Genomic DNA, 57,671 nt, shown 5'->3' with positions numbered 1-57,671 from the left:
GTTTGCCAAGGTGGTTTTACCCAAGCCCGGCGGACCGAAGATCAGCAGGTGATCTAAGGCCTCCTTGCGAGAGCGTGCCGCCTCGATAAAGATATCCATTTGCTGTTTTACATGAGGCTGACCATGATAGTCCGCCAGCAGCTTAGGTCGTATGGCCCTATCGACCACGTCTTCATTGCCCTGCTGCTGGGGCTCAATTAGTCTATCCGCTTCTATCATTCACTTATCTCTGTTACAGCATCGCCCTAAGCGCTTGCTTGATCATTTGCTCCGAGGTCATGGCCTCCTGGGCAACGGCTTTCACCGCTTTTGTTGCCTGACTATTCTTATAACCCAAGGCTTCCAGGGCGGCAATAGCATCATCTGTGGCATTGGTGGCTGCTAGGGTATCACCACCGGCAGCACTGAGGGGCGCCGCATCCGTATATGGCGTGAATAGATCCGGCCCCCAGTCTTTGAGCCTGTCTTTCATTTCCAGCACCAAACGCTCGGCGGTTTTCTTGCCCACCCCAGGCAATTTCACTAAGGTGCTGGCATCGCCATGATGGACACAGCGGATAAACTGCTCCGCCGACATGCCCGAGAGAATGCCAAGGCCAAGTTTAGGACCCACACCATTGGCTTTTAGCAGCTCGCGAAACAGAGCGCGCTCGCTTTTGGTGTTAAAACCGAATAGAAGCTGGGCATCTTCACGCACCACAAAATGGGTAAACAGGGTGACGTCTTCGCCGCACTCAGGCAAGGCGTAGAAACAGCTCATGGGCAAGCTGATTTCATAGCCGACACCGGCCACATCCACCAGCACTTCTGGAGGCTGTTTTTCGACTAATTGTCCGCGAATTCTTCCTATCATATTCACCTCAAACGACCACGCACGGTTTTGCGCGCCTGGCCGGCTAATTTAATCAGGTTTTGTTGTGAGTGACCGTGACACATGGCAATGGCCAAGGCATCGGCGGCATCCGCTTGAGGCGTCGCCGGCAGCTTTAAAATATACTTAACCATATGTTGAACTTGTGCTTTTTCTGCCGAGCCCTTACCCACCACGGCTTGTTTTACCTGGCGCGCGGAATACTCATGTACGCCCAGCTCTGCCATGGTGGCGGCAACGATGGCGGCACCACGAGCCTGACCCAGCTTGAGTGCCGAGTCAGGGTTATGGGCCATAAAGACCTGCTCAATGGCAAAAGCGTCGGGGTTAAACTGTTCGATCAACTGGGTAACGCCTTGGTAGATCATTTTTAAGCGCGTTGGAAATGCGTTATCGCCAAGCTTAATACAGCCGCTGCCTAGATAGACAAAACGCTGTCCTTGCTGGCGCACCACGCCGTAACCGGTGAATCGCGAGCCAGGGTCAATCCCCAAAATAATACTCACCCAGAAACCTTATTCTTGTTATTGCACCAAACAATGGTAACTGTATGGATGACCAGTGTAAAGGCGAGACACAAGAAAAAAGCGGCCTAAGCCGCTTTTAAGATTGAACTAGTTTGTATGGCGAGAGGAATTACTCACCCTGCTCCGCTTCCGCACTTACTTTAGGTGCAATGGCGATACCCAGCTCTTTAAGCGCATCCGGGTTGGCACCGCTGGGCGCATCCGTCATCAAGCATGAAGCCTGAGTCGTTTTCGGGAACGCGATTACGTCACGAATGTTGTCTGTGCCACATAGCAGCATTACCAGACGGTCAAGACCAAAGGCCAGACCCGCATGTGGAGGCGTACCGTACTTCAAGGCATCCAGTAAGAAGCCGAACTTCTCTTGTTGCTCCTGCTCTTCAATACCCAAGATGCGGAAAGCTGTTTCTTGCATGGCGCTGTTGTGAATACGTACCGAGCCACCACCGACTTCGTAGCCGTTTAAGACCATGTCATAGGCATCAGATAAGGTGCCTGCCGGGTTGGCTTCCAGCTCTTCTGGGCTTACGCCTTTTGGTGCCGTGAACGGGTGGTGTACCGCGTGCAGGTTACCTTCGTCGTCTTCTTCAAACATTGGGAAGTCAACAACCCAAAGCGGTGCCCACTTGCTTAAATCTGTTAGCTCAAGGTCTAAACCGATTTTCAAGCGCAGTGCACCCATGGCTTCGTTAACCACGTTGCGGCTGTCGGCACCAAATAGAATGATGTCGCCAGATTGCGCATTGGTGCGCTCAAGCAAGGCAGTGATCACTTCTTCACTTAGGAATTTAGCGATAGGTGATTGCACGCCTTCAACACCGGCGTCGCGGTCGTTAACCTTCATCCAGGCCAGACCTTTTGCCCCATAGATGCCGATAAACTTAGTGTAATCATCGATTTGTTTACGTGATAAATCAGCACCACCTGGTACGGTAAGTACAGCTACACGGCCTTTTTCATCGTTGGCCGGGCCTGAGAATACTTTAAACTCAACGTCTTTCACCAAGTCGGCAACGTCGATAAGTTCCATCGGGTTACGTAAGTCCGGCTTATCCGAACCGAAGCGACGCATGGCTTCTTCGTAAGCCATTACAGGGAATTCGCCAAGATCAACGTTTAGTAGCTCTTGCCACATATCACGAATTAGTTTTTCGGTGATGGCACGAACCTGATCCGACGTCATAAACGAGGTTTCGATATCGATCTGGGTGAATTCAGGCTGACGGTCTGCACGTAAGTCTTCGTCACGGAAACATTTCACGATTTGATAATAACGGTCGAAACCAGACATCATCAGCAACTGTTTAAATAACTGCGGCGACTGTGGCAAGGCGTAGAAGCTGCCATGATGTACACGGCTAGGTACCAAGTAGTCACGAGCCCCCTCTGGTGTCGCCTTGGTCAATACCGGAGTTTCGATATCAAGGAAGTCGTTGCTATCTAAGAAACGACGTACAAAGCTTGACGCTTTGGCGCGCAGTTTAATGCGATCGCTCATCTCTAGACGACGCAGGTCAAGATAACGGTATTTAAGACGACGCTCTTCTGAGTTTTGCTGGTTAAAGTCCAGCGGTAGCGCTTCGGCACGGTTGATGATTTCAAGCGCGGTGCCAAGAATTTCAACTTCACCCGTGCCCATATCTTTATTTACTTGGCTTTCGGGGCGAGCACGCACCACACCTTTGATCTGTACACAGAATTCTTGACGAAGTTTGTTGGCAATATCCATTAACCCTTCTACTTCAGGGTCAAACACCACCTGCACCAGGCCTTCGCGGTCACGCACATCGACAAAGATCAAACCACCTAGATCACGGCGTTTGTTGATCCAACCACAAAGAGTAACCTCTTGGTCGACATGGCTTTTGTTCAAGTGTCCGCAATATATAGAGCGCATAATATTCCTGTTTTAATTGTAAGCGCGTGAGCTAAATGCACGCAGTGGCCAAATAAATTGCGTCAATTATATAAAAACGACGGTCAATGTCACGAAGCAAACTACGGCTTGGCTATTTATTCACCACCTTGAAGACCCAAGCTATGGTAGCATTTGCGTATCAGAGCAAATAAAGACAAGAGCAAAAGCACAGATGTTGTATTTGGGTTGCCCACAATGGGCCAATAACGCCTGGAAAGGCAGTCTTTTTACTTCTGATTGTCAGAACGCCCAGATGCTGGCGCAATATGCCCAGGTGTTTAACTCGGTTGAAGGGAACACCACCTTTTATGCCGATCCCAAGACTGAGACAGTACAGCGCTGGCATGAGGCCACCGGCGATGACTTTCGCTTTACCTTTAAGTTTCCCAAGCGCTTTAGCCACGACCTGGCGCTGCAATGTGATAAACAGGAGGTACATACCTGGTTGAAATTAATGTCACCCTTGCTGGAAAAGACCGGATCCCTGATGCTGCAACTGCCCGCCAGTTTTGCCCCCATGCACTTAAGTCGCCTACAAGACTTTATGGCGCAGATACCCGCCGATATTGGCCGCAGCATAGAAGTCAGGCACCTTGAATTTTTCACAAAAGGAGATAGTGAGAAACAGCTTAATCGCTATTGTTTTGAGCAAGGCATAGATCGTGTGTGCATGGATACCCGGGCGCTGTTTGCCGCCAAGCCTTATAACGAAGCCATTATTGATGCCCAGCAAAAGAAGCCCCACCTCCCCGTGCATGCTATTGCTTTGGGCCAGCGCCCTATCGTGCGTTTTGTTATCGCCGCCATGGGTGATGAATATCAAAGCTACTATCAACCCTGGCTCAAAAAAATTAAGCAATGGCTGGATGAAGGCCGTGAGCCTTATGTGTTTTTGCACACCGCGGACAATCATGGCGCACCTTTATTAGCACGACAGTTTGCTCAGGATTTAAAAGCCCACTGCGGTTATCATCATAGAGCTGTCGACCCCTTTGCCGGCGAGTTCAACCAGCAAAGCAGTTTCTTTTAGCTAAGGCTTACAGCCCCAGGTTTTCCATAAAGTCATCATCGATATCCTGCTCTACCTCTTGCGCTTGCTTGGCCTTTTCGCGGGTATTAGTTGCGCTCTTATCCAAGTCTTCATTGATATCAAAATCACGCAGCTTAAAAAACTCGGTTTTTTCCATCGCCATTTCAAGATAGAAGATATGCTGACCTTGGGTGGTAAAGGTAACTCGTCGTGCCTGCGGCCTGTCTGAGGTGGTATCGACGGAGATCTGCACCTGCTTGTTAATGGCCATCATTTTCGGTTGATTTTGGCTGATAGAGGTATGCAATTGTTCGCGCACTTTTTTGGTAAAGTCGCCGACGATCTGATTCATCAACTCGCCAAGCACATTGGCCACATCATCGGACAAATGGCTCTGTGCCAGCTCACCCTCCGGCATGCCCATATTACGGAGGTAATCGCCGTAAATTTCCATCGCCGCCTGCGCACTGAAGTTGGTGACAACTAACCCGGTAAAGCCGCCGTCAAAAAGTACAAAACAGCCTATGTCCGGGCGCATACAGGTACGCGAAATTTTCTGCACCATGGCGGAATAACCTATGCTATTACCACTGGCAGATGATAAGACCTCGGTGACCGAATGGCATAAGGTGGCGAGGATATCATCGGTGCTAATTACTTTACTTTTACTCATGCACAGTCTCACTTGCTGCTGTTAATGGCACATTGCCGTGACTAACGTATTGGATTTACGGCAAATAGGCTCGGTTTATTGGCGCTTTTTTATCCGCGTTCCTGCTCTTATATCTCCTTAGCCAACACACAGGGTTAATGCCCGTACATAATCGCCCACTAAAGCTCCCCACAAGCAACACAAAAATGATAAAATAACGCCATCGTTTCTAGCTAGAGCTTAGCAAAGTGTCAGCCAAAGACAGTATTTACGCCTCAGAACAACAAGTAAAAGACTTCACCTTTGACGCCAAGGTGGTGGAAGTATTCCCCGACATGATCGAGCGCTCGGTGCCCGGGTACGCCACCATAGTCAGCACCCTGGGCAAGCTTGCCGGTAAGTACGCGCAAGATAACAGCAACCTCTACGACCTGGGCTGCTCACTAGGTGCCGTCACCCTGAGCATGCGCCGTAATCTCAACCAGGCGGGATGTGAAATCATTGCCATCGACAATTCCGAGGCCATGGTTGAGCGTTGCCGTTTGCACCTGGAGGGCTTTCGCTCTACCGTACCGGTGAGCGTGGAACTGGGCGACATATTAGACGCTAAATTAGAGAATGCCTCAGTGGTGGCGATGAACTTTACCCTGCAGTTTATCGAGCCGGAAAAACGTCATGCGCTCTTAAGTCGAATCTACAATGCCCTGAAACCAGGTGGCGTTTTACTGTTGAGCGAAAAGCTGCGTGGTGAAAACCAAGTCGTCGACGACCTGTTGATAGATCTGCACCATGACTTTAAGCGAGCCAACGGTTATTCCGAGCTGGAGATCAGTCAAAAGCGCACCGCCATTGAAAATGTCATGCGCACCGACACCCTAGGCACGCATCTTACCCGCCTTAATGAGATTGGCTTTAGCCAAACCCAGGTGTGGTATCAATGCTTTAACTTTTGCTCCATGGTCGCCATAAAATAAACGGAACAACAATGAATCAATGGTTTAACGAATTCTATCGCCATATTGCCTGCACCGAGCTCAGTCATTGGCTCAATACCCTGCCGGCACAACTGCAACACTGGCAAGACGAAGCCCGCCATGGCGATATGCCCAAATGGCAAAAAGTGCTCAATAACCTGCCAGAATTGAATGCCTCAGAAGTGAATATTCAAACCCAGGTGCAAGTGGGCACCAGCGAGGATATTAACGAGGGCCAGCGCAAGCAGCTAATTCATTTATTGCAGCGTTTTATGCCCTGGCGCAAAGGCCCCTTCTCACTGTTTGGGATTGACATCGACACCGAATGGCGCAGCGACTGGAAATGGGATCGTGTTTTACCTCATATCAGCCCACTGCATGGTCGCAAGGTGCTGGATATCGGCTGTGGCTCCGGCTATCACCTGTGGCGTATGCGCGGCGAAGGTGCCGAGCTGGTAGTGGGCATCGACCCAAGCGATCTCTTCCTGTGCCAATTCCAGACCATTAAAAACTATAATCCAGATCCGGCGGTGCACCTGCTGCCTTTAGGGGTAGAGCAACTGCCCGAGCTAAAGGCCTTTGATACGGTATTTTCCATGGGCGTGCTGTATCACCGCCGCTCACCCATCGACTTTTTAGCCCAGTTACGTGCCCAGTTGCGTAAAGGCGGTGAGTTGGTGCTGGAAACCCTGGTAATTGAAGGCGATATCAATACCGTACTGGTACCCGAAGACAGATACGCGAAAATGCGTAATGTCTGGTATATCCCCAGCACCGAGGCTCTGATGCTGTGGATGCGCCGCGTTGGCTTTAAAAATATTCGCGTCGTCGACACCGACCAAACTTCGCTCGACGAGCAGCGCCGCACCGAGTGGATGGAAAATGAATCCCTGGCCGATTTCCTGGACCCTAATGATCCAAACAAGACCATTGAGGGCTATCCGGCACCATTAAGAGCGGTTATTGTGGCCACCGCATAAACAAGGACAAAGGTCCTCCTTTTCCTAGCTAAGCCGCGGCATTTGCTGTAAAATGCCCGGCGTTTAGAGGGCCTGTTTATCTTTGTGGTTTACTTTATGTTCAATCTAAACGCATTCTGATCACGGCGCTCGTTGTGCTGCATAGTCATTCTATGGACATAGCGAGCAACACAGAGCAGGAGGCGTTAAGATGAACCCACAGGGCAGCGTTTGTAGCGCATTTCTACTGTGTTGTTACATGTTTATGTAGAATAACTACACCACACATGTGCCGCCTTGTATAAATACACTACAAACTGCTGCAGAAACAAACAACAAAGGTCAACAGACCCTGATCACCCCTAAATTAAATTTTGAGGAAACCCTGTGAGCGAACAAAAACAGTCTCTTAGCTACAAAGATGCCGGCGTTGATATCGATGCGGGTAACGCCCTAGTAGAACGCATTAAAGGCGTTGTGAAAAAGACCAAACGTCCTGAAGTGATGGGCGGCATCGGCGGCTTTGGTGCGCTATGTCAGCTACCGACTGGCTACAAAGAGCCTGTTTTAGTTGCCGGTACCGATGGTGTGGGCACTAAATTGCGCCTTGCTATCGACCTTAAAAAACACGACACCGTAGGCATCGACCTGGTTGCCATGTGTGTTAACGACCTTATCGTTCAAGGTGCCGAGCCACTATTTTTCCTTGATTACTATGCCACCGGCAAACTAGACGTAGACACGGCTGCCGACGTAGTAACGGGTATCGGCGCAGGTTGTGAGCTTTCTGGTTGTGCCCTTATCGGTGGTGAAACCGCTGAAATGCCTGGCATGTACGAAGGCGACGACTACGACATGGCTGGCTTCTGTGTGGGTGTGGTAGAAAAAGAAGGCATTATCGACGGCACTAAGGTTGCTGCCGGTGATCAGCTTATCGCCCTTGCTTCTAGCGGCCCTCACTCAAATGGTTACTCACTAATTCGTAAAGTATTAGAGGTATCTGGCGCCGACACTAACAGCGAATTCGAAGGCAAGACCCTAGGCGAGCACCTGCTTGAACCGACACGCATCTATGTTAAGCCGGTACTAGAGCTACTTAAGCAAGTAGACCTACACGCGCTTTCACACATCACCGGTGGCGGTTTCTGGGAAAACATCCCACGCGTATTGCCTGAGTCGGCTAAAGCCGTGATCAAGGGCGACAGCTGGCAGTGGCCTGCGGTATTCAACTGGCTACAAGAAAACGGCAACATTGAAACGCACGAAATGTACCGCACCTTTAACTGTGGTGTAGGCATGGTACTTGTGGTTCCTGCCGACAAGCTAGAGCAAAGCCTGAGCATTCTTAAAGATGCGGGCGAAAACGCTTGGCACATTGGTGAAATCCAAAATGCAGCCGCTGGCGAAGAGCAAGTTGAAATCCTTGGCGGTGCGCAATAATGACACCTGGCCAGGTACCTGCCCGACTCGTTGTACTTATTTCGGGCAGTGGCTCTAACCTTCAGGCCATCATTGATGCGGTTGCAGCGGGTACCATCCCCGCTGAAATCTGCGCGGTGATCTCCAATAAGGCCGACGCATTCGGCCTTGAGCGAGCTAAAAAGGCTGGCATCGAAGCAAAAGTGTTAGACCACAAGGCGTTTGCCTCACGTGAAGAATATGACGTGGCTCTGGGTGACCTCATTGATAGTTTTTCACCCGACTGTGTTGTATTAGCTGGATTTATGCGTATTCTAACAGCTGGCTTAGTGCAAAAATTTAAAGGGAAAATGTTGAACATTCACCCTTCCCTGTTGCCTAAGTACCAAGGGCTGAACACCCACCAGCGTGCGTTAGATGCAAACGATAAAGTGCATGGCGTTAGCGTTCATTTTGTGACCGAAGAGCTCGACGGCGGACCTGTGATAGTTCAAGCACAGGTGGCCATCGAAAGTGATGACACGGCTGACAGCTTGGCGCAGAAGGTTCATGCACAAGAACATATTATCTATCCGTTGGTGGTTAAGTGGTTCAGCGAACAACGACTGAAAATGGAAGATAACTATGCAGTGCTCGATAACAACACCCTTCCAAGCCAAGGCGCCGACCTCAACGCGCACTTGGACAGCTAAATTATTGATTGCCGCAGTCCTTGGCTGCGGTATCAATCTTGCTCACGCCGAGCAACAAGACGCCAACCCCGCGCCGCAAATTACCCTCAACGAATACAGCGCCGAATACATAGTGACCCGTCAGGGAGAACGCCATGGTGCCGCGCAACGTAGCCTTACTCGCGTCGATGATAACCTGTATGAATTGAGCTACCACAGCGAAATTGAGTGGATGATCTTCTCCGACGAGCGCCAGGAAAGCAGCCGTTTTAAATTTGTCGACGGCACCGTATTACCCGTTGATTATGTGCTTGAGCGCAGCGGGACAGGTCCGGATAAAACCTATAAGATCAGCTTTGATCACCAGCAACAGCAGGTGTTCAGCAACCAGTCCAAATACCCGCTCGAATGCACCTGGAACCAAAACTTCCAGGACGTACTCTCTTACCAGATCTCGCTACGTCAAGCGCTGAGCAAGGGCGAAACCAAGTTCAGCTACCCCATAGTGGATAAAAAAGGCAATGACCGAGAGTATCAATTCGAGGTGGTTGGCAACGAAACCATTACCCTGCCCATAGGCAATGTGGAAACCATTAAGGTGAAACGGGTGTACGACAACGATAAGCGCCAAGCCATTGCCTGGTTTGCACCGAGCATGGACCACATGATGGTGCGCATGTACAAGGGCAAAGACGGCGTTGAACAATTCCAGGTGGAGTTGGCCAAGTACACGTCGGGTACCGCAACCCACTAATCTGAGAACACACAACCAGGCGCTACACTTTAGCGCCTGACCTCTCTTACCTCAGCACTGCTGATGCTTGCCCGCTCCCTGTATTGCCACCAGCTGCCCGTTATTGTCAAAAGACAAGGCCAACAAGGTGCCGGATTGCAAACGCACTCCAGGGCGCTCTACCCGCTTCAACAGTTCAGAGCTCAAGGCGATCAACACCTGTTGCCGACAATCGGCCAACAACCAATCGCCTTTATTTTGCACTAAACGCACTAAACGAACCGGCTCCGTTTCACTGCCAAGCGCATAGGCCTGGTGTTGCACCCGCAGCTGATTTGCCAGCTGCAGCTCGGCCTGCTCTATGCTGCCCAGTTGCGCCGGTACCGTGTCGCTGATGCGCATGCGTTGCTCGCCATCGGCGATATCAAAGATTTCCATGCGCGTATAACTCTCAACGCTATACAGGGGCGCATGCTCTTGCTTTGCCGCCTGCCAGGTTACCGACACCAGGGTAAATAAGGCCACACAGGCCATCAGCCACTGACCCTGATGCCACCAGCTACGGCGATTACGGGGGCTCGAATCGAGGGCCGACAACAAGGCTTTTTTCTCCTGTGCCTGCAGGGCGCTTTGTTGTTTTTGCTGTTGCTGCCATTGGGCCAGTTTGTCTGATCCGCGGTTTGCCATTACTGTGCTCCTTTGACCATGGTGGCGGCGATTTTTGCGCGTGCATAGCGCAATCGGGTTTTTACACTCTCTTGGGCGCTGGCGGTGATCTGGGCAATTTCCTGCAAACTAAAACCCTCGAGTTGCAAGGTTAAGGCCTCGCGTTGTAAGTGCGGCAAATCTGCTATCGCCGCTGTTAATTGCTGCTCGGTAGCGGCCATGATCAGTCCCTCTATATGCTGGGCGTCGAGGTGCAAATTAGGCTCTTGCAGACATTCTTCTACCGGTAGATGACGCTTTTGCCTGCGGGCATAATCAATCACCTGATTGCGGGCCAGGCTAAATAACCAGGCCTTAAAACTGCCCTGCTGTTGCACACTAAAGCGCTGTGGCTGGGCCAACCAGCGCAACCACACCTCATGCAATAAATCGAGCGCCAATTGCCGCCGCGTGTGACTATCCTCACTTAAGGACACTAACTGGGCCTGCAAAAAATACAGTACATCGTCGCTTAGCCTGAGCACCAAGACATCCCGTGCCTTGGCGCTGTCGGCGGCCAGTTGCGCCAATTGCTCGTCACTATAGTGGCTATAGTTTGGCGACAGGGGCGCAAATATCCGTGTGGCAACCGCTTTTAGCATCTTCACTCCTTAAATCGGCGCCACCCTAGGCTCAAATCCAGGGTGGCGCCCTAGGCGACTAATTTTGCAAGTTAAAGTCTAATCTTACCTGTTGATTGGGCTGGCTCCTAGCCACACCCTCCACAACCTTAGGGCTAAACTTCCATTTACTCAGCGCCTTAAGGGCCTCACGATCAAAAATCCGCTTGGGCTCGGCGCTAATTACCTTAGCATTGATAACCTGACCGGTTGGGGAAATATCATAGCTCAGTATGACATAACCTTCGATCCCCTCACGGGCGGCGGTCGCTGGGTATTGCGGCGGTACCCGCACCAAGGGCATGGCGGTATCGCGAGACATGGATGAAAATTCCCCCAAGTCCGACATCTCGGTGCCCATATCCGGCAATGTCGGCGCTAACGTCAGCACCTCACCACCTGGGTCGGCAACCAGGCTTGGCCTTGATTCTGGCCTTGGCTCAACCTTAGGTGGCACCGGCTTGGCTTTTTTGATCACCTTGGTGTGCTTGGGCGGCTCCATGATTTCCACAATGACATCGTCAAACACCTCAATGGGCGCACGTTGCTCTGCGGTCAACAGCGACACCATAAAGCTAAAGGTCGCCAAAGTGATCGCCGCAGCGGCTAAGGCAAAGGCAACCGCCTTAAAACCTGGTGCAATCAGATTATGGCTGGGCTCAAAACCCGGTTCGTATGTACCACTCTGGTGAGCGCCCTGAGTAATATTCAATGTATTTTCCATGCTCTTTCCCCTTAAAAACTGACACCCTGACAAGTAAGGTGCTTACTAAGAAAACGCATGGGGGTATAAAAAGGGGTGAAAATATTTTTAAGAATGTTTTAGGAGAGATGCTGGTAACTCACCCTAGACTTCATTCTTGTATAGCTAGTTGCAAGCAGAAGAAGATGCTAGCCAAAGAAGAGCAAAAACTGCTTAAAGTGATAAACAGTTCATATGCTTTAAGCCGTGGTCAAAAGTGTCATCGCTCGTATGGCTTTTTCCCTTTCAGAGAATTGCTCGTAATCTATTTAAGCCGATATATCGTTGGATTCTGACCAGATGCGCAGCTCGTCTAATATGTGCAATGCTGAACGGCCGAACTCGGTCAACTCGTAGGTCACCGCTATCGGACGCGTATTGATAACCTTGCGTAATACCATGCCCTGGGCTTCGAGCTCCTTGAGCCGCTGATCGATTATTTTCTTACTGGCACCGCCGAGCATCCGGGTTAAATCATTGAATCGTACCGGTTCATCCTTCAGATGATAAATAATCGAGCCCGTCCACTTGCCCCCGATCAGCCGCATCCCTTTTTCAATGGAGCAGGGTTCCATACAGGCATTTAAAACTTTTTTTCGTCCTTTACTATCTGTTTTTACGACACTTTCCAAAATAATTCCTCTGCTTCCAGGGTGGTTACCAAAAGTATACTAATTGAATCTAGTTCACAGGTAACTATTATAAACCACATACATTGATATGAACACCTTAGTCCAAATCAACTCCTGGAGTGATACCTATGAAAAATGTCTTAATCATTAACGCGCACCAATACTACCCCTTTTCTGAAGGCAAGCTAAACGCGGCCCTGGTGGATAAGGCCATTACCCAGCTTGAGGGTAAAGGCTATCAAACACGTGTCGTCACCATGGAACAAGAATTCGACGTAGAGAAAGAGCTGGAAAATCACCAATGGGCAGATTTCATCTTGCTGCAAACGCCAATCAACTGGATGGGGGTCCCTTGGTCTTTCAAAAAGTATATGGATGAAATTTACACCGCGGGCATGGGCGGCGCCTTATGTAACGGTGATGGTCGCCACGAAAGTAACCCCAAGGCCAACTACGGCAGAGGGGGGACCTTAAGCGATACCAAGTACATGATGTCGTTAACCTTCAACGCCCCGGCAGAGTCCTTTGATAACACTAGCGAGTTTTTCGACGGCAAAAGCATCGATGATCTGCTTTTCCCTATGCACATGAACTTCAAGTTCTTCGGTATGACGCCGATGCCGACCTTTGCCTGCTTCGATGTAATGAAGAATGCCGATGTCGAAAGTGATTTCACGCGCTTTGAAAACCATCTGAACAGCCACTTTTAAGGAGTCATTATGTCTGGCGAATCTATCTATACCAATAAACTACATCCTGGCAGCGGGTTTCCAACCATGTCCGCTACGCTTTTAGACGGCAAACAGGTAACTCTTGGCAAACCGGCAAACGAAGCCGACTGGCAACTGGTGGTTGTTTACCGCGGCCGCCACTGCCCTCTTTGTACTCGCTACCTGAATAACCTGGAGCAGTTTAAAGATGAGCTACTCAATACGGGTGTCGATATCATCGCCGTATCCGGCGACAGCAAAGCGCAATTACAGGATCACCTGGTCCAGCTGGATGTCTCTTTCCCCCTTGCCTATGGCCTGACCCTAGAGCAGATGGAAGAACTCGGTGTATATATTTCAGATCCCCGTTCACCGCAGGAGACGGATCATTCGTTTGCCGAGCCAGCGCTGTTTGTCATCAATGCAGAGGGAAAAATTCAGGTGGTGGATATTTCTAATAACCCCTTTGTCAGGCCCGAGCTATCGGCTCTGGTAAGCGGGCTCAAATGGATCCGCGATCCGCAAAATAACTACCCAATCCGAGGCATGCACAGATAACAGGAAAAATTATGAACACAGGAAAACTACTTATGCTGGGCTTGGTGAGCGCTTTGATGTGTTCATCGTACGCCCTTGGCAAAGAGGCAGAACACGCACACATCGCCTCGCCGGATAAGTACGAGGTCTTGCTGGACAACGACCAAGTACTGGTTTTACGCATGACCTTACGCCCGGGTGAGCACGACCTTTGGCACAAGCACAACGCCGAGACGGTGTATTTCGAGCGCGGCGGTAAAGCCCGTATAAAAACTGCGGACGGCAAGCAGCTTGCGCTTGAGATTCCCGATGGCCACACCATGTGGCACGACCAATGGGAGCACCAAGTATTTAATCTCGGTGAGACTACCATCATGGCTATTATCGTTGAGCGAAAATGATATGCCCCTGACCAAAAACTACTTAAAGACGATATCAACTGATTGAGGAGAGAAGATGTTTACCTATTACGAACCGGATACGGCTCCCGAAGAGTCTAAGCCCCTGATGCAAGAATCCCTGGCCAGCTTCGGTATGCTACCTAATTTGCATAAGGTGCTGGCGGAAGCGCCGATCACTTACAGGGCCTATAACGAGACTTTTTCATCGTTTATGCAAGCAAGCAGCCTGTCACCGCTGGAGCAGCAGGTGGTCTTTATGACCGCCAACTTCGAGAATAACTGCCACTATTGCGTACCGGGCCATACCTGGATGATGAAATCGGCCCAAATGCCTGATGATGTGGTAGAAGCGCTCAGAGAGGGAACGCCCCTGCCCGATGCAAGGTTACAGGCCCTTCGCGATTTTACCAAAGCGCTCTTGGATAGCAACGGCCATATCGGCGATGAAAGGTTGGCCCAGTTCCTTAGCGCCGGATATACCAAGCGTCAGGCACTGGAAGTACTAACCGGGCTGGCGGCCAAGCTTATTTCTAACTTTACCAACGCCCTGGCCCACACAGAGGTTGATGAACCGATGAAACCCTTTAGCTGGACACATCCGTCCTTGCGGTAGGAGGTCTTCATCATGTTATCGACCCTTTCTTAATCCAATAATCACCATGCCACATAAATAGTTTGGCGATAGGGGCGCAAATTAATCACACTCTGGACAATTCATATCCTTTTTCGCGCCCCATCATTTATTGGTTTTTACAAAAGATGTCTGTAATTAACCTTAGATCTTATTCGAGTAAGGTTGCACGCATAAGCCGACGGTAATTCCCTTTCTTCTTTTAACTGATACTGATGGCCTTAGCATTGGGCGTTGTGAATTCAAGACGCTTATTCAACCTGAGCCCTGACTTAGCATCGGTCTGCAGCCAATTTTTTATCTATTTCGATGACGTCTGGTCGAATAAAGGAGCCAAGCATACGTCCAAACAAACTTTTGTACATTGCCTGAACTTCTTCTTTAGTAACATTGCCACCAAATATCATCATCTCCAGTCGTTCACCTGGCTCTTTGACAATATACCCCGAGGAAACAAATCCATTTTTTTCATAAAAGGCCTTTCGTTTCAGCCTCTGCAGGTAGTTTTCTGCTTGTTCGTTAAGTTCTTCAATATTCAGTACAATTCGTTTTTGGGAATACATTGCTTTCAATGACTCCATAACCTTGCTGCCATAACCACCTGAGCGGCGCGCTTGCGATATGGCAAAGAAATGAACAAATACAATGTCTTTATATTCTGTAAGGTAAATAAGGCCAATCCAGGAGTCATACTGGTATAGAACGAAAAAACCCGCCTTACCTTTTCTCATTATGTATCGAAGAATACATGATGGAACGCGTCGAACTCCTGGAAAAGCCTCTTTATATAACTCGATAACATTCGAATAGTTAAGGTCATATTTTGACAGCGGTCGGAAATCTATACTCATATGCAGTACTCACAGCGCCGTGCTAAACGGCAAGTTTAGGCTTGCTAATAATGCGACTAAGGAGGTCGAGCAAGCCCTAAACAAGTCCTTGTTGCGTTAGCGGCTCGTTAGACATGCTGAAGCCGTCGCTCTAAATTTTCAATTAATGACTAAGGCGTGTTGATCTTTCGTGACTAGTTTTTGAGCGGCATGGTAAAGGGTTATAATTTGCTTCGCCAAAAGTAAAAAAACAACTCAATACCATGCCGAGACTAATGCTAACTGATAAGCGGTGGCAAAAGCTACTTCAACTAATGAAGAGCACAGGCCGCATTTACAATAAACCAGAACACAGAATGACGTTTGAAGGGATACTCTTTCGGCTGAGAACAGGAATTCCGTGGCGTGATTTACCCACAGAATTTGGCAGTTGGAGCGCCGTTTATCGCCGCTTCAATTTGTGGTCGAAGAAAGGTTTATTGAATATGTTATTCAATGAGTTAGCCAAACTATCTGATTACGACTGGGTCTTTGCAGATGGCTCGATTGTCAAAGCTCATCAGCATAGCACCGGTGCGGCTACTGCGGATAATGAGTGCATTGGAAAGAGCCGAGGTGGTAACTCCACAAAAATCCATTTAGCCGTGGATAGTGGTGGGCTTCCCATTTATTTTGAACTATCAGAAGGCCAGAGACATGACATAGCTCGGGCTCAAAGTTTGGTTGACCATCTAAAGGAAGTAAACATTTTCGTGGGCGACAAAGGGTACGATAGTGATGCATTGAGAAAATATATTGAAGCCAAAGGAGGCGCTTCTGTCATACCCAAACGAAATTATGGCCAAGATATAGACAAAGACAGTGTCGATTGGTGTCTTTATAAATATAGGCACTTAGTTGAAAATGCATTCGCACGAATAAAACATTATCGTTCAATATCAACTAGATATGAAAAGCTCGCGAGAAATTATGCCAGTATGGTGTCGCTGGCATTTTCAATGATGTGGCTGCCGATGTATTGCTGAGTGAAATATGTACAGCAAAGATCAACAGGCCCTAGCACCCGCTATTTGCCCGTGAACCCCCTTCTTATTTTAGTTCTTTGATCATTGATAGCAGATTGAGCAAGCACTGACCAGCATTGAGCTGTTACTAAAGTTGTCAGTAACTCACTAGACAAAAAGCCCCGTTTCTAGCATGAGCCTTCTTAGGGGAGGTTTACATACAGTCCACTCGGACGCTCACTACCTCCATAAGAGGTGGTTTAAGACTGACAACTAAAAAGCCCGCTCAGTGCGGGCTTAGCTTTATAGAACGAAACTTAGTAATTTAAATGTTCTTGGCAATCAAGTCTGATTTCAACAAGCCACCTTTGGTAAAGAGTTTTGCTGAAAATTTAGGGTTTCTTCTCGACTTGTAAGCATCTAAAATTCGTTTCAGGCCCTCAGCCTCTAAAAGGGATATATTTACTTCCGTATCCATTTCTGCGCTTTCTACAAAGTCATCTGAGAATGTTGGAGCAACGATTAATACCTGTGCGACGCGCTTTCCTGCTGACTCACAACGATTTGCATACGCCTTTACTTGTCTAGAAGTTGTTGAGTACTTGGCGAAGTCTCCATTTTTACACGTTTTAGCCTCACCTACGATGACGTCGTCTTCACTCAACGAAATCAGAACGTCCGCTTTATCTTTTGAGGTGTTTACGGCTCTTCTTAAATCTTCATCAACTGCAAGCCCCAATTGCTCAAAGATGGCTTTGGTCACCTCTTCAAACTTAACTCCTATTTCTGATTCTGCGATGTCAATATTACTATTCTTTAAGGATGCTAAATCCCTGCGAGCTAGCGCACCGTAGTTATCTATGAGTTTGTCTGTAGCATCTGCAAAACTATTTAAAATATTAAGGCGCAAATTGCCGCGCTTCTTGATTCCCATGCTGTCGACAACGCTTTTTACTTCTTCATTCGTGAGCATATATAGAATGTCATAAGGTGTGATGCTGAGCGCTCGTAGCTTTTCAACGTCTAACTCTTCTTGTTCTTCTAGCTCAAACTCGTGCTTGAGTACTTTTGAAAGCATCGGAAAATGGTTTTGAAGTGCTGAAAAAAGCTCCTTAAACCCAGTTGCGCTGAGCACATTAAACTCACTCTCTGCGCAGTTATTAAGTGAGTTTAATATAATTTCGGTTCTTTCTTCGAGAGTGGCTCCAAGCTTATCCAAGTCTAACTCTAAATCCTGAATAAGCCCTTTTAGCCTGTCTTTGCGCTCGTTGATTGTCACTTCATCGTTAAATAAATCACGCTGTAAAATTTGAGTCACTGGGACACCCAGTTTCATGATGTTCGAGACTTTTTCTTTTCGCTCCACACCGCGAATTTTCTTCCTGTGGTTCTTGAGGATGTTCGACAACTCAGCATCGCTGAACGTTCGAAGAATTCTTAAAAGATGTTTATCAGCAAGCTCTTTGCCTTGTATGCGGTGCAATAAGCTAACAATTTCATCAGGAACATATACGGTTTGCCTTTTCCTGCTGATAAATACCAAGCCTATTTCTCTAAGCTCATTTAAGGCGTCTTGCACGCCGTTCTTAGGGATTTTGTCTACCAGGTGCTCAATTCCAGCTTGATCGTCAGCAGTTACGTCTAGCTGCTTCGCTAAAACATTTAAAATACCGCGCTCATCATCGGTAATTTTCGCCTCTCGATTTATTCTTTGGTCATTCGAGTGCGCTTCACTAAAGCACGCGAAGTAAATACCTAACCGCTTACTATTACCAAATGACTCATCATCACTAACTTCCTCAATCTCTGCTTGTAACTCTTTCGCGCGGCGGTTAATAACATCCCACTCTTTTGAATATAGTGACTCTACCCAGGTTGCTCTGGCAATACTGTTTCCATCTCGACTTAGTATATTAGTCAAGAGAGTTGCTTGAGCTCCTAACATAGCAAGCTGCTCTCTCACAGCTTTCTCGAAGTAAGGAAGGATAATTTTGAATAATTGGGTTATATCGGTACTAGAAGCATTTTTAATTTGTCCATCCAGCTTGTTTAACTGAGCTTCAATCTTTTTATCATGCCTAACAGCATCACCGCAGATTCGGTCAATCGCGTTAATGAACTTTGATTTTTCAACTTGGTTTACTAAAGATAAAACGCTAGAGAGTCTCATAGAACATCCTTGTTATTTATACACTTTTACTTGGCAAAGCTGATACTAAACATAGACCTCGATCTGAGGTTGTTACAAGTAATTGATACACAAAACATCAACTAGTGCTCTTTGATGACTTATCCCTAATATCCACTCTATTATCTTATTCGATTGAAATAACCTTTCGGCTAACTCTGTCGCTTTTATAAAAGTGTACGTTTAGTGCTCTTGCTCCTAAAACAAGGAGGGCTTTTTGCTCAAAAAGCCAACCCACTTTTTTAATTTTTAGCTCACCCATATCCTATTTAAGTTTTTTAATATTCAGCCAGGTAACATTATCCTTCATTGGCTAGGCAGGTATTCGCTAACATGCAAGGAATATAGAAACGCAAGCAATCTACAATCAGATTTAGAGTGGTCTTAACTAAAAAGCGCGAAGAAATTGACTAAGCAAATCGCAGAGGTTTAACACTTAAGGTTAATTTTTACTGAAAAGTTGTCGTTTGAAGTATAAGTTGACATAGTACACTCCCTACTTCTCAGCTCTATATAGATGTTATGGAAGTATAAGCTGACATAAATTTGAAGTAAAAGATGACAAAAAGTTCCTTAATTTCCTAATATTGACCCTCGCATGTCCCTTTTGTGCATTTTCAGTCGTTCGGCTAATGCGTCATACAACTAATTAAACAATCAGACGTTCACACCAACTCATTTTTGGACAAAAACACGTTAGAGTATTTATTCGGTAACGCCTCATTAAGAGGAAATTTATAGTTGGCTAAAATGTTGAGCGCAGTGAAAACAGCCAACTGTAAATTTTCCTGCTTTAATGACTTGTTAGTGTTCTTTTGGAAACTGCTCTAAAGCTACATTATATGCTTTAGACATAAAATCAAAAACTAAGTCTGCACAATTGATACAGCCTTCTACGTTTAAATAAACAATGTCATCTTCAATAGTGACACCATCGACTTGAGCTGCAAATGACTCAATAACTTTTCTTTTCCCAAAACCGTCTAGGCATGAACTATTGTGGACAATACAGTTTCTCACTTCGATTAAACCAGTAAGTAATTGCTTTGATGAGTTATCACTGACAGTGGCAAAACCACAGACCTTTGTTGAATAAGTTATAAATCGCTCTAAAGCCGAACCTTTAAGTTCATTCCACTTTAGTGTTTGCCCTGTGGTTTCTTTAAGAATTCCACAGTAAACCTTAAACTGCTCGTCTAAAGTAATAAGCAATGAAACAATAAAGCTTTTTCGAGTGATATCAGGAAAAATGTCAGCTATAAGTCCGTTTTCATGCTCTGGAAAATCAATATCTTCAGTTTTAGCTAAAACCAATTTGAGGTCTTGGATTATGCAATCCAAGTCAACAAGGTTTCCGAAAAATTTATAATAATGCGCCAAACTCGATTCCTTCACCGTTGAACACTAACAATTTAATATCGAGCGATTGGGTCGTTTTTCTGCCGCAACCTGTCTCGTTTTTGTCCTTAGACCATTGATAGCAAATTTAGGAAGTACTTACCAGCATTGAAGTTACGTTACATTGCTCTAAACGTGGATTGGACATAAACGAGTTAATTACTAAATTAGAATTTAGCTAATTACCTTACTCACATATTCACTACAATTGGTAACGTTTATCTGGAAGTTAGACCTCTTAGGAGGGCTTTTTCGCACATATACGTTAAGTAATTTACATTGTACTGCTTCAATCATAGCTTGACACTGTTTGTACAACTGGGAAATATTGAACTAAAACATAAAATTAGGGCTTTACCGATGAATGTTTGTACACGCTATAAATGCGACACCTGCGAAACTTTGATTGATTGCCGTATTGGCTTTTCCAACCGAGATGTTCAACCTCTCCAGTTTGCATGCCCCGAATGTGGAGATACACCTCGCCAAAAACAACAAGCAAGGGGTAGAAAAATTTTCTACCCCTTTATCTTATTCGTAGTCTGAAGCGTAAGTATCTTCATAAGAGTGGGAATAAAACTCAAATAGGTTGCCAAATGGGTCTTCTAGATAAACCATTTGCGCTTGCTTTAGTTCATCTTCAGGATGGTAACGGTGGATATCCATGCGAACTTTGCCACCATACTCTTCAACACGTTTAATCGCTGTATCAAACTGCTCCTTTGGCAACTGTAAACAGAAATGGAAGATACCAAGGCGCGAGAAATCAACGTTGTGACGCTCTTCACGGTCATTCATTTCAAACAACTCAACACCGATCCCATCAGTAGTTACTAAGTGAGCTATATTGAAACCTTTGAAGCCTTCACCGAATACCGCAATACACATGCGACCGATTGCTGATTCTCGCTCTTCTATAACCTTGGTGTTATTCATTACAACTCTAAGACCTAGCGCTTTTGTATAGAACTCAACCGCTTTGTCCATATCGCCAACCATAATACCAACATGATTCATTTTCATAATTTTCTCCAAACTTTTTCAATAACCTTTCGATTTGGTAAGTGAATTCTATAGCTGGCATTTGATTATATGAAATTATCAATTATTATTATTTTAATAATTCTTTGTTATGGAGTGATTTGTGTTAAATCCAGTTTGGTTAGAAACATTTATTACCCTTGTTGATACAGGGCACTTTACACAAACCGCAGAAAAGCTTCATATGACTCAACCCGGAGTTAGCCAGCATATCAACAAACTCGAAGAGGCGTGCGGGTATAATTTAATTAAAAGAGAGAAGAAATCATTTGCAATTACTGAGCAAGGTCGATTGGTGTACAACCATGCAAAAGCCTTAATAAGGGATGAAAAGTTTCTCTTTGAGCAACTAAGCTTTGACGACCCTTTATCAGGAGAATGCACCTTAGCATGCTCTGGTTCAGTGGCATTATTGCTTTACCCAAAGTTATTACAACTTCAAAATCGACACCCCAACATTCACATTAATATTAAAGCAGCGCCAAATCATCAAATTTTGGCTGACATTAAAAACGGGCATATTGACCAGGGAATTGTGACCGATATACCCAATGAAAGTTTCTTTGATTTTGAAGAACTTGGTCAAGAAGAGCTGTGCTTGATTTTACCCCTAAAGGCTAATGCTAATAATAGCTGGGAGCAATTACTTTTAGATTTAGGGCTAATCAATCATCCCGATGCAGAGCATTATTTGTCCTTGTATTTTAAGCAATCAAAAGAACAAGAATTAACGCAACTTGATGTTAGCAAAATTCCTGTCATCGGTTCAATTAACCAAATTAGCCAAATCTTAGAGCCAATCGCTCAAGGTATTGGCTTTACCGTATTACCAAAAAGTGCCGTTGACAGCTTTCATAGCCCTGAACGTTTAAAGGTTTTGAAGCCTAAACAGCCCGTAATGGAAAGTTTATATTTGGTCTGTAAAAAAAACAGAGCATTACCCGCTCGTTATAACGCCTTTAATTCAATCATTCGGCAGACATGGGCTTAGGTCTGCTACTCGCTCTCAGCCAAAGTTGGTTCAGTTGGTTCAGTTGCTTCTACTGCTGAACAATTCAAACTTCATCACCCCATAATTTATTTCGTTAAATTACCAAGCAACTGCTCACACAGTGTCTTTAATGATGTAAGTTCTTCTATATTCATCTTGGAGAGACAAAGCATTTCTACTGGCACTTTTTGCGCCTGTTCTTTTAATTTAATCCCAGCAGATGTTAATGTGATAACCCGAATTCGCTCATCTTCAATGCTACGGGCTCGTAGCACGTAACCTTTCGTTTCCAAACGCTTAAGCAGTGGTGTCAACGTGCCTGAATCCAAATGTGTTTTAGCTCCCAACGCTTTTACATTTATCTCTTTTTGCTCCCATAGCACCATCATCACAATATATTGCAAATAGGTAAGATCAAGCGCTTTCAGTAAAGGTTGGTACGCTCTCCCCATTGCATTCGAAGCACTATAAAGCGCGAAACACACCTGATTATCTAACTGTAGATATTCATCCTGTTTAGTCATGGTCATCTCACCAATCAATTAAATTGCGCGCAATATACTTGCGCGCTTTATTTTTATCAAGTAAGCTAACTTCAAATTCAATTGTGCACAATATTGTTTTGCACAACCTTAATTCAGGAAAAGTACAATGACTACACTATACACAACTTCTGCAACCGCTACTGCGGGTCGAAATGGCCACGTTTCTACTGATGATAATTTACTCTCAGTTGCATTGAGCTACCCCAAAGAAATGGGAGGTTCAGGTGCTGCAACGAACCCTGAACAACTGTTTGCTGCTGGCTATTCGGCGTGTTTCTCAAATGCTCTACTTCATGTAGCCAAAGAGATGAAAATTAAAATCGCATCGGCACCAACAACCGCAATCGTCGGTATTGGCCCAAATGAAAGCGGCGGTTTTGCTTTGACTGTTTCTTTATCAATTGAACTAGATTTAGAACAAGAACAAGCCGTTATGCTTGTGAAAACGGCTCACCAAGTCTGCCCATACTCAAATGCGGTTCGCGGCAATATTGATGTGAAACTGTCGGTTAACGGACAAGCGCTTTAGTCCCAAGATAAAAGCTAGGCGAAATCGCCACAAATACGTAAATAAACACGAGGATAATTCATGCGTGCAGTAAGACTTCACCAATATGGCGGCCTTGACAGATTAACGTTAGAGCAGATCGATAAGCCGACAATCAATGCGGACGATATTCTTATTCAAGTAAAGGCCGCTGCAGTAAATCCTGTTGACTGGAAAATCCGTGAGGGCTATTTAAAAGATTTCATTCCATACGACTTGCCTGTCACCCTAGGCTGGGACCTGGCTGGAATCGTAACCCAAGTGGGTGAAAACGTTGATCAATTCTCAGTGGGTGATGAGGTATTTAGCCGACCCAATATAGCGCGTAATGGCAGTTATGCCGATTACATCGCTGTAAAAGCAGATGAAGCCGTATTGAAATCAACTAAACTTGATTTCGCACAAGCTGCAACGCTGCCATTAGCAGGCATTACCGCGTGGCAGTGTCTTGTGGATGTCGCTGATATTCAGCCGGGTCAGCGCGTGCTTATCCATGCAGGTGCAGGTGGTGTCGGCCACCTAGCCATTCAAATAGCAAAAGCAAAAGGCGCTATCGTCGTTGCAACGGCATCTTCAACTAATCTAGAACTACTGACGCAGTTAGGTGCTGATGAAGCGATTGATTACGCAAAAGCACCTTTAGCTGAGCAAATTTCACCGGTAGATTTAGTACTTGATACCATGGGGGGAGGGATACAACAATCGTCTTGGTCTCTGCTTAAGCCAGAAGGTATGATGGTTTCTGTTGTTGAACCACCAAGTGAAGAAACAGCAAAACAGCACAACGTACAAGCCGCATTCGTCTTCATTGAACCAAGTAGCCGTATACTGACTGAGCTCAATAAGCTGGTCGAATCTGATCAACTTCGACCATTGATTGAGCATCGCTTCCCATTAGAAAAGATTGCAGAAGCACATCAACAAAGCGAATCAGGCCGTACTCGCGGCAAGATCGTTATCGACGTCAGCTAAAAAGATTATCGCAGGATGAGTATCATGAAAAATGACATTATTTCTGATTTAGAACAGCGCTATACAGCAAAGCGCTATGATTCTAGTAAACGTATACCTAAAGATGAGTTGGAAACATTATACCGCGCAATCCAATTATCACCTTCATCTATCAATTCCCAACCCTGGAAGTTCATCGTTATTGAAAGTGATGCAGCAAAAGAGAGAATGCATAATACCTTTATTAATAAACATCAATTTAACCAGAGACACATAAAAGAAGCTTCTCATATCATTTTGTTTGCGCATAACCCTCGCTATACAAGGGATGATTACGCACAGGTTGTTGATCAAGGTATTGCTGATGGCCGAACAGCGCCAGAAAACAGAGAGCTGGCTTTTGGAGGTTTTTCTTTTGCGGCGTTAAATACATTGGAAAATGGTGACACTTCAGCGTGGACGAAAGCTCAAACTTACCTCGCTCTTGGTAATACACTCCATGTTTTAGCTCGCTTGGGGATTGATTCAACAACAATGGAAGGTGTAGATTCCGAGCTTATCAGCAAAGAGTTTCAGCAGGAACTTGATGGCTACCAATGTGATGTCGCTCTTGCCATAGGTTACCACCATCAGGATGAAGACTATAATACTGCTTTACCAAAGTCGCGTTTACCGCTAAAGACTATTTTAACAGTGTTGTAGTTTTCTAACTGTGTATATGGCAAGCAACTAATGATCAATGTTTTGGCGAAAACTGTTCAATAGTTCTCACTGAAAATTAAGAGATTATTTCTAAGTATGCTAATCGCTCATAACCGCCATTAGAGTATTTACGTTAGCTCGGAATGGGGCAATAATGAGTTGACTAGAACGTCCGTTGTTTTGGTTTTATTAGTTGTATGTAAAACTAACTGAACGACTCAAAGTGGCACTGAGCTGACTGTCAAACCAGCCACCAATCACTGTGTCAGTATGAAACTTTAATACTTAGTATGACACTTTATTCCTCTCCCACAGCAGTCTGTGGCTATCCATACTTAGTAATTCTGTATAGTTGCAGAATGACATTTGCCGATGCCGGTGACTTCCTCTTGGGTCACACCTTAACGTTCACGAACACTTTGTATTTGCGGGTATTGATAACTACTTTTTAAAACGAATAATTTAAGAAAAACTCAAGATACTGGCTTGTCGACTCTAGATTTGCATTTGTTATTACAGTACCACTGTTTATATAGCTATATGAAAGTGAATCGACACCAATAAACTAGACACCTCTCAGCCGTTCTTGATATCGCTTTTCATACTCTACTGGTGAAAGTAGATCATTGGAACCATGTTTGCGTTTAATGTTATAAAACATCTCTATATAATCGAAAATGTCGCTCTTGGCATCATCCCTTGTCGAATATACTTTTCGCTTAACTCGTTCGCGCTTTAACAACTGGAAAAAGCTTTCGGCAACCGCATTATCATGGCAATTACCTCGTCTGCTCATGCTGCCTTCAAGTCCATTAACTTTAAGGAAGTGCTGCCAATCATGGCTTGTGTATTGACTACCTTGGTCTGAGTGAACTGTCACCATTTTCTTAGGGTTACGTCGCCAAACAGCCATAAGTAGCGCGTCTAACACTATTTCCTTAGTGATCCGTGATTGCATCGACCAACCAATGACTTTGCGTGAGAACAAGTCGACCACCACAGCTAAATAAAGCCAACCCTCATGAGTTCGGATATGAGTAATGTCTGTCACCCATGACTCGTCTGGCGACTCAGGGTTAAATTGGCGCTGTAATCGATTTGGCACGACAATGTGACTATCACCGCCACGATGACGAGGCTTTCGGTATCCGACCTGGGCTTTTAGTCCTTCATCTCTCATCAACCGATAGACGCGATTAACACCACATTTTTCACCAACATCACGTAAGTCAGAATGAACCTTTCGGTAGCCGTAAACGCCACCTGACTCCAGCCAGAACTGTTTAATCAATCCTGTAAGCCGTTGATTGGCTTTGGCTCGTTTTGATTGAGGTTGCTTGTTCCATGCGTAATATCCACTCGGATGAACATCGAACATTTTACAGAGCCAACGAACAGGCCAACTGTCCGAGTTTTCTTTGATAAAGGCATACCTCAGTCGGACTGCTTTGCGAAGTATGCCGCGGCTTTTTTCAATAAGTCACGCTCTTCTGTTGTCCGCTTTAACTCTTTCTGTAGCCTTCTAATTTCAGCTTGAGCATCGCTCAATTCGTTGTGCTGTTTAGAGTCAGGTCCATATTTTTTGACCCAAGCATAAAGGCTATGTGACGTCACATCTAATCGTTTAGCAACGTCAGATATTGAATGGCCGCGATCAACTACTTGTTTCACCGCTTCAATTTTGAATTCTTCTGGGTAGCGTTTTCCGCTCATAAACACCTCTGTATTTTTAGTTAGTTTATCTAACTAAGAGGTATCTAGGAAATGAGTGGCGATTCACTTTTAAATTAAGGGAACCTAGTAGACACCAATCAAGTTTCTATGGAACTCTATATTGCGTAAGAGAGCGTTTCAATCCAAGTATTTGAACACTATTCATAAGAAAGTTCCTAACCTGACTCAATACGGGTAGATATACCTCAGATTACCGTTCCGAATAAAAGAAAACACCCCAGCATTTGCCGGGGTGTTTTATAGTTAGCCCTGCCTTTTCGGCAGTTTAAAGTAACATGATGTGATTGATTACTTCCTGGCCTAATTTCAGCTACCTACTCGGCAGTACACCAATTAGGTTTATCTGTACCTTCGACTTTAGGCATTTCGTTTATGAGTGGCGCAAGATTTTTCTCAATCCAGCCCCCAACTAAACGTTCTTTAAGCCACCGAATGTACTTAAGCCGTGCATATGTTGCCTGCTGTATTTCTTACGGGTAGGCACTGAAATCTTTTTCATCTTTGGTGCTTTTTGGTGCTTCTACTTTGGGGATCGGATGATGGAATTCATCTTCAAACAACACAGGAGGGGGAATTTGGGTGGTAGCCTTACCAGCCACATCTCGGCACACACATCACACGCTGTGGCTGCTCCCTTCCGGGCCTGACCAGGTTCACATGCTAGTGTTGCGAGAGGACCAATAAGGCCACCATAGTGGGCCTCTTTGGGCGCAGGAGGGATTATCCCGACTTTAACGGTGAGATTCAAGGGAAATCCGTGAATTGCCTTATAAATACAGGTTAACTGCCTAGTAAACAAACAGTTGGTTATCGCTTGGCCGCGAGTTTAGGTTCTTGAGCCAGCCAGATGGCCAGCCCAGCTCAGTGCTATCGAGAAGCGAATGGCTGTGCCACCCGCTCTCTTGTCACCGGCATTTACTCAAGTTTAGTTTGCAACTCGCGTAATACTTCTTTCACCTTAGCCACGTTTTCCGGGCCCATGCGCAGTAATTGCTTTTGCGCCGGTGGTAAACTTTCCCATTCGGAATAAGCGTACTTATAAGTAACCGAATCGCGCAGCAGTGGCACTTGCGTGGTCATCTCCGGCGTTGCCAGTAACAGGTCAATGGCTTGCACCAGGCGCTGCTCAAAGCTGGTACCCGGCTCACCTATTTCACCATAGGCTTCAGCAAATAAAGGTTCAAAGCGCTGATACAGACCTAAAAGCTGCTCGCTATCCAAAGCCGTAAGAATGGCTACATAAGGGTCATAGCGTTTAAAACTTTGTGGGTCCATGGTCAACACCTCACCCTCGGCAACGGTAAACGGCTGTTGCAACTTGGTTACCGGCGAGTGATTGCTGGCAACGCGACCGACGGCGAGATTATTAACAAATACCACGGTGCGACGGATTAAATCATCATTAACCAAAAGCTCGGCACTGCTGGCCGCCAAGGATTGCTCTACCCGCTCACTCACCTCGGTATCGCTGTCATCCAAACTTGGCAAGGGCGGCTCTTCCACAACCGGTTCAAGTTCAGGCTCTGGCTGAACAGGCTCAGGGGTCGGCTGCGGCTCTAACTCGGCACTGGTATCAAGCTCAGGCTCTGGCGGCTCGATAACCACCTCTTTAGGTTCGGCAACAGGCGTTGGCTCAGGGGCTGGCTCTTGCTGCTTACTTAGGGCGATAACCACGACTATTACCAGCACCACAACAACAATGGCGGCAAATAACAGGGTATTCCTGTTCGGGGTTTTCGTGTCTTGCTCGGGGGGCTGCTCTTTCATAGGGGCTCCGTTAACATAACCACGGTTTCAGCAAGGACGATGACCATTATTGGCACTGCCAAGATCTCCATCGAAATTGCCTATACGTTTCTTTTTACTGAAGAATCTTTTACATTAAAGCTAGGTCTCCATTTAAGTGCAAATAACATGCGAAAGCAAACTAATTGCGGTCGAAAAGGCACGGCGCTGTTTTTAAGCGGCGGTGGTGCTCGTGCGGCCTACCAGGTCGGGGTTTTAAAGGCCCTTACCCATAGCCTGCCGCGTACCGCGCCGCTGCCATTTCGTATTATCACCGGCACCTCTGCCGGAGCTATCAATTCCGTGGCACTGGGTTGCTGGGCGTCCTGCGCCCATCTGGCCAGCCGCAAGCTTGATGCGGTATGGAGCCAATTTCATACCTCGGACGTCTATCGCAGTGATTTTGCCCATGTGTTTGGCCACCTCCTTCGCAACATACTCACCAGTTTTCGTTCCGGACACGCCAACCATGCTCCGGGTAGCCTGTTAAATAATGCGCCACTACGGCGATTATTGACCGAGGTGCTGCCGATGGAGCGCATCGACCGTAATATTCATCGTGGCATTATCGATGCTTTGGCGGTCACCGCCTCGAACTACAGCAGTGGCGACTCCATTACCTTTTTTCAAAGCCAAAGCGCTGAGCCCTGGCAAAGAGTAAGACGCCAGGGGCAAAAAGCCCGCATCCATATGGAGCACCTGATGGCATCAAGTGCCATCCCTGTGATATTTCCCAGTGTAAAAATTCGACAGCAATACTATGGAGATGGTTCCATTCACCAGATGTCGCCGCTTTCAAGTGCCATTCACCTCGGGGCCGAGCGCATTTTTGTTATCGGTGTTGAGGAGCCTAAAGATGAAAACCGTAAATATGCGCCGCATTATCCGGGCATGTCCCATATCGCCGGCCACCTGCTCGACAGTGTATTCGCCGATACCCTGCAGGCGGATTTAGAAAGGGTTGAGCGCATCAACCGTACCCTAAGCCTGCTAAAAGAAGGTGATGAGCACCAAGAGCTTAAACATATCGACACCTTTGTGATTAACCCCTCGCACAACTTTAATGCCCTAAGCAGCGAATATTATGACGACTTGCCTTTGGCCATTCGCCTGCTGCTACGCGGCATAGGTGTGAAGCGCTACAGTGAGTCGAGCTTACCCAGCTACCTCTTGTTTGAAAAACGCTATACCCAGCAGTTGATAGACCTTGGCTATCAGGATGGACTTAATAAATTGCCTGAATTACGCCACTTTTTGTGTTTGGATTAGTGCCACATTAAGTATCGCTGCCATTGAGTAAATAACGCTCGGCACGTTCCACTCGGCGCGGCTTGCCTTTAAGTACCAGCACATCCTGACCTTGCAATACAGTATCGGCGCAGGGGTCGTCAATTTCCTCACCATGGCGGCGCATGGCCGCCAGACTCACGCGGCGCAGGCCCAGATTTAATTCGGCAATGGTTTTACCCACCGCATAGGCGTTATCCCCTAAAGCCATCACATGCAGATACTCCAAACGGTCACTGTGAAGCTCTCTGTGTGGCGCTTCATCGCTAATATAAAAGCTATGCAACAGGGAATAACGATTTTCCCGCTCCTGACTCACCCGGCGTAGAATACGCTTCATGGGCACACCACTCATAAACAACACATGGGAAGAGAGCATCAGGCTCGCCTCCAGCGATTCAGGCACCACCTCAGACACACCGCATTCTTTAAGCTCTTCAAGATGAGCATCGTCCGGCATACGCGCCAAAATATTCACCTCGGGGGCCACTTCCTTGATCACTTCGGTCAATAGTTTCACCTTATTAAGGTCGGTAAAGGTGATCACCACCAAGCGTGCCTGTGCAGCGCCGGCGCGCTGGAGAATCACCTTTTGTGTGACATCGCCAAACATCAAGGGATAATTGGCCAAACGCCCTTGCTGCACCAGATAAGGGTCTAAGTCTATGGCAACAAAGGGCAAGGCCTCGGCGCTTAAAAAGCGGCTGATATTTTGCCCCACCCGGCCATAACCACAGATGATCACATGATGCGCCTGGCGCTCATCGACACAATTAATCTGATCCGACTCACTCGAAGTGCTAAACAAGCTGTGCACCCAGCGCGGCGCACAGTCGATAAAATAAGGGGTAATGGCCATGGATAACACGCCCACAGCAATAAGCAAGGACGCTAACTCGGTGGCCAAAATGCCATGAGTTTTCGCCAAAGCCACCAGCACAAAGCCAAATTCACCCATTTGGCAAAGCATTAGTGCGGCGCTGAAGGCATCACTTTTACGCTCTCCCATTAGCTGGGCTATCAGCGCCAAAATGAGCCATTTAAGCAACATCATGGCCACCAGCACCGCAAGCACTATATGCAGATTTGAGAACACATAAAGCAGGCTCAGCTGCATGCCCACAGTAACAAAAAACAGCCCCATCAAAATATCGCGGAACGGGCGAATATCGCTTTCCAATTGATGCCGGTATTGGCTCTCACCAAGCATCATACCGGCCAAAAACGCTCCCAAAGCCATAGACAAACCAAACCAATAGGTTAACCCCCCAGCAAACAGGGTCACCAGTAAGGTGGTAAGCACAAAAAGCTCTTCGTTACGCATCCGCGCCACTTCATTAAAGATAAGTGGCAATAACCACTTGCCTATGGCCCACAACAAGGCGCAAACCAAGGCGCCTTTGCCAAGTGCAAAGGCCAGGTTATAAAGTAAAGATTGCTCTGTATCACTTGCCAGTAAAGGGATGGCGATCAGCAAGGGCACCACGGCCAAGTCCTGAAATAACAAGACACCCACCGCCAGCTGGCCGCGACGCTTTTGTAACTGGCCGCTGTCTTTAAGACATTTCACCACCACGGCGGTAGACGACAAAGCTACTAGGGTTGCCACCGCAAAGGCACTTAGGGTATCGAAAGAGAATAACCACAGACAGCAAAAGAAAACGCTCGAGGTCACCAGCACTTGCAGTAAACCAACGCCAAATACGATATTGCGCATCGCCAACAGACGGGGAAAGGAGAACTCAAGACCTAAACTAAAGAGCAGAAATACGATGCCGAGCTCAGCAATGCCATGCATCTGCGAGCCGCTGGCAAGCCAATCAAAACCATGGGGGCCGGCCATAACTCCGGTAACCAGGTAGGCAAGTATCACCGGCAGACCTAAGCGTTTAAACAGCCATACCAGCACCACAGCACTGACTAACAAGCCAATAACTTCTATAAACAGCTGCTGCATGGCGCTCCCGTAGCGTCAAAACCCTGACCGACTAATAATTAACTATAGCAAGGGCTTGTTTTATGGCTAGTTTGAATTACTGGCACAGTTTTAGCATAAAAACTCTATACGAATTTAGTCTTGGAGTGTAGAGCTTGGATAACGTCCATATTTTGACATACGGTCATAACGCAACGACCCATGATGCGACCAAAGCGGCACATTTATTCCGCCCTGCTTTGGCTCTCAACGTCACCGCTTTGACACAAGAGCTGCAGCGCAGCCTTGAGCTCGTCACCCTGCTCGACATCTTTGCCGAGTATGTGCGTCCACACTTCCACTTTAGCGGCTTACAGTTGCACTCCAGCCTGGGCGTCAATGAAATGACAAACAGCCAGGCCAATACGGTGGCTAATCGTTTCGATATTGAGGTTGAAGGTGAGCATTTAGGCCAGTTGGTCTATTTAAGCGACAGCCGCTTTGCTCCCACACTGCAAGCCCAAATTAAAAAATGGCACCAGATCTTGGCCTACCCACTGCGCAATGCCCTGACCTATAACCGGGTGTTACGCTTGGCAACCCGCGATCCCCTGACCGGACTCAATAACCGCAGCGACTTTAATGTGCATATGGAGAAAAAGCTGGAGCTCTGCCGACGTCAGCATCGCCACTTTAGCTTAATGTTGCTGGATCTGGATAATTTTAAGCAGGTAAACGATAGCCATGGTCATCAGGTTGGCGACCAAACCCTGCAGGAATTTGCCGCTATTTTACGCCAGAGCGTGCGCACCACCGACTGTATTTTTCGTTTTGGCGGTGATGAGTTTGCCATTCTTGTCGATGATGATAATTACGCCACCAATACTGTGGTGGCCAAGCGTATTCAAACAGCAGTGGCCAACAGTGAGTTAATGAGCCGATACGGCGTCAGCTGCAGCATAGGCTTTGCCCTTGCTCAGGCCAAGGATGTGAATATGAGCTTGTTCGAGCGCGCCGATAAGGCCTTGTATCAGGCCAAATTCAGCGGCCGTAACACCTATCGCGGTGCCCCTGATTTATCTGCTGTCCCCTTGACGAGCATAAACGCCCACAGCGATAACCAAAAGCCGCAAAAGAACGCCAAAATAAGCTGATACAAGGAAGTAAAGCTTGGCAGCTCAGTGAAGATCACCGCCAACAGGGGCACCAACAAACCAAGAATAAAATAGATGCCGCCCTTACCCAGCCAATAGGCGAGTAATAAAACACCACAACCGACTCCGGCAATCAGCGCAATTACCAATACAGACCACATTGGCCCATAAACACCGACCACCACAGCCAGCAAAATCAAGGTAACTAGCGTAGCCAAGGGTGCTTTTTGCACCAAAGATAAACCTACATGAGGGGGCTTTGGGGAAGAGTTGTTTTCAATTGCCATTGCAATCCTTGTTGTGCCAAAAAGTCGTAATTATAAAAGTAACCCACCACGGCCACTAGGGTGTCGCCATAAAAAATAAGTGGAATACGTTGGCGCTCCCAGGGCGGAACCTTAAGCTCTTTGAGCCAGTGACTTAGTTTATTGCCATAAGGTTTGTGCTGTGGACGAATGCGGGCATTAAGCACACCAAAGCGCACCCAGACTTGCTCCTCGGCGTGTGGCGCTCTGACTCCCTGCCCCGGCTCACAGCTTAAAACACGTGCATCTTTTAGGGTATGGGGACCTGGGCAACCTAGTTGCTGTGCCAATAATTCGACTTGATTTTCAACCAAGTACAGCTGCTCGTTAAAGCGACGTACACTCACCTCATCGCCACTATGAGTGCGCAGCGATAAACTCGGCTGGCTGTCGGCACGAGCGTTTAACAACTGCTCGCACAGGCTTTGCAGCTGCAATTGCGAAGGCATGGCGACATCATGGCTCTGCAGCCAGTAACGCAACACATTATTGGCTCGGGCCGCGCCTAAGGCCATTAACGGCGCCAGGCTCAGTTGCTGGGGATTAACTGCCAATTGGGTTAGGTCTTGAGCGGCAATCTCATCAAGCAGGCGCTGCTGCTGTTGTAGCAGCTCTGTGGTTTGCGCCACCTTGGCGCTAAAGCCGGGGAAACGTTTGTTAAGTAACGGCAAGACCTGGTTACGCAGAAAGTTACGGTCGAAGCGGCTGTCGTCATTAGACTCGTCGTGAATATGCTCAAGGCCATGACTTTCGACATACTGCTGTAATTGCTTGCGACTAATGCCCAGCAAAGGTCTAAGTAAAGGACGTTGTTGCCAGTAGCTTAGCGCCTGCATGCCGCCAAGCCCTTTAAGACCGGCACCTCGCTTCAAGCGCAGGAAAAAGGTTTCTACCTGATCGTCACTATGTTGACCTAGTAACAGTGCATAACCCGCTGGCAAGGCCTTATCCATGGCTTGATAACGAGCCTGACGCGCCTTGGCTTCAATACCCAACCGGGTTTGCTCGGATAACACCACCTGCTCGCTATAAAAAACAATACCACGCATCCGACATTGCTCGGCGCTAAAGGCCTGCCAATCGTCGGCATTGGCACTTAAGCCATGGTGGATATGAATGGCACACAAGGGCATGCCCTTGTCCTTGACAAAACGCTGAGCAAGCTCAAGCAAGACCATGGAGTCCAGGCCGCCGCTCAAAGCAACCGCCAAGCCTTGGCATTGTGGCAGCTCGTTTAGCAGGTTTTCTAATTGGGTGGCAAAGCGTGTATACATAAGGCTGGTCATTGGGCGGTGTTAGACTGGCATTAAAAAAGGCCGACTGAGCGGCCTTTTTTGCTTAACAGTAACCGAAGCTCATTAAGCGTTTGTAGCGCAAGTCCAGCATTTCTTCAACGCTGTTTTCACGCAGCTCGGCCAGGTCACGCTTTAACTGTGCCTTTAGGCTCTTGGCCATGGCATCGTAGTTACGGTGCGCGCCGCCTAGCGGCTCTTCGATAATGTTGTTGATCAAATCCAACTCTTTAACGCGCTTTGCGGTTACACCCATGGCTTCAGCGGCCAATGGTGCTTTCTCGGCGCTCTTCCAAAGGATTGATGCACAACCTTCAGGAGAAATTACCGAGTAAGTGCTGTATTGCAACATGTTAACGCGGTCACCCACACCAATGGCAAGGGCGCCACCTGAACCACCTTCACCGATCACGGTACAGATGGTTGGCACTTTCAACGCCGCCATTACTTTTAGGTTACGGGCGATGGCTTCACTTTGGCCACGCTCTTCCGCGCCTACACCTGGGTATGCACCCGGAGTGTCGATAAAGGTGAAAATTGGCATTTTAAAACGCTCAGCCATTTCCATCAGGCGCAAGGCCTTACGGTAACCTTCCGGCTTTGGCATGCCAAAGTTACGTTTGATCTTTTCAGCTGTGTCACGGCCTTTTTGCTGACCGATAACCATAACCGGCTCACCATCTAAACGTGCTACACCACCAAGAATGGCAGGATCGTTTGCAAATGCACGATCGCCCGCGAGTTCGTCGAACTCGGTAAAAATACGCTCGATGTAATCACGTGTATAAGGACGCAGTGGGTGACGAGCCAGTTGTGAAACCTGCCAGGCACCTAGTTCAGAAAAGATTTTATTAGTTAGTTCAACACTTTTCTCTTTTAGGCGACCGACTTCTTCTTCCAGCCCTAAATCCAGCTCGCCCGCTCGACTGACGTTGCGTAGCTCTTCAATCTTCGCTTCCAATTCGGCAATTGGCAGTTCGAAATCCAAATAATTGAGACTCATGCGCTCATTAACCCATTTAATTAAATTCTAATTCTATATTTTGTGCCGCCATCAGAGATAACTTATGAATTAAGTCATCCGCAGGCGTCACACACCATTGTGTTCCTAGTTCCAGCTCAGCCAAGGCATCTGGTCGCCGGTACAGTATTTTTACCGGACAGGTGCCAAACTTGTACGGTTCCAGCACTTTTTCCAACTTTTCGAAGAAGTTGTCATCAACTTGTGCCATATCCACCGTCATTTTCATCGCTTTAATGCGTTTTTCACGGGCCTCGGCGAGGGTACAGACGTCTCGGGCGGTCATTGTAATGCCGCCAGAGAAGTTATCAAAGCTGACCTGTCCAGTTATCACCAAGATATTGTTGATTTGCAGCAATTCTTGGAACATTTCAAACTGTTCTGGGAATAAGCGTACATCAAGACGGGCACTCTTGTCATCTAAGGTGATTAATCCCCAGCGTTTATTCTTCTTATTTATCAAAGTTCGGGCGCTGATCACCAAGCCCGCCGCCGTGGTTTGCACATCTCGCTCAGTCGGCGTCAGATCGACGAGTTTACCGCTGGTATAATGCTTAAGTTCGCCACGATACTGATTGATTGGGTGCCCGGTTAGGAATAATCCCAGGGTATCACGCTCACCATCAAGCCATTGATTATCGGTAAAGTATGGCACTCGTTTAAAGGCTTGTTCAACCTCTTCCGGCTCGGTGGCCAAGAGGCCAAAGAGGTCGCCCTGCCCTAGCTGTTCGGCCTTATTATGCTGCTCTGCAGATTTAATCGCTTCTGGCAATGAAGCCATCAAGATGGCGCGACCACCTTGCACAGGATCCGGGCCCAGCTTATCCATGGCACCGGCCATAATCAGTTTTTCGATCACCCGCTTATTAAGGCGCTTTAAATCAACTCGGGCACAGAAGTCGAACAGGTCCTTAAACGGCCCTTCCTGCTCACGGGCGCTCAAAATCGCTTCTACCGGGCCTTCACCCACGCCTTTAATGGCGCCGATACCATAGACAATCTCGCCTTGCTTGTTCACGGTAAACTTATACAGGCCGGCGTTGACATCCGGTGGCAACAAGGTGAGCTTCATGTTTTCACATTCGTCCACCAGGGTAACTATCTTGTCCGTGTTATCCATATCCGCCGACATTACCGCGGCCATAAATTCGGACGGATAATGGGTTTTCATCCACAGGGTCTGATACGACACCAGGGCATACGCGGCGGAGTGTGATTTGTTAAAACCATAACCAGCGAATTTCTCTACCAGGTCGAAGATTTTCATCGCCAGTTCGCCGTCAACGCCGTTTTGTATCGCCCCTTCTTCGAAGGTCGAGCGCTGCTTGGCCATTTCTTCCGGCTTTTTCTTACCCATGGCTCGACGTAATAAGTCGGCGCCACCGAGCGAGTAACCCGCCAGAACCTGGGCGATTTGCATAACCTGTTCCTGATACAGGATTACGCCATAGGTCGGCTCCAAAATGGGTTGCAAGCTGGTGTGCTGGTACTGGGCATCTGGGTAAGAGATTTCCTCGTTACCATGCTTACGGTCGATAAAGTTATCTACCATGCCCGATTGCAGTGGCCCCGGACGGAACAAGGCCACCAGGGCTATCATATCTTCAAAGCAGTCCGGCTTAAGACGACGAATAAGGTCTTTCATACCGCGGGATTCGAGCTGGAATACCGCCGTGGTTTCGGCGCGCAGCAGCAGCTCGATACTGGGCCTGTCATCCAAAGGAATGGCATTGATATCCACCGGCTCCTTGCCTTCGCGGGCAAGACGCTCGTTGGTCATATCCAAGGCCCACTGCAAAATAGTCAGTGTACGCAGACCCAGGAAGTCGAATTTAACCAGACCGGCGGTTTCTACATCGTTCTTATCGAACTGGGTAACCGGGAACTTGCCCTCTTCATCGCAGTACAGGGCGGCAAAATCGGTAATGGTAGTGGGTGAGATCACAACCCCACCGGCGTGTTTACCGGCGTTACGCGTACAGCCCTCGAGAATACGGCACATGTCTATCAGGTCGCGTACTTCCTCGTCACCATCATAGGCCTCCGGTAAACGCGGTTCGATTTCAAATGCTTTGGCAAGCGTCATACCCGGATCAGCTGGGATCAGCTTGGAAATTCGGTCAACAAAACCATAAGGGTGACCCAGCACCCGGCCCACGTCACGAATTACCGCCTTGGCCGCCATGGTACCAAAGGTGATGATCTGGGATACCGCATCGCGGCCATACAACTTGGCTACGTGGTCGATTACCTCATCGCGGCGGTCCATACAGAAGTCGACGTCGAAGTCGGGCATGGACACCCGCTCTGGGTTTAGGAATCGCTCGAATAGCAGGTCAAATTGCAATGGATCCAGGTCGGTGATCTTCAGGGCATAGGCCACAAGTGAACCAGCACCCGAGCCCCGCCCCGGGCCCACAGGAATATTGTTATCCTTGGACCACTGGATGAACTCCATTACGATCAAGAAGTAACCTGGGAATCCCATTTGGTTGATTACATCGAGCTCGATTTGTAAACGCTCATCGTATTCACCGCGGCGCTCGGCGCGCACCTGCTCGTCGGGGAATAAGAATTGTAAACGCTCTTCAAGACCGTCCTGAGAGACCTTAACCAGGAAGTCATCAATTTTCAGCGAGCCCGTGGGGTAATCCGGTAAGAAATAAGTGCCCAGTTGCACTGTGACGTTACAGCGCTTGGCAATTTCCACCGTGTTTTGCAGTGCCTCGGGAATATCACTAAACAGCTCGGTCATTTGCTCGGGCGTTTTTAGATATTGCTCCTGCGAGAAACGCTTAGGTCTGCGCTTATCTTCCAGGGTGTAACCGTCGTGGATGGCTACACGGATTTCATGGGGCTCAAAGTCGTCCGGTTTTAAGAAGACCACTTCGTTGGTGGCCACCACAGGCAGCTGATGCGCATAGGCGTGCTCAACCGCCAGGTGTAAATAAGTTTCTTCGTCGGCGCGCGAGGTGCGGATCAGCTCTAAATAATAATCACCGGGGAAATGAGTGCGATAAAACTGGCTGATCTCTTCGATAATACCGGCATTACCTTTGAGCAGTGCCTTACCCAGGTCACCGTCTTTACCGCCGCTAATAATGATCAGGCCTTCACCATGCTCTGCCAGCCAGTCTCTGTCGACCATGGCACGGTGCATTACATGACCGCGCAAATAGGCTTTGGAAATAAGCAAGGTGAGGTTTTGATAACCCTGATTGTTTTTCGCCAGCAATAGTAAACGACAAGGCTCATCGGGAAATTCCGGGGTATTAAGCCAGATATCGGCCCCGACTATGGGCTTAATCCCGGCGCCATGGGCCGCACCATAAAAGCGCACCAGGCCGCAGAGGTTCATTTGATCGGTAATGGCCAGAGCGCTGAGCTGCAACTCCTGCGCCTTAGCGACTATGGGCTTGGTTTTAGCCAGGCCATCGACCATGGAAAAGTCGCTATGAACCCGTAAATGAACGAACTGAGGTGCAGCCATAGCTTATTGTCCTCGCTCGGCCAGTACCCTTTGTACGGGCTTAAAACTTTTTCTGTGCTGCTCAAGGGCACCATGCTCGGCCAAGGCTTCAAAATGCGCCTTGGTCGGATAGCCTTTATGCCCGGCAAAGCCGTATTGAGGATACTGGGCATCAAGCTCGATCATTTCCTGATCGCGCGCCACTTTAGCCAAAATAGATGCAGCACTGATCTCCGCCACCAGCGCATCCCCTTTCACCACGGCCTGCGCCGCCATATCGAGCGCCGGTAAACGGTTACCATCAACAAACACAAAGTCTGGGGTAATATCCAAACCGGCTACGGCGCGGCTCATGGCCAGCATGGTAGCGTGGAGAATATTAAGCTCGTCAATCTCTGCCACCGTGGCGCGGGCAATGCAGTAACTCAGGGCTTTTTCTTTGATTTCTTCGCTCAAGGCCTGGCGCTTTTTATCGCTTAGCTTTTTCGAGTCGGTTAGACCGGCAATAGGCTTATTGGGGTCAAGGATCACCGCGGCGGTGACCACATCGCCCACCAAGGGGCCGCGTCCTACTTCATCGACACCGGCAATATATTGAACGTCAGGGCGATTAATTTGCATCGATAAGCTCCAATACGGCTTTGGCCGCCTGACGGCTGGCATCACAACGAATATTTTGATGAATTTCGGTAAAACGGGCGATTAGCGTACTGTTGTCACCGTACAGGCGCGTCTCCAGCGCCGCACACAGGGCATCGACATTGCATTCATGTTGCAAATATTCGGGCACTAATTCTTCATCGGCCAGCAGGTTTGGCAGCGAGAAATACTTGATGGTAAAAGTAAAGACGTTTTGCACCATCCAGTAAGTCATGGGTTTAAGCTTATAACCCACCACCATGGGCTTTTTATACAACATGCCTTCCAACGAGGCGGTCCCGGAGGCCAGCAAAATGGCGTCGCTGGCCTGCATTGCCAAGCTGGACTGACCGTCAAGCAAAATAGCCTTTAGGTTTGGCGCATGCTCTTGTTGCAGTGCTAAAAACTGCTCCTTACGAGCTTCATTAACCAAAGGCACCACTACTTTTAAGTCCGGATTTTGCTGCTGCAAACGCTCGGCGGTTTGCGCATAGGTAGGAGTTAGCAAGCCAACCTCGGAGCCACGGCTGCCAGGTAGCAAAGCAAGTACCTTATCCTCGGGCGATAAGCCTAATTGCTCCCGCGCCTGGGTATTATCCTGCTCAACGGCAATATCATCGGCCAGGGTGTGACCGACAAAGGTGCAGGGCACCTGATGCTCATCGTAAAATGCTTTTTCAAAGGGTAACAGGGAAAGCACCAGGTTGGTGGCTTTAGCGATTTTATGAATACGCTTTTGTCGCCATGCCCACACCGAAGGGCTGACATAATGCACAGTCTTGATACCCGCTTCTTTAAGGGGCAGTTCAACACGCAAGTTGAAGTCCGGCGCATCGATACCGACAAACACATCCGGCGGGTTAGCGATAAAATGCTGCACCAGTCCTTTGCGAATACGCAGCAGACGTGGCAAACGTGAGAGCACCTCAACCAGACCCATCACCGACAACTCTTCCATATCAAACAGGCTGTCACAGCCCAGTGCCTGCATACGCGGGCCACCTATGCCGACAAACTCTGCATCCGGGTGAGATTTCAATATCGCTTTCATCAGGCCTTCGCCGAGAATGTCGCCCGACATTTCTCCGGCAACAATACCGATACGTAGAGGTTTAGCTGCTGCGCTCATTTAAAGGGGGCTTCCCATTACCACTGTTATTATTAACAGCCTAGTCTACCCTGTTTAGGGTGTGCTTAAAACCTTAGCGGCGCACAAATCCATGGCGCTGAAATATAGCCGATTCTTTAACCCCTCGGCACTTAACACAAGTCAGACGCAAGCCAGGCACAAGCAGGCTGTTTTTTCATCGCAATGGGCTTTTTTATAAATTAGCAACTGCTAATATGTGGTTGACTGTTAACCAACAAGTACGGATACTATGCAAACTTTCAATTATTACTGAAAGTTCAAACAGCTTACATTAGGGGTAAACCATGATAGATGAATCCTTTGTAGACATATCCCGTCTGCAATTTGCAATAACGGCCTTCTATCACTTTTTATTCGTGCCATTGACATTAGGGATGACATGGATTTTGGTGATAATGGAATCCGTCTATGTGATGACGGGGCGAGAAATATATCGTGATATGACCAAGTTTTGGGGCAAGTTATTCGGTATTAACTTTGCGCTTGGGGTCGCCACCGGGCTGACCATGGAGTTCGAGTTTGGTACCAACTGGTCCTACTATTCGCATTATGTCGGCGACATCTTCGGCGCGCCGCTGGCCATCGAAGGCCTGATGGCTTTCTTCCTCGAATCCACCTTTGTTGGCATGTTCTTCCTCGGCTGGGATCGCCTAACCAAGGTGCAACACCTGGGTGTAACCTTCTTAATGGCCATAGGCACTAACCTCTCGGCGCTGTGGATCCTTATCGCCAACGGCTGGATGCAAAATCCGGTGGGCTCAGAATTTAATTACCAAACCATGCGCATGGAAATGCAAAGCTTTGCCGAGCTGGTCTTTAACCCGGTTGCCCAGGTGAAGTTTATTCATACCGTGTCCGCCGGCTATGTCGCCGCGTCCATGTTTGTGCTTGGGATCAGCGCCTATTACCTGCTTAAAGGGCGCGATGTGGCCTTTGCCAAACGCTCGTTTTCGGTGGCCTGTAGCTTTGGTTTAGCCTCTGTGCTGTGCGTGATCTTGCTTGGCGATGAGTCAGGATATGAGGTCGGTGAGGTGCAAAAGGTTAAACTCGCCGCCATTGAAGCAGAATGGGAAACCGAGCCCGCTCCCGCCGCCTTTACCCTGTTCGGCATTCCCGACTCAGACGCGCAGGAAACCCATGCCGCGGTTAAAATCCCCTATGTGATGGGCATTATTGCCACCCGCTCACTTGATGAAGAGGTCACAGGTATCAAGGAGTTACAGCAGCAGCACGAGGTACGGATCCGCAGCGGTATGATTGCCTATCGCTATCTGGAAAAGTTGCGTAATGGCGATACCCGCTCCGAGATCATTGCCGAATTTGACAAGTACAAGGCCGACCTAGGCTATGGCTTGTTGCTTAAGCGCTATCGCGATGATGTCTATAACGCCAGCGAAGAAGAAATCGCTAAGGCGGTGAAGGACTCCATCCCTGCCGTTGGGCCGCTGTTTTGGACCTTCCGCATCATGGTAGCCTGTGGGGTGATCATGCTCTTTATCTTCGCCGCCTCTTTCTATTACAACGCTAAACGGGTTATTGAGCGTAAACGCTGGCTGCTTAAAGCCGCCTTATTTGCCATTCCCCTGCCCTGGATAGCCATAGAAACAGGCTGGTTTGTGGCCGAGTTCGGTCGCCAACCCTGGGCGATTTCCGAAGTGCTGCCTACCTTTATGGCCACCTCCAGCCTGACCTTTAATGATGTGCTGATCTCCCTCACCGGCTTTATTATCTTCTACACCATACTGGCCATTATCGAGGTGTGGTTAATGCTGCACTTTATTAAACAAGGGCCGAGCTCGCTGCATACCGGCAAGTATCATTTTGAACGCCAGGCTGCCCTTAAGGAGACTCAGGTATGATTTTCGATTACGAAACCCTAAAACTGATCTGGTGGCTGTTAATTGGTGCCCTGCTTATCGGCTTTGCCATCACCGATGGCATGGATATGGGTGCCGCCGTCTTGCTGCCCTTTGTCGCCAAAAAAGATGTCGAGCGCCGTGTGGTCATTAACACCGTTGGCGCACACTGGGACGGCAACCAGGTCTGGCTTATTACCGCCGGTGGCGCCCTGTTTGCCGCCTGGCCCATGGTGTATGCCGCGGCCTTTTCCGGCTTTTACTTCGCCATGATGCTGGTGCTGTTTGCGCTGTTTTTCCGTCCCTTGGCCTTTGACTATCGCTCCAAGCTGGATAACCCGACTTGGCGTAACCGCTGGGACTGGGCACTCTTTACTGGCAGTTTTATTCCGGCACTGATTTTTGGTGTCGCCTTTGGCAACCTTATCCAAGGGGTGCCCTTGCATATAGATAATCTTATGCGGGTCAGCTACTTGGGCTCTTTCTTTGCCCTGGTCAACCCCTTTGCCCTGCTTTGCGGCCTTATTAGCGTCGCCATGTTGGTCGCCCATGGCGGTCTCTGGTTGCAACTGCGCACCGTAGATCCGGTTGCCTCACGCGCCGCTAAATTGGGGCGCCTGGCATTAATCATAGCTTTGGTAGGCTTTGCCATTGCCGGAGTTTGGTTAACACAAATCGAGGGCATGCAGATTATCACCATGGCCGAGCCCGGTAGTCATGCCGATCCGCTGGCAAAAACAGTGAAAACAGGTACCGGCTTATGGCTTGACGGCTATCAACAACGCCCTTGGAGTATGGCCTTCCCGATACTGGCTTTTGTGGCTGGCATATTGGCTCTGCTTTGCTCTTGGCGTAACAAGGCGGGGCTGGGCTTTATCCTCACCAGCTTGATGCTGGTAGGCATTATTATGACCTTTGGTGCCAGTCTGTTCCCCTTCATCATGCCTTCAAGCCATGATGCCAATATGAGCCTGACTATTTGGGATGCGGTTTCCAGCCATCTGACCCTTAACATTATGTTTATCGTGGTGGCACTGCTGCTGCCCATAGTGCTGGCCTATACCACCTGGTGTTATGTGAAGATGTGGCGTCGCGTCAGTCATGAAGAAATTGAAAACAACTCTCACGGCAGTTATTAAGGAGGCATTATGTGGTATTTCGCTTGGATATTAGGGGTACTCTTTGCCGTTGCTTTCGGCGTAATTAATGTGATGTGGTATGAAATGCAACAGCACACAGACAGTATCGCAGACGACGAGCAGGAGCACTTCTAAGCTCATGAATCCCCAACCAAATCGCGCGCAGCAACTGCAGCTGCGCGCCTTTTTAAAAGAGTTTACCCGCCCCCATAATCGCCCCTTGCTGCTAAGCATATTTTTAGGCTTTAGCAGTGGTGTCTTAATGATCATCAGTTGCTATGTGCTGGCCCAGCTATGTCATAAGGTGATGTTTGCCGGACAAGACCTAGCCGAGCAGGCACAAGCCCTGTATTGGCTGGCTGGGTTAAGCCTGCTGCGGGCGCTCTTAATAGGAGCCAGTCGCGCCATGGCTGAGCGCAGTGCACTGAATATAAAGCTGGCGATGCGTGAAGCCCTGTGGAAGGCCTTGGTCAAACAGCAAGAAAACGGCTTAGCAAGTCGCCCGGCATCACAGTGGGTACTCACCCTTAATCAGGGAGTGGAAGCCCTGCACGATTACTTCGCCAAATACCTGCCGGCGGTGGCCTATGCCGGGCTTATTCCCTTTGCCATTATCGCCGTAGTATTTCCCATCGACTGGAAATCCGGGCTTATTTTTCTTATTACCGCGCCACTTATTCCATTTTTTATGATCCTTATTGGCTATAAGGCGCAGGCACTGAATGAGCGGAATTGGCAACGCCTACAGTATATGGGGCAGTTCTTTTTTGATCGCCTAAACGGCCTGACTCAATTAAAACTATTTAACAACGCCCAGAGCCAGGTTAAACGCGTTGAGCAGATGGCGGATCAGTTTCGTATATCGACTCTATCGGTATTACGTATCGCCTTTATCTCCACCCTGGCATTAGAATTTTTAGCCACCATCAGCATTGCTCTGGTGGCGGTGATCATAGGATTTCGTTTGTATTTCGGCACCCTGGATTTTGCCACAGGTTTTGTGGTGCTTTTGTTGGCACCTGAGTTTTATCTACCGCTGCGTCAGTTGGGGCAGCATTACCACGCCAAGCTCAAGGGTCTGGCCAGCGCCGACTCCATGCTGGCGCTTTTGAGCACACAAGACCCACAGCAAGAAGAACAAAGAGATAAGGTTAAGCTAGAATCTATCACCAAGTTAGAAGTGCAGAATTTATTCCTGCACCTTGATAAAGGCGCCAATGCGGTGTTGAACAATATCAGTTTTAGCACAGGAGCTAACGGCATACTCGCCTTGGTGGGTCAAAGCGGCGCCGGTAAATCCACCCTGATGGACTGCTTGATGGGCTTATATCCGCAAGCAAACTCGGCCATACGCATCAACGGCATAGCGTTAACGGATATCGATATTGCCAACTATCAACAGCGCATTGCCTGGGTCGCACAAACACCGACCTTATTTAGTGGCACCCTGGCCGAGAACATCGCCCTTGGCAGCGACTCTATCGACCTTGAGGCTATACGCGCGCTTTGCAAAGAGCTGGATTTAGATACCTTTATCATGTCTCTGCCTCATCAGTACGATACCCAAATCGGCGAATTGGGTCAGGGTCTATCCGGTGGGCAGATACAGCGTTTAGCCCTGGCCAGAGCATTACTGCGCCGACCGGATATAGTGTTTTTAGATGAACCCACGGCGGCGCTCGATAAGCAAAGCGAGCAAAAGGTACAAGCCTGCCTTGAGCGCATCAGTCAAGAAACTCTAGTGGTGATCATAGCTCATAGACTCAATACCTTGAGCCAAGCCGATCAGGTTCTTGTGCTTCAACAGGGCAAGCTAGTTGAGCAAGGCAGTTATAGCGAGCTTGCCGCCGATAACAACTCACAGCTTGGCACCATGCTTAAAGCGCCGGAGGTGGCTTATGGCTAATTGGCGCTTTCTTATTTCCCTCATTCGCCCCCACCTTGGCTGGGCGCTGTTAGGTCTATTTTTGGCTTTTCTTGCCCTGGCCGCCAATATTACCCTGCTGGCCGTTTCCGCCTGGTTTTTAGCGGCTATGGCCGCCGCCGGTTTACAAGGGGTGACCATGAACTACTTCACCCCGGCGGGCATTATTCGCTTCCTGGCCATTGTCCGCACCGCGAGCGGCTACGCCCAGCGCCTGGTCAATCACAACACCACCTTTTTAATACTCAAAACCCTGCGGGTGCGTATTTTCGATGCTCTCACCCAGGCCCCCGTACAAGGCTTTAGCAGTGTCGGGCAACGCCTGTCTCAGTTGCAAGAAGACGTTGAGCAACTCGATGAATTTTATATCGGTGTTCTAGTACCCCTGTTATTGGCAATGACAGCCCTGCCCTTGCTTGCCTGGGTGCTCGGCAGCTACAGCCTAGAGCTAATGCTAATGACCCTTGCGGCCTTACTTATAATCGGGGTTGTTTTGCCCGCCTGGCTTGGTCGTAATCTAAAAGGGGTCGGCAAACGCACTGGGGATGCGCAAAGCAAGTTAAGTGAATGCCTGGTAGAGGGTGCGCGCGGCTTAAAAGAGCTGCATTTAGCGGGCGCCGCCCAACAATATTGGCAAAGCCTGGATAAGGCGCAGCAAGCGCTGGCCAAAGAGCAACAAAAGGCACATCGCTGGTTTGCCACCCATCAGGGGCTGTCGCTGTTTATCAGCCAGCTCACTATAGTTCTGGCACTTGTGGTTTTGATCCCCCTAGTCACTGGCGGCCAGCTGGCTAGGGTTGAGCTGGCCATGCTGGTGCTCTTGGTATTAGGCGCCTTTGAGTCCGTGCTTATGCTGCCCGATGCCATGCTCAAACTGGAACTGACCCTGGCCAGCGCCGGGCGCATTCGTGCTCAATTGGCCGAAGCGGATAAAACGCCAACACAGGTGCAACAAGGAAAAGCTCACGCCGAGTTTATCTTTTCTCTCGAACGAGTTTGCTTTGCCTACCCAGATCAGCCCCCTGTTTTTCAATCCTTATCTCTGGACATAAAGCGAGGTGAGAAGCTGGCCATAGTCGGCAGAAGCGGCGCCGGTAAGTCCACCTTACTTGGCCTGCTAACGGCGCAATTACATGCGCAACAAGGGCAAGCCCTGGCGTTTGATACTCACGTTGAGATGCTTGACCCCGCTTGGCTTAATCAAGAGCTGGGCGTGCTCAATCAATTCAGCCACACCTTTAGTGCCAGCATTAAAGAAAACCTGCTGCTTGCCAAGGAGGATGCCACTGATGATGAAATCTGGTCGGCGCTCGAGCAGGCGCAACTGGCGACCACGGTAAAGCAAATGACTAAGCGCCTGGACACTCAGGTAGGAGCCACCGGACGCCAATTGTCCGCCGGCGAAGCCAGACGTCTGCACTTGGCGCAGCTGTTTTTGCGCGACCCACAGGTGCTGATATTGGATGAACCCACCCGCGGCCTGGATTCTGTTAATCAAAGCAAGGTATTAGATGCTGTCTTAACCCTGACTAAAAACAAAACCCTTGTGATAAGCACTCATGAAACTTCACTGCTGAATCATATGGATAAGGTGCTGTGGATGGACGAAGGCCAGCTCAAAGCTGTGGCTAGCCACAAGGAGTTATATCAGCAGTATGAAGAGTATCGTGCCATCAGCCAAATTTAAACAGGTATAAAAAAACGCTAACCAGGTTAGCGTTTTTTCTAATTTAGCTGCTCTACTTACGGCTTTATTAACGAATAATGCCGCGTGTAGAGTTGGTGACCAAGTCAATCATAGGCTGAATGGCAGGGAAGTTAGCCACTTCCTCTTGCAACTGTGCCAGCGCTTCATCGGCCTTCAATCCCTTACGGAACAAGGTCTTATAAGCACGGCGCAGGGCCATGATCTCGTCAGATTCAAAACCGCGACGCTTCAAGCCTTCGGTATTGATAGCAACCGGGCGCGCAGGCGTGCCGATTGTAGTCACATAAGGTGGTACATCCTGGTTTACACCTGAGTACATGCCGATAAAGGCATGAGCACCCACTTTACAGAACTGATGCACGCCTGAGTTACCCGCTAGGATCACCCAGTCGCCTATGTGCACGTGGCCCGCGACACTGGCGTTATTAGCGAAAATAACGTTGTCGCCAATTACCGCGTCGTGGGCAACATGGGTATAGGCCATAAACAGGTTATTGCTGCCGATCTTGGTGATACCCTGATCCTGAATGGTGCCACGGTGAATCGTGGCGCATTCGCGAATAATGTTGTTATCGCCAATGATCAGCTGCGTCGGTTCATCCTTGTATTTTTTATCCTGGCACGCCTCGCCTACCGATGCGAATTGAAAGATGTGGTTGTTTTTGCCGATTTTCGACGGCCCTTTGACTACCACATGAGATTCAATAATAGTACCTGCACCGATTTCAACGTCATTGCCTATATAGCTATAAGCGCCAACTTGAACATCATCAGCAAGTTTTGCACCGGGTTCGATAATTGCGGTCGGATGGATCACGATTAAAACTCTCTTCTTGCACACATTAGTTCGGCGGTGCACACGACTTTATCGTCAACACGTGCTTCGCCGTAGAATTTCCACAAATTGCGACGCTCTTTTAAAAACTTCACATGCAAGTGCATGGTATCGCCTGGTAATACCGGCTGCTTAAAGCGCGCATTGTCGATGGCTGCAAACAAGTATAGCTCGTTCTCACCACGATTTTCTGTGGTTTTAAAACCCAATAGACCTGTGGCCTGGGCCATGGCTTCAAGGATCATTACGCCTGGGAAAATTGGCTGCTCAGGAAAGTGACCGGTAAAGATAGGCTCATTGATGGTCACATTTTTGATTGCATGCAGACTTTCACCTGGGGTGTAATCTAACACCTTGTCTACTAACAACATCGGATAACGGTGCGGTAGTAAACTCAGTATCTCTTGAATGTCTAAGCTATTTAACTGATTAGCCAACTTCTTTTCCTTAAAACAAAGTTATTCTTGTGACTTAAGCTCGGCCTCTATGGCCTTGATACGCTTATTCATGTCACCAATATTGCGTAGGTGCGCTATGGTACGACGCCACTCTTTATTCTTGCTGTGTGGCAAGCCCGAAGAGTAGATACCCGGCTCATTGATGCCACTGGTAACCATATTCATACCAGTTAGCACCACCTTGTCACAGATCTCTACATGACCTGTAATGGCACTTAGGCCGCCAATCTGACAGTAACGACCAATTTTAGTACTACCCGCAACCACGGTACAGCCGGCAATGGCGGTGCCTTCGCAAATTTCCACATTGTGGGCAATTTGACACTGGTTATCGATAATCACGTTATCGTGGATAATAGTATCGTCGATAGCGCCGCGATCTATGGTGGTACTGGCACCAATCTCAACGCGGTTGCCGATTATAACAGAGCCGACCTGAGGGATCTTCACCCATTGTCCACGCTCATTAGCATAACCAAAACCATCGGCACCAATTACAGTATTGGCTTGCACTAAGCAGTGTTCGCCCAACTGCACCTGATGGTACACAGTCACGTTATTCCACAACTTGGTATAGGCACCGATTTGCGCACCTTTGCCGATAAAACAGTGCGAACCGATTTGCGCATGCTCACCAATCACCGCCCCTGCTTCTATCACCACCAGTGGGCCAATATTGGCGCTGGGGCTCACCTTGGCATCTGGGCTAATCACCGCGCTTGGGTGAATCCCCACGGCCGAAGCCGGCGTACTATCGAGCAGCTGTGCCAGCTTGGCATAGGCTACATAAGGGTCCTGGCAAATCAGTTTGTTGCCGGCGAAGTGCTCGGCATCGGCGGCACTAAGGATCACAGCACCAGCCTGAGTATCGGCCAGCTGGCTACGATACTTTTTATTCGCTAAAAAACTAATATGCGCCGCAGTTGCTTTTCCAAGCGTCTGTATGCCAACGACTTCAAAGGTGCCGTCGCCGATTAGCTCGGCACCTAGATGTTGTGCGATGTCAGCTAAGCTTTTTGCCATCATTACTTCTTACTTACGCGCTCAACCACTTTACCTGACAGGTCAGTCACTTCTTTAGGGTTGAAGTAAATAGTACCGTCTTTCACCTTAACTTCGTCATAGTCACCATCTTTGGCAACTTCTTCAATAGCCGTAATAATGGTTTTCTGTAGCTTGGCCAACTCTTGGTTTTGACGCTGCTTGATCTCTTGCTCTAGTGGACGACCTTTTTCAGCAAACTGTTTTTGCATGTTGTTGATCTTGTCGTTAAGCGCTTTTTTCTGGTCTTCGCTCATGGTTGGCGCTTCACGCTGAAACTTTTCGATTTCAAAACGAATATCGCCCTGCAGCTTTTCAAGCTCTTGACGGCGCTCAGAGAATTCACCTTTTAGAGTGTTTTCGATAGCCGCAGTTTGCGGTACCTGAGCATAGATGGTTTGCATATCAACAATACCAACCTTGTGCGCTAAAGCCTGTACCGAGGTACCCATGGTTAGCGTCGCTAATACTACTAATGCTGTGTTTTTAAATAGTTTGTTCACAGAAAACTCCTTAGAAAGTGTTACTAATGTTAAAGCTAAATGTCTTGGTCTTATCATCTTCTTCTTCTTGCAACGGATAAGCAAAACTAATTAGCATTGGCCCCATGGGCGAGATCCACTGGATTGAAATACCAGTTGAAACCCTGAAACGAGCTGGATCGGAATAATCATCCAAGCGCGCACGCTCATCGGGCTGAAGGTTTTGATAACGGTCAACGTTAAACTCTGTATCCCATACGTTGGCCGCATCGACAAAGAAACTGGTACGAACAGAGCTGCTGTTCTCATCGTCTAAAAACGGGGTTGGCACTATCATTTCTAAGCCTGCCACCGCCTTGGCATTACCACCGATACGACCGGCAAGTTGCAGGGTATCAAACTCCTCGGCACCACCTATATTGCCGGTAGGTGTACCATCGGGCAAGGTTGTACCTGGGATATTTTGTGGTGAACGTATCACCGCACGAGGCAAGATGGTGTTACGGTCAAAGCCACGTAATTCCTGCTCGGTAATGCGGAAGAACTCCTGCACCGGCAGAACCTGCTCATAACCATTGGTTTCACCATAACCATTACCATAACCCAGCGCCGCACGGGCCGAGAATACCCAGCGATGGTCATCGCTCACCGGCCAGTAATAACGCGAGTTATAGTTGATCTTAAAGTAAGTCAGATCTGAATTCGGTGTAGTCGCAGCCAGGTTTAACGACTGACGAGAGCCGGCCGTTGGGAACATACCACGGTTAACAGTCACACGAGACCAACCGGCGCTGAGCTCGTACTTGGTAAACTCAAAACCAGCATCCGGATTTTCCGGGTCCAGGAAGGTTTCACGCAGTACGCGCGTTTGCTCGTATTCAGCCAAATCGGAGAGTTCTTCTTCTATCCAACGCACCCCAAAGTTCAAACGGTTTACGGCGTTGATAGGGAAACCGATATTGGTACCCAGACCATAGCTCTTGGATTTATAGTCGATTAGGCTGAATTCGCCGGCATCATAGTTGCGATAGAAGATGCTCGAACCCTGAGATACACCATCCGGGGTGAAATAAGGATCTGTGTACGACAGGCTCACGCTTTCTGAACCACGGGAGGTGTTGATATTAAAGGCCACCTGGTTACCTGAGCCAAGGAAGTTTGACTCACTCACACCAATGTTAAATTGCAAGCCATAGTAAGAACCATAAGCCAAGCCAGCGGTAAAGCTACCGGCGGATTGCTCTTTTACGGTAAAGCCGACATCGACTTCATCATCTACACCAGGCACAGGTTTAACATCAAACTCCACGCTTTCCATATAGGGCAAACGTTGAATTTGTAATTTTGAGCGCTCAAGGTTTTGGTTTGACAGCCAGGCACCTTCAAGCTGAGTCATCTCACGACGAACAACTTCATCGGCAGTACTTTGGTTACCTGAGATATCGATACGGCGTACATAAACACGTTTGCCCGGGTCAACGGACAACACCAGCTGTACTTCTTTGGTTTCGTCGTCGATTTCCGGAATGGTGCGTACCACGGCATTGGCATAACCAAAGCGGGCCAAATAACTCTTAATAAATTCTTCCGACGAGGTCACCACAGAGCCATTGTAAAGCTCACCGGCCTTAAGCGGGAGCACGCTGCGGATCAACTCTTCTCGGCCAAGCAGGTCACCGATAAAGTCAAAGCCCTTCACCATGTACTGCTCGCCTTCGGTAAGGTTAGCGGTCACATACACGGACTCACGTTCCGGACTTACGGAAACCTGTGTTGAGTCGATATTAAAGCGCAGATAACCACGGTCGAGGTAGTAGCTGCGAATTTTCTCTAAATCGCCTTCAATGGTCTGCTTCTGGTAACGGTCCGATGACATAAAGCGCCACCAAGGTAAGTCTTGTTTTGACTCCACTAAACCAAGCAGCTCTTCATCAGAGAATAGTTCGTTACCGACGATATTGATTTGACGAATTGAGGCGGCATCACCCTCATCAAAATTGAGTTTAAGACGCACTCGGTTACGCGGCAGACGAATGACCTCAACGTCAATTTTCGCGTTGTATTTACCGATACTGTGGAAGAATTCAATCAACCCCTTTTCCACATTATCCAAAACCGTTCTATCTAATGGCTCGCCGGTACGGATATCTTGCTGATCCAGACTCTCGGTCAGCTGCTCGTCTTTAATATCCTTGTTGCCATCAAACTCAATGGCGCTGATGGTAGGTCGCTCGGTCACCTTAAAGACGATTTTATCGCCATCGCGGTACACTTCGATATCATCGAAATGGCCTGATTTATAAAGCGATTTAATGGTTTTAGATACCGTATAGGTATCAATTTGGTCACCCACGTTAATCGGGATATGGGTCAGTGCGGCGCCTAAAGCAACTCGCTGCAGACCTTCAACTTTTAAATCTTCTACGATAAAGGATTCTTGGCCCAGGGCGGCGAAACTGGCCCCTAATAAACTCGTTACTGCCAAATGTTTTTTTATAGCCATTTTATTATCTTTGTCCTTTACTACAGTGTCTTCACCCAAACGCACTAATTAGAGTTTGTTTTGCGCACGGCGGTTTTGGTTTGGGCCATCGGCTGCGTTTAATACAGCCATCTTATCATTGCTGTTTGGCTTACACAGCAGTTTCTTTATCCATCCGGCTCAGTTTTTACCCATAAAACAACCAAGCCGGCGGTAACCTCAGGTTACAATCGCGCAATATCGTTTAACAATGCAAACGCAGTAAGCGCCAATAATAACGATGCACCGATGCGAAAACCAATTTCTTGTGTCTTTTCAGAGACTGGCTTTTTACGAATAAGTTCAATTATGTAATACATTAGATGACCACCGTCGAGCACCGGCAGAGGCAATAAATTAAATACCCCCAGGCTCACACTGATCAGCGCTAAGAAACTTAAAAATGCGACGAAACCGTAGCTTACGCTAGTTCCTGCCCCAACCGCAATGCCTACGGGGCCACTGATATTTTTAATCGATACCTGACCTGTGATCAGGTTGGCTATCATTTCAAAGCTCAGGCTGACCATTTGCCAGGTTTTCGTCACCCCAAGGCCAATAGCCGTAATCGGATTGTAACTGCGGGTCACTATGGCATCTTCGGGCCAGGGCTCGACCACAGGCACCACGCCAAGGTAACCGCGACTTAAACCATCTTCCATAGGTTTATTCGCTGGAGTTACCGTCACATCCATGCCGCTTTTGTCACGAATGATATGAAACTTCAGCGGCTGCTCCGCAGAGCGCTCGATTTGTTGTACCAAGGCCGGCCAGGACTTAATCAGCTTGTCCTCAACACTGACCAGGAGATCCCCTTCTTGTAACCCGGCTCTTTGTGCCGGTGAATCCGGAGCCACCATGGCCAAGGTCAAGGTTGCATCGGGACGAAACGGCACTATACCAATAGATGCCAATGGCGACTGGTCGCGCTGCTGCAAACTCCAGCCCTCAAGATCCAGCACCTTGATGCTTTGTATACCCGATGGTGTTTGTATTTTCACTTTAACGCTGTCATCGCCCAGGTGCTGCATTAATGCCAAAGTGACTTCCTGCCAATCCTGAGTTTGCTGGCTGCCGACCTCAAGAAGCTGGTCGCCCTCTTTTAAACCCGCAACCTGAGCACGGCTTTGTGTGCCGACATCGCCAATAATAGGCTTAACTGATTGCACGCCGATGACATACATCAGACTCAAGGCAAAAATAGCGAATAAGAAGTTGGCCATGGGGCCGGCACTGACAATGGCAATGCGGGCATAAACGGATTTGGCATTAAATGACAGGTGGCGCTCATTTTCGGCGACCTTATCGACGCGCTCGTCGAGCATTTTTACATAACCGCCAAGAGGTATCATGGCCACCACATATTCGGTGCCGAGTTTATCGTACCAACGCAGCAGTGGCTTACCAAAGCCGATGGAAAAGCGCAGCACCTTAACGCCGGCCTTGCGAGCCACCCAGAAGTGGCCGTATTCGTGCACTGTGACTAGGATGCCCAAGGCAAGGATAAAGGAGCCCAGGTGCCACAAAAATTCAAACATTAGTTTGCCCTACTCTTAATTTGCTGCTGTGCCACGCGTCTTGCGTCGCCATCGCACTGCAAAATTCCCTGTAAACATTCATCATATTGGCTCGACATGGCCGCCAGGGTATCGGCATTGACCGCATAAATATCGGTAAAGCGAATCTGCCCTGCTAAAAATGCCGCCACCGCTTCTTCGTTTGCAGCGTTAATTATGGTGGTCGCACTTTGCCCCGCTTTACAGGCCTCAATAGCCAAACGCAGGTTCGGGTAACGATTAAAATCCGGGGCATGGAAGCTAAAATCTTTCATGGCACTAAAGTCCAGGGGCGCCACACCGGCATTAATACGCTGCGGGTAAGCCAAGGCGTGAGCTATGGGGGTACGCATATCCGGTTGCCCCATTTGCGCGAGCACAGAGCCATCGCTGTACTGCACCATGGAATGGATCATACTCTGCGGGTGGATCACCACTTCGATATCGTCGGCGCTGGCATTAAACAGCCATTTCGCTTCGATAAATTCCAAACCCTTGTTCATCATGGTTGCAGAGTCGACGGAAATTTTCTGGCCCATGGACCAATTTGGGTGTGCGACCGCTTCGGCAACAGAAATATCGGCAAAGGTGTCCAAGGCGCGTTCACGAAATGGGCCACCCGAACCGGTTAATAAAATTTTAGTTACCCCATGGGCCGTCAAGGTGGCGTCATGGTGGCCTTGAATGGCCTCGGGCATACATTGGAAGATGGCGTTATGTTCGCTGTCGATAGGCAGCAAGGTCGCACCGTGTTGGCGTACCTTATCCATAAATAATTGCCCCGACATCACCAGGGATTCTTTATTCGCCAGCATCACTACCTTGGCCGCTTCAATGGCGTACAAGGTTGGGATAAGCCCAGCAGCCCCGACTATGGCAGACATCACCATATCAACATCGCTGTGCTGGCAGAGCATGGCCATATCCTGCTTATAGTCCACGACCTGGGTAGCACTTCCTAGCGCATTTAGGCGCTCGGCCAACTGCTTGTTTGCATCAGCGCAGGAAAGGGTCGCAAATTGCGGCTTATGCACAGCACAGTCGCTCACCATTTGCTCAAGGTTACGTCCGGCGACCAAAGCAAAGACCGAATATTGCTCTTGATTGCGGGCTATCACATCCAGGGTACTTTGGCCGATAGAGCCGGTAGAGCCTAAAATGGTGACACTTTTGCTGCTCATAGAGTCATGGTCCAGGCGTAAAACACCACAAAAATAGGTGCCGCTGCGGTCAGGCTGTCAATTCTGTCAAGAATACCGCCATGGCCGGGTAAGCACTTACCACTGTCCTTCATCCCCGCTTGGCGCTTAAACATGCTTTCCAGCAGATCGCCCACCGCAGAAAAGGCAGCAACGATCACTGCCATCAGCGCATACGGCGCCCACATGCCTGGCTCGATATCTTTAAAATAACAAAATACCAAGACGAAAATGGCAGCGCTTAGCAGGCCACCGACAAAGCCTTCAATGGTTTTATTCGGGCTCACCTTGGGCATCAATTTATGCTTACCAAAGTTTTTGCCGCTAAAATAAGCACCGATATCGGCGCACCAGACGATGCCTAATACCGCCAAAATCAAATAAGAGCCAAACTGGCTAGACTCGTCATAGTTGGCGCTGCGCAGCACACATAACGCCAGCCACAAGGGTGCCAGAGTCAATACTCCGGAAATGCCACGCATTAAATAACCCTGCGACCAGGCATCGCTGAATTTAGGGTAACGTACCACCAAAATGGTGGCGACAATCCACCAGGCCAGCGCCAGAGTGAATACATAATTGATATCCGGCAGCATTTGCCCTTGCTGCCACAGTGCGGTGATCGGCCAATGCCATTGCATCAGGGCCACCAGCACACCAACCAAGGCTACATAAATCAGCCTTTTGCCGCGGTTACCAATACCCATTAACGCCGACCATTCGTAGGCGCCTAATAATACGATGCCGCCGGCACAGTAACTAAACCAATCCAGAGGGGCTAAAAACACTAATGCAAGGGCCAGTGGCGCCAGCACCAGTGACGTGATAATTCGTTGTTTAAGCAAGTCTTATACCTTCAACTTAGGGCTGAGCGTTTGAGAGTAATTGTTTTATTTGTTCGCCGGTACATCCGAACCGACGTTCTCTCGATACATAGCAGGCAATGGCCTCTGCAAACACCGACTCATTAAAGTCGGGCCATAGCGTAGGCGTAAAATAAAGCTCAGCATATGCCGCCTGCCAAAGCAGGAAGTTACTGATGCGCAGGTCACCGCCTGTGCGTATCAATAAATCCAGTTCACTTTGTTCATTAAGACTAATATGCTTTGCCAGCGAGTGCTCGTCAACGTCATCCGCTGTTATTTCACCTGCCGATATCTTAAGCGCCAACTGTTTAGCGGCCTGGGCAATATCCCAACGACCACCATAGTTTGCGGCAATATTTAGCCGTAAACCGCTGTTATTGGCGGTTAACGCTTGTGCTGCAGCTATCTTCTCTTGTAGCTTTGTGGAAAAGCGACCTAGGTCGCCGATAATGGATAATCTAACGTTATTTTTATGCAGTTTTTTCACCTCGCGGCCAAGAACCATTAAAAACAGTTCCATCAGCGTGGTGACCTCTTCTTCCGGGCGACGCCAGTTCTCACTGCTAAAGGCAAATAAGGTGAGCGACTCTATGCCCAATTTAGAGCAAAATTTCACTGCTTCTCTAACCGCATCAACTCCTTTTTTATGGCCGTACACCCGCGGGTGACCCTGAGCCTGCGCCCAACGACCATTGCCGTCCATGATAATTGCAACATGTTTGGGCAATAATTGCTGCGAAATCTGTTCTGCGTCTAAAGCCATATAACTTAAATTATCCACAAAAAAACGCCGCCTAGTATACCCTAGACGGCGTTACAAACCTAATGGCAATTTATGAGCAAATTGCTCATATTTCGCACATTTAGAATTCCATCAATTCTTCTTCTTTGGCGCTTAGCTGTGCGTCCATTTCTTTGATGTACTTGTCTGTTAGCTTTTGGATAGCATCTTCGCCTTGGCGTGCTTCGTCTTCAGAGATATCTTTATCTTTTAATAGTGTTTTGATATCACCGTTAGCGTCACGACGGATGTTACGCACCGCTACACGACCACTTTCAACTTCACCACGGACGATCTTAATAAGGTCTTTACGACGCTCTTCGGTAAGTGGAGGAAGAGGAACGCGAATTACCGTGCCCGCTGACGATGGGTTTAGACCCAGATCAGAAGTCATAATGGCCTTTTCAACCGCTTGCGCTAAAGAACGGTCAAATACGCTGATCGCCAGCGTACGCGCGTCTTCGATAGTTACGTTAGCAACTTGGTTTAGCGGCGTATCAGCACCGTAATAAGAAACGGTGATACCGTCTAGCAATGCCGGGTGAGCACGGCCGGTACGGATTTTAGATAGTTGGCTGCCAAGTGCGGCTACACTTTTTTGCATGCGCTCTTGCGCACTTTTTTG

General features: G+C 48.3%; 55 protein-coding genes and 1 other RNA gene (2 of these 56 running past the window's edge). 22 read left to right on the top strand and 34 right to left on the bottom strand.

What is annotated here, in order from left to right; translation table 11 throughout:
* The 4 genes from ruvB to aspS form a co-directional block, all read right to left on the bottom strand.
* Positions 1 to 219, bottom strand: partial view of a Holliday junction branch migration DNA helicase RuvB gene (gene ruvB, locus WCN91_RS04460; protein ID WP_342676702.1) — the 5' end (the start) only. 786 nt of this gene lie to the left of the window's left edge; only the first 219 of its 1,005 coding nucleotides appear in the window; its start codon is at positions 217 to 219; its stop codon lies off the left edge, out of view.
* A gap of 13 nt (positions 220 to 232) precedes the next feature.
* Positions 233 to 853, bottom strand: a complete 621-nt coding sequence (gene ruvA / locus WCN91_RS04455) for a Holliday junction branch migration protein RuvA (RefSeq protein WP_342676700.1) — start codon at positions 851 to 853, stop codon at positions 233 to 235.
* Positions 854 to 855: 2 nt separating this feature from the next.
* Positions 856 to 1,377 carry a crossover junction endodeoxyribonuclease RuvC gene (ruvC, locus tag WCN91_RS04450; protein ID WP_342676696.1) on the bottom strand — a complete coding sequence of 174 codons (522 nt, stop codon included), beginning with the start codon at positions 1,375 to 1,377 and terminating at the stop codon, positions 856 to 858.
* 130 nt (positions 1,378 to 1,507) lie between these two features.
* Positions 1,508 to 3,295, bottom strand: coding sequence for an aspartate--tRNA ligase (gene aspS / locus WCN91_RS04445; RefSeq protein ID WP_342676694.1), 1,788 nt, complete (start codon positions 3,293 to 3,295; stop codon positions 1,508 to 1,510).
* 193 nt (positions 3,296 to 3,488) lie between these two features.
* Here aspS and WCN91_RS04440 point away from each other — a divergent pair, with 193 nt between their 5' ends.
* Positions 3,489 to 4,346 (top strand): DUF72 domain-containing protein, encoded by an 858-nt coding sequence (locus WCN91_RS04440; RefSeq protein WP_342676692.1) that lies wholly within the window; start codon positions 3,489 to 3,491, stop codon positions 4,344 to 4,346.
* A gap of 7 nt (positions 4,347 to 4,353) precedes the next feature.
* Here the strand turns inward: WCN91_RS04440 and WCN91_RS04435 are convergent, their stop codons facing one another.
* Positions 4,354 to 5,019 carry a DUF3334 family protein gene (locus WCN91_RS04435; RefSeq protein ID WP_342676690.1) on the bottom strand — a complete coding sequence of 222 codons (666 nt, stop codon included), beginning with the start codon at positions 5,017 to 5,019 and terminating at the stop codon, positions 4,354 to 4,356.
* A 227-nt stretch (positions 5,020 to 5,246) separates the two neighbouring features.
* Here WCN91_RS04435 and cmoA point away from each other — a divergent pair, with 227 nt between their 5' ends.
* The 5 genes from cmoA to WCN91_RS04410 all read left to right on the top strand — a co-directional run bounded on the left by cmoA (position 5,247) and on the right by WCN91_RS04410 (position 9,775).
* A complete protein-coding gene (gene cmoA, locus WCN91_RS04430) occupies positions 5,247 to 5,972 on the top strand; it encodes a carboxy-S-adenosyl-L-methionine synthase CmoA (RefSeq protein ID WP_212548156.1) in 726 nt (241 codons plus the stop codon).
* Between the two features lie 11 nt (positions 5,973 to 5,983).
* Positions 5,984 to 6,952 carry a tRNA 5-methoxyuridine(34)/uridine 5-oxyacetic acid(34) synthase CmoB gene (cmoB, locus tag WCN91_RS04425; RefSeq protein ID WP_342676686.1) on the top strand — a complete coding sequence of 323 codons (969 nt, stop codon included), beginning with the start codon at positions 5,984 to 5,986 and terminating at the stop codon, positions 6,950 to 6,952.
* A 366-nt stretch (positions 6,953 to 7,318) separates the two neighbouring features.
* Entirely contained in the window at positions 7,319 to 8,371 is a 1,053-nt protein-coding gene (purM, locus tag WCN91_RS04420) for a phosphoribosylformylglycinamidine cyclo-ligase (protein ID WP_342676683.1), read from the top strand.
* Positions 8,371 to 9,042 (top strand): phosphoribosylglycinamide formyltransferase, encoded by a 672-nt coding sequence (gene purN / locus WCN91_RS04415; protein WP_342676681.1) that lies wholly within the window; start codon positions 8,371 to 8,373, stop codon positions 9,040 to 9,042. The genes purM and purN overlap by 1 nt, the downstream gene beginning before the upstream one ends.
* Positions 8,975 to 9,775: a DUF3108 domain-containing protein gene (locus tag WCN91_RS04410; protein WP_342676680.1), complete on the top strand. Its 801-nt coding sequence runs from the start codon at positions 8,975 to 8,977 to the stop codon at positions 9,773 to 9,775. The genes purN and WCN91_RS04410 overlap by 68 nt, the downstream gene beginning before the upstream one ends.
* A gap of 51 nt (positions 9,776 to 9,826) precedes the next feature.
* Here the strand turns inward: WCN91_RS04410 and WCN91_RS04405 are convergent, their stop codons facing one another.
* From WCN91_RS04405 to WCN91_RS04390, 4 genes are all read right to left on the bottom strand, one after another.
* A complete protein-coding gene (locus WCN91_RS04405; protein WP_342676678.1) occupies positions 9,827 to 10,441 on the bottom strand; it encodes a hypothetical protein in 615 nt (204 codons plus the stop codon).
* Positions 10,441 to 11,061 (bottom strand): RNA polymerase sigma factor, encoded by a 621-nt coding sequence (locus WCN91_RS04400; RefSeq protein ID WP_105254735.1) that lies wholly within the window; start codon positions 11,059 to 11,061, stop codon positions 10,441 to 10,443. The genes WCN91_RS04405 and WCN91_RS04400 overlap by 1 nt, the downstream gene beginning before the upstream one ends.
* Positions 11,062 to 11,119: 58 nt before the next feature.
* Entirely contained in the window at positions 11,120 to 11,803 is a 684-nt protein-coding gene (locus WCN91_RS04395) for an energy transducer TonB (protein ID WP_342676674.1), read from the bottom strand.
* Between the two features lie 287 nt (positions 11,804 to 12,090).
* Positions 12,091 to 12,453, bottom strand: a complete 363-nt coding sequence (locus WCN91_RS04390) for a winged helix-turn-helix transcriptional regulator (protein WP_342676672.1) — start codon at positions 12,451 to 12,453, stop codon at positions 12,091 to 12,093.
* A gap of 128 nt (positions 12,454 to 12,581) precedes the next feature.
* Between WCN91_RS04390 and WCN91_RS04385 the strand changes: the two genes are divergently transcribed.
* Genes WCN91_RS04385 through WCN91_RS04370 form a run of 4 tightly spaced genes read left to right on the top strand, consistent with a single transcriptional unit; the run spans position 12,582 to position 14,714 of the window.
* Positions 12,582 to 13,163 carry an NAD(P)H-dependent oxidoreductase gene (locus WCN91_RS04385; protein ID WP_342676670.1) on the top strand — a complete coding sequence of 194 codons (582 nt, stop codon included), beginning with the start codon at positions 12,582 to 12,584 and terminating at the stop codon, positions 13,161 to 13,163.
* Positions 13,164 to 13,172: 9 nt separating this feature from the next.
* Positions 13,173 to 13,721 carry a peroxiredoxin family protein gene (locus WCN91_RS04380; protein WP_105190777.1) on the top strand — a complete coding sequence of 183 codons (549 nt, stop codon included), beginning with the start codon at positions 13,173 to 13,175 and terminating at the stop codon, positions 13,719 to 13,721.
* A gap of 11 nt (positions 13,722 to 13,732) precedes the next feature.
* The gene (locus tag WCN91_RS04375) at positions 13,733 to 14,101 is read left to right on the top strand and encodes a cupin domain-containing protein (protein WP_105190778.1); all 369 of its coding nucleotides are present in this window, start codon (positions 13,733 to 13,735) and stop codon (positions 14,099 to 14,101) included.
* Between the two features lie 55 nt (positions 14,102 to 14,156).
* Positions 14,157 to 14,714 carry a carboxymuconolactone decarboxylase family protein gene (locus WCN91_RS04370; RefSeq protein WP_105190779.1) on the top strand — a complete coding sequence of 186 codons (558 nt, stop codon included), beginning with the start codon at positions 14,157 to 14,159 and terminating at the stop codon, positions 14,712 to 14,714.
* 290 nt (positions 14,715 to 15,004) lie between these two features.
* Here the strand turns inward: WCN91_RS04370 and WCN91_RS04365 are convergent, their stop codons facing one another.
* A complete protein-coding gene (locus tag WCN91_RS04365; RefSeq protein ID WP_342676665.1) occupies positions 15,005 to 15,583 on the bottom strand; it encodes a GNAT family N-acetyltransferase in 579 nt (192 codons plus the stop codon).
* Between the two features lie 242 nt (positions 15,584 to 15,825).
* Between WCN91_RS04365 and WCN91_RS04360 the strand changes: the two genes are divergently transcribed.
* Entirely contained in the window at positions 15,826 to 16,587 is a 762-nt protein-coding gene (locus WCN91_RS04360; protein WP_342676664.1) for an IS5 family transposase, read from the top strand.
* A gap of 304 nt (positions 16,588 to 16,891) precedes the next feature.
* Here the strand turns inward: WCN91_RS04360 and WCN91_RS04355 are convergent, their stop codons facing one another.
* From WCN91_RS04355 to WCN91_RS04345, 3 genes are all read right to left on the bottom strand, one after another.
* Positions 16,892 to 18,736 carry a hypothetical protein gene (locus WCN91_RS04355; protein ID WP_342676663.1) on the bottom strand — a complete coding sequence of 615 codons (1,845 nt, stop codon included), beginning with the start codon at positions 18,734 to 18,736 and terminating at the stop codon, positions 16,892 to 16,894.
* Between the two features lie 822 nt (positions 18,737 to 19,558).
* Positions 19,559 to 20,134 (bottom strand): hypothetical protein, encoded by a 576-nt coding sequence (locus WCN91_RS04350; RefSeq protein WP_342676661.1) that lies wholly within the window; start codon positions 20,132 to 20,134, stop codon positions 19,559 to 19,561.
* Positions 20,135 to 20,683: 549 nt separating this feature from the next.
* On the bottom strand, positions 20,684 to 21,175 hold the full coding sequence (locus WCN91_RS04345) for a VOC family protein (protein WP_342676659.1): 492 nt from the start codon (positions 21,173 to 21,175) through the stop codon (positions 20,684 to 20,686).
* A gap of 121 nt (positions 21,176 to 21,296) precedes the next feature.
* On the opposite strand from WCN91_RS04345, the gene WCN91_RS04340 reads away from it, so the two are divergent.
* Positions 21,297 to 22,184 (top strand): LysR family transcriptional regulator, encoded by an 888-nt coding sequence (locus WCN91_RS04340; RefSeq protein ID WP_342676657.1) that lies wholly within the window; start codon positions 21,297 to 21,299, stop codon positions 22,182 to 22,184.
* Between the two features lie 86 nt (positions 22,185 to 22,270).
* On the opposite strand, the gene ohrR is transcribed toward WCN91_RS04340, so the two are convergent.
* Positions 22,271 to 22,714: a transcriptional regulator OhrR gene (gene ohrR, locus WCN91_RS04335; RefSeq protein WP_342676655.1), complete on the bottom strand. Its 444-nt coding sequence runs from the start codon at positions 22,712 to 22,714 to the stop codon at positions 22,271 to 22,273.
* A 121-nt stretch (positions 22,715 to 22,835) separates the two neighbouring features.
* Between ohrR and ohr the strand changes: the two genes are divergently transcribed.
* The 3 genes from ohr to WCN91_RS04320 are packed head-to-tail and all read left to right on the top strand — an operon-like array spanning position 22,836 to position 24,929.
* Positions 22,836 to 23,258: an organic hydroperoxide reductase Ohr gene (ohr, locus tag WCN91_RS04330; protein ID WP_342676653.1), complete on the top strand. Its 423-nt coding sequence runs from the start codon at positions 22,836 to 22,838 to the stop codon at positions 23,256 to 23,258.
* Positions 23,259 to 23,318: 60 nt separating this feature from the next.
* Positions 23,319 to 24,248 carry an NADP-dependent oxidoreductase gene (locus WCN91_RS04325; RefSeq protein WP_342676651.1) on the top strand — a complete coding sequence of 310 codons (930 nt, stop codon included), beginning with the start codon at positions 23,319 to 23,321 and terminating at the stop codon, positions 24,246 to 24,248.
* 24 nt (positions 24,249 to 24,272) lie between these two features.
* On the top strand, positions 24,273 to 24,929 hold the full coding sequence (locus tag WCN91_RS04320; RefSeq protein ID WP_342676649.1) for a nitroreductase family protein: 657 nt from the start codon (positions 24,273 to 24,275) through the stop codon (positions 24,927 to 24,929).
* Between the two features lie 565 nt (positions 24,930 to 25,494).
* Here the strand turns inward: WCN91_RS04320 and WCN91_RS04315 are convergent.
* The 4 genes from WCN91_RS04315 to WCN91_RS04300 form a co-directional block, all read right to left on the bottom strand.
* Positions 25,495 to 26,642 (bottom strand): IS3 family transposase gene (locus tag WCN91_RS04315; protein WP_342676648.1). Its coding sequence is split into 2 segments (ribosomal slippage): positions 25,495 to 26,396 and positions 26,396 to 26,642, totalling 1,149 coding nucleotides; the frame shifts between segments, so codons are not numbered across the junction.
* Positions 26,643 to 27,133: 491 nt separating this feature from the next.
* Positions 27,134 to 27,262: a hypothetical protein gene (locus tag WCN91_RS04310; protein WP_342676646.1), complete on the bottom strand. Its 129-nt coding sequence runs from the start codon at positions 27,260 to 27,262 to the stop codon at positions 27,134 to 27,136.
* An RNA gene (ffs, locus tag WCN91_RS04305) (signal recognition particle sRNA small type) lies at positions 27,250 to 27,346 on the bottom strand. The genes WCN91_RS04310 and ffs overlap by 13 nt, the downstream gene beginning before the upstream one ends.
* A gap of 232 nt (positions 27,347 to 27,578) precedes the next feature.
* A complete protein-coding gene (locus WCN91_RS04300) occupies positions 27,579 to 28,430 on the bottom strand; it encodes a DUF3014 domain-containing protein (RefSeq protein WP_342676644.1) in 852 nt (283 codons plus the stop codon).
* A gap of 147 nt (positions 28,431 to 28,577) precedes the next feature.
* Here WCN91_RS04300 and WCN91_RS04295 point away from each other — a divergent pair, with 147 nt between their 5' ends.
* Positions 28,578 to 29,717, top strand: a complete 1,140-nt coding sequence (locus WCN91_RS04295; RefSeq protein ID WP_342676642.1) for a patatin-like phospholipase family protein — start codon at positions 28,578 to 28,580, stop codon at positions 29,715 to 29,717.
* A gap of 7 nt (positions 29,718 to 29,724) precedes the next feature.
* Here the strand turns inward: WCN91_RS04295 and WCN91_RS04290 are convergent, their stop codons facing one another.
* Complete coding sequence (locus tag WCN91_RS04290) at positions 29,725 to 31,692, bottom strand: monovalent cation:proton antiporter family protein (protein ID WP_342676640.1); 1,968 nt, start codon at positions 31,690 to 31,692, stop codon at positions 29,725 to 29,727.
* Between the two features lie 134 nt (positions 31,693 to 31,826).
* On the opposite strand from WCN91_RS04290, the gene WCN91_RS04285 reads away from it, so the two are divergent.
* Entirely contained in the window at positions 31,827 to 32,804 is a 978-nt protein-coding gene (locus WCN91_RS04285) for a GGDEF domain-containing protein (RefSeq protein ID WP_342676638.1), read from the top strand.
* A gap of 244 nt (positions 32,805 to 33,048) precedes the next feature.
* Here the strand turns inward: WCN91_RS04285 and tilS are convergent, their stop codons facing one another.
* The 5 genes from tilS to lpxB form a co-directional block, all read right to left on the bottom strand.
* Positions 33,049 to 34,383 (bottom strand): tRNA lysidine(34) synthetase TilS, encoded by a 1,335-nt coding sequence (gene tilS, locus WCN91_RS04280; protein ID WP_342676636.1) that lies wholly within the window; start codon positions 34,381 to 34,383, stop codon positions 33,049 to 33,051.
* A 64-nt stretch (positions 34,384 to 34,447) separates the two neighbouring features.
* Complete coding sequence (accA, locus tag WCN91_RS04275; RefSeq protein ID WP_342676634.1) at positions 34,448 to 35,404, bottom strand: acetyl-CoA carboxylase carboxyl transferase subunit alpha; 957 nt, start codon at positions 35,402 to 35,404, stop codon at positions 34,448 to 34,450.
* 16 nt (positions 35,405 to 35,420) lie between these two features.
* Positions 35,421 to 38,912, bottom strand: coding sequence for a DNA polymerase III subunit alpha (gene dnaE / locus WCN91_RS04270; protein WP_342676632.1), 3,492 nt, complete (start codon positions 38,910 to 38,912; stop codon positions 35,421 to 35,423).
* Between the two features lie 3 nt (positions 38,913 to 38,915).
* On the bottom strand, positions 38,916 to 39,512 hold the full coding sequence (gene rnhB / locus WCN91_RS04265) for a ribonuclease HII (protein ID WP_342676630.1): 597 nt from the start codon (positions 39,510 to 39,512) through the stop codon (positions 38,916 to 38,918).
* Positions 39,502 to 40,659, bottom strand: coding sequence for a lipid-A-disaccharide synthase (lpxB, locus tag WCN91_RS04260; RefSeq protein ID WP_342676628.1), 1,158 nt, complete (start codon positions 40,657 to 40,659; stop codon positions 39,502 to 39,504). Before lpxB ends, rnhB begins: the two co-directional genes overlap by 11 nt.
* Positions 40,660 to 40,964: 305 nt before the next feature.
* On the opposite strand from lpxB, the gene WCN91_RS04255 reads away from it, so the two are divergent.
* Genes WCN91_RS04255 through cydC form a run of 5 tightly spaced genes read left to right on the top strand, consistent with a single transcriptional unit; the run spans position 40,965 to position 47,286 of the window.
* The gene (locus tag WCN91_RS04255) at positions 40,965 to 42,539 is read left to right on the top strand and encodes a cytochrome ubiquinol oxidase subunit I (RefSeq protein WP_342676626.1); all 1,575 of its coding nucleotides are present in this window, start codon (positions 40,965 to 40,967) and stop codon (positions 42,537 to 42,539) included.
* Positions 42,536 to 43,675 (top strand): cytochrome d ubiquinol oxidase subunit II, encoded by a 1,140-nt coding sequence (gene cydB, locus WCN91_RS04250; RefSeq protein ID WP_342676624.1) that lies wholly within the window; start codon positions 42,536 to 42,538, stop codon positions 43,673 to 43,675. The genes WCN91_RS04255 and cydB overlap by 4 nt, the downstream gene beginning before the upstream one ends.
* Before the next feature lie 9 nt (positions 43,676 to 43,684).
* Positions 43,685 to 43,810: a cytochrome bd-I oxidase subunit CydX gene (gene cydX, locus WCN91_RS04245; protein ID WP_105190793.1), complete on the top strand. Its 126-nt coding sequence runs from the start codon at positions 43,685 to 43,687 to the stop codon at positions 43,808 to 43,810.
* Positions 43,811 to 43,814: 4 nt separating this feature from the next.
* Positions 43,815 to 45,581, top strand: coding sequence for a thiol reductant ABC exporter subunit CydD (gene cydD, locus WCN91_RS04240; protein ID WP_342676620.1), 1,767 nt, complete (start codon positions 43,815 to 43,817; stop codon positions 45,579 to 45,581).
* On the top strand, positions 45,574 to 47,286 hold the full coding sequence (gene cydC, locus WCN91_RS04235; protein WP_342676618.1) for a thiol reductant ABC exporter subunit CydC: 1,713 nt from the start codon (positions 45,574 to 45,576) through the stop codon (positions 47,284 to 47,286). Before cydD ends, cydC begins: the two co-directional genes overlap by 8 nt.
* A gap of 67 nt (positions 47,287 to 47,353) precedes the next feature.
* On the opposite strand, the gene lpxA is transcribed toward cydC, so the two are convergent.
* The 10 genes from lpxA to frr form a co-directional block, all read right to left on the bottom strand.
* A complete protein-coding gene (gene lpxA, locus WCN91_RS04230) occupies positions 47,354 to 48,124 on the bottom strand; it encodes an acyl-ACP--UDP-N-acetylglucosamine O-acyltransferase (RefSeq protein ID WP_342676616.1) in 771 nt (256 codons plus the stop codon).
* 2 nt (positions 48,125 to 48,126) lie between these two features.
* Positions 48,127 to 48,579 (bottom strand): 3-hydroxyacyl-ACP dehydratase FabZ, encoded by a 453-nt coding sequence (fabZ, locus tag WCN91_RS04225; protein ID WP_342676614.1) that lies wholly within the window; start codon positions 48,577 to 48,579, stop codon positions 48,127 to 48,129.
* 21 nt (positions 48,580 to 48,600) lie between these two features.
* The gene (gene lpxD / locus WCN91_RS04220; RefSeq protein ID WP_342676612.1) at positions 48,601 to 49,626 is read right to left on the bottom strand and encodes a UDP-3-O-(3-hydroxymyristoyl)glucosamine N-acyltransferase; all 1,026 of its coding nucleotides are present in this window, start codon (positions 49,624 to 49,626) and stop codon (positions 48,601 to 48,603) included.
* Positions 49,626 to 50,144: an OmpH/Skp family outer membrane protein gene (locus tag WCN91_RS04215; RefSeq protein ID WP_342676609.1), complete on the bottom strand. Its 519-nt coding sequence runs from the start codon at positions 50,142 to 50,144 to the stop codon at positions 49,626 to 49,628. Before WCN91_RS04215 ends, lpxD begins: the two co-directional genes overlap by 1 nt.
* A 10-nt stretch (positions 50,145 to 50,154) precedes the next feature.
* Positions 50,155 to 52,626 carry an outer membrane protein assembly factor BamA gene (bamA, locus tag WCN91_RS04210; protein ID WP_342676607.1) on the bottom strand — a complete coding sequence of 824 codons (2,472 nt, stop codon included), beginning with the start codon at positions 52,624 to 52,626 and terminating at the stop codon, positions 50,155 to 50,157.
* 203 nt (positions 52,627 to 52,829) lie between these two features.
* Positions 52,830 to 54,182 carry a sigma E protease regulator RseP gene (rseP, locus tag WCN91_RS04205; protein ID WP_342676604.1) on the bottom strand — a complete coding sequence of 451 codons (1,353 nt, stop codon included), beginning with the start codon at positions 54,180 to 54,182 and terminating at the stop codon, positions 52,830 to 52,832.
* Positions 54,182 to 55,381 carry a 1-deoxy-D-xylulose-5-phosphate reductoisomerase gene (ispC, locus tag WCN91_RS04200; RefSeq protein ID WP_342676602.1) on the bottom strand — a complete coding sequence of 400 codons (1,200 nt, stop codon included), beginning with the start codon at positions 55,379 to 55,381 and terminating at the stop codon, positions 54,182 to 54,184. Before ispC ends, rseP begins: the two co-directional genes overlap by 1 nt.
* Positions 55,378 to 56,244: a phosphatidate cytidylyltransferase gene (locus WCN91_RS04195; protein ID WP_342676600.1), complete on the bottom strand. Its 867-nt coding sequence runs from the start codon at positions 56,242 to 56,244 to the stop codon at positions 55,378 to 55,380. Before WCN91_RS04195 ends, ispC begins: the two co-directional genes overlap by 4 nt.
* 16 nt (positions 56,245 to 56,260) lie before the next feature.
* A complete protein-coding gene (gene uppS / locus WCN91_RS04190) occupies positions 56,261 to 57,028 on the bottom strand; it encodes a polyprenyl diphosphate synthase (RefSeq protein ID WP_425416009.1) in 768 nt (255 codons plus the stop codon).
* A gap of 100 nt (positions 57,029 to 57,128) precedes the next feature.
* On the bottom strand, positions 57,129 to 57,671 hold the 3' portion of the coding sequence (frr, locus tag WCN91_RS04185) for a ribosome recycling factor (protein WP_105200533.1). It continues 15 nt past the right edge of the window; 543 of the gene's 558 nt are visible here — the last part of the coding sequence; the start codon falls outside the window, past its right edge — the gene reads right to left on this strand; its stop codon occupies positions 57,129 to 57,131.

It is taken from the genome of Pseudoalteromonas qingdaonensis (assembly GCF_038739665.1).
Taxonomy (GTDB): domain Bacteria; phylum Pseudomonadota; class Gammaproteobacteria; order Enterobacterales; family Alteromonadaceae; genus Pseudoalteromonas; species Pseudoalteromonas qingdaonensis.
Note: the sequence above shows the minus strand (reverse complement) of the source record. Positions and strands in the feature narration are given on the sequence as shown.

Coding starts and splice junctions, on each gene's coding strand:
- ruvA (WP_342676700.1), bottom strand. CDS start 853: ATGATAGGAAGAATTCGCGGACAATTAGTCGAAAAACAGCCTCCAGAA.
- aspS (WP_342676694.1), bottom strand. CDS start 3,295: ATGCGCTCTATATATTGCGGACACTTGAACAAAAGCCATGTCGACCAA.
- WCN91_RS04440 (WP_342676692.1), top strand. CDS start 3,489: ATGTTGTATTTGGGTTGCCCACAATGGGCCAATAACGCCTGGAAAGGC.
- WCN91_RS04435 (WP_342676690.1), bottom strand. CDS start 5,019: ATGAGTAAAAGTAAAGTAATTAGCACCGATGATATCCTCGCCACCTTA.
- cmoB (WP_342676686.1), top strand. CDS start 5,984: ATGAATCAATGGTTTAACGAATTCTATCGCCATATTGCCTGCACCGAG.
- purN (WP_342676681.1), top strand. CDS start 8,371: ATGACACCTGGCCAGGTACCTGCCCGACTCGTTGTACTTATTTCGGGC.
- WCN91_RS04410 (WP_342676680.1), top strand. CDS start 8,975: ATGCAGTGCTCGATAACAACACCCTTCCAAGCCAAGGCGCCGACCTCA.
- WCN91_RS04405 (WP_342676678.1), bottom strand. CDS start 10,441: ATGGCAAACCGCGGATCAGACAAACTGGCCCAATGGCAGCAACAGCAA.
- WCN91_RS04400 (WP_105254735.1), bottom strand. CDS start 11,061: ATGCTAAAAGCGGTTGCCACACGGATATTTGCGCCCCTGTCGCCAAAC.
- WCN91_RS04395 (WP_342676674.1), bottom strand. CDS start 11,803: ATGGAAAATACATTGAATATTACTCAGGGCGCTCACCAGAGTGGTACA.
- WCN91_RS04385 (WP_342676670.1), top strand. CDS start 12,582: ATGAAAAATGTCTTAATCATTAACGCGCACCAATACTACCCCTTTTCT.
- WCN91_RS04380 (WP_105190777.1), top strand. CDS start 13,173: ATGTCTGGCGAATCTATCTATACCAATAAACTACATCCTGGCAGCGGG.
- WCN91_RS04375 (WP_105190778.1), top strand. CDS start 13,733: ATGAACACAGGAAAACTACTTATGCTGGGCTTGGTGAGCGCTTTGATG.
- WCN91_RS04370 (WP_105190779.1), top strand. CDS start 14,157: ATGTTTACCTATTACGAACCGGATACGGCTCCCGAAGAGTCTAAGCCC.
- WCN91_RS04365 (WP_342676665.1), bottom strand. CDS start 15,583: ATGAGTATAGATTTCCGACCGCTGTCAAAATATGACCTTAACTATTCG.
- WCN91_RS04360 (WP_342676664.1), top strand. CDS start 15,826: ATGCCGAGACTAATGCTAACTGATAAGCGGTGGCAAAAGCTACTTCAA.
- WCN91_RS04355 (WP_342676663.1), bottom strand. CDS start 18,736: ATGAGACTCTCTAGCGTTTTATCTTTAGTAAACCAAGTTGAAAAATCA.
- WCN91_RS04345 (WP_342676659.1), bottom strand. CDS start 21,175: ATGAAAATGAATCATGTTGGTATTATGGTTGGCGATATGGACAAAGCG.
- ohrR (WP_342676655.1), bottom strand. CDS start 22,714: ATGACCATGACTAAACAGGATGAATATCTACAGTTAGATAATCAGGTG.
- ohr (WP_342676653.1), top strand. CDS start 22,836: ATGACTACACTATACACAACTTCTGCAACCGCTACTGCGGGTCGAAAT.
- WCN91_RS04325 (WP_342676651.1), top strand. CDS start 23,319: ATGCGTGCAGTAAGACTTCACCAATATGGCGGCCTTGACAGATTAACG.
- WCN91_RS04320 (WP_342676649.1), top strand. CDS start 24,273: ATGAAAAATGACATTATTTCTGATTTAGAACAGCGCTATACAGCAAAG.
- WCN91_RS04300 (WP_342676644.1), bottom strand. CDS start 28,430: ATGAAAGAGCAGCCCCCCGAGCAAGACACGAAAACCCCGAACAGGAAT.
- WCN91_RS04295 (WP_342676642.1), top strand. CDS start 28,578: ATGCGAAAGCAAACTAATTGCGGTCGAAAAGGCACGGCGCTGTTTTTA.
- WCN91_RS04290 (WP_342676640.1), bottom strand. CDS start 31,692: ATGCAGCAGCTGTTTATAGAAGTTATTGGCTTGTTAGTCAGTGCTGTG.
- tilS (WP_342676636.1), bottom strand. CDS start 34,383: ATGTATACACGCTTTGCCACCCAATTAGAAAACCTGCTAAACGAGCTG.
- accA (WP_342676634.1), bottom strand. CDS start 35,404: ATGAGTCTCAATTATTTGGATTTCGAACTGCCAATTGCCGAATTGGAA.
- dnaE (WP_342676632.1), bottom strand. CDS start 38,912: ATGGCTGCACCTCAGTTCGTTCATTTACGGGTTCATAGCGACTTTTCC.
- rnhB (WP_342676630.1), bottom strand. CDS start 39,512: ATGCAAATTAATCGCCCTGACGTTCAATATATTGCCGGTGTCGATGAA.
- lpxB (WP_342676628.1), bottom strand. CDS start 40,659: ATGAGCGCAGCAGCTAAACCTCTACGTATCGGTATTGTTGCCGGAGAA.
- WCN91_RS04255 (WP_342676626.1), top strand. CDS start 40,965: ATGATAGATGAATCCTTTGTAGACATATCCCGTCTGCAATTTGCAATA.
- cydB (WP_342676624.1), top strand. CDS start 42,536: ATGATTTTCGATTACGAAACCCTAAAACTGATCTGGTGGCTGTTAATT.
- cydX (WP_105190793.1), top strand. CDS start 43,685: ATGTGGTATTTCGCTTGGATATTAGGGGTACTCTTTGCCGTTGCTTTC.
- cydD (WP_342676620.1), top strand. CDS start 43,815: ATGAATCCCCAACCAAATCGCGCGCAGCAACTGCAGCTGCGCGCCTTT.
- cydC (WP_342676618.1), top strand. CDS start 45,574: ATGGCTAATTGGCGCTTTCTTATTTCCCTCATTCGCCCCCACCTTGGC.
- lpxD (WP_342676612.1), bottom strand. CDS start 49,626: ATGATGGCAAAAAGCTTAGCTGACATCGCACAACATCTAGGTGCCGAG.
- bamA (WP_342676607.1), bottom strand. CDS start 52,626: ATGGCTATAAAAAAACATTTGGCAGTAACGAGTTTATTAGGGGCCAGT.
- rseP (WP_342676604.1), bottom strand. CDS start 54,182: ATGTTTGAATTTTTGTGGCACCTGGGCTCCTTTATCCTTGCCTTGGGC.
- ispC (WP_342676602.1), bottom strand. CDS start 55,381: ATGAGCAGCAAAAGTGTCACCATTTTAGGCTCTACCGGCTCTATCGGC.
- uppS (WP_425416009.1), bottom strand. CDS start 57,028: ATGGCTTTAGACGCAGAACAGATTTCGCAGCAATTATTGCCCAAACAT.